The 57,671-nt window shown below is 53.7% G+C and carries 42 protein-coding genes; 27 read left to right on the top strand and 15 right to left on the bottom strand.

The window, feature by feature from the left end; all coding sequences use genetic code 11:
• Window positions 1–63 precede the first annotated feature (63 nt).
• Entirely contained in the window at window positions 64–444 is a 381-nt protein-coding gene (locus tag M8T91_RS16440; protein ID WP_301415279.1) for a hypothetical protein, read from the top strand.
• Between the two features lie 95 nt (window positions 445–539).
• Here the strand turns inward: M8T91_RS16440 and csrA are convergent, their stop codons facing one another.
• Window positions 540–728 (bottom strand): carbon storage regulator CsrA, encoded by a 189-nt coding sequence (csrA, locus tag M8T91_RS16445; RefSeq protein WP_301415280.1) that lies wholly within the window; start codon window positions 726–728, stop codon window positions 540–542.
• 628 nt (window positions 729–1,356) lie between these two features.
• On the opposite strand from csrA, the gene M8T91_RS16450 reads away from it, so the two are divergent.
• The 4 genes from M8T91_RS16450 (at window position 1,357) to typA (ending at window position 6,369) form a co-directional block, all read left to right on the top strand.
• Window positions 1,357–1,626, top strand: coding sequence for a TfoX/Sxy family DNA transformation protein (locus M8T91_RS16450; RefSeq protein WP_301415281.1), 270 nt, complete (start codon window positions 1,357–1,359; stop codon window positions 1,624–1,626).
• A gap of 529 nt (window positions 1,627–2,155) precedes the next feature.
• On the top strand, window positions 2,156–2,560 hold the full coding sequence (locus M8T91_RS16455) for a DUF6632 domain-containing protein (protein ID WP_301415283.1): 405 nt from the start codon (window positions 2,156–2,158) through the stop codon (window positions 2,558–2,560).
• A gap of 307 nt (window positions 2,561–2,867) precedes the next feature.
• Window positions 2,868–4,088, top strand: a complete 1,221-nt coding sequence (locus tag M8T91_RS16460) for a bifunctional alpha/beta hydrolase/OsmC family protein (protein WP_301415284.1) — start codon at window positions 2,868–2,870, stop codon at window positions 4,086–4,088.
• Window positions 4,089–4,560: 472 nt separating this feature from the next.
• The gene (gene typA, locus M8T91_RS16465) at window positions 4,561–6,369 is read left to right on the top strand and encodes a translational GTPase TypA (protein ID WP_301419131.1); all 1,809 of its coding nucleotides are present in this window, start codon (window positions 4,561–4,563) and stop codon (window positions 6,367–6,369) included.
• Between the two features lie 147 nt (window positions 6,370–6,516).
• On the opposite strand, the gene dtd is transcribed toward typA, so the two are convergent.
• The gene (gene dtd / locus M8T91_RS16470; RefSeq protein WP_301415285.1) at window positions 6,517–6,957 is read right to left on the bottom strand and encodes a D-aminoacyl-tRNA deacylase; all 441 of its coding nucleotides are present in this window, start codon (window positions 6,955–6,957) and stop codon (window positions 6,517–6,519) included.
• An 85-nt stretch (window positions 6,958–7,042) separates the two neighbouring features.
• Here dtd and M8T91_RS16475 point away from each other — a divergent pair, with 85 nt between their 5' ends.
• The 5 genes from M8T91_RS16475 to M8T91_RS16495 all read left to right on the top strand — a co-directional run bounded on the left by M8T91_RS16475 (window position 7,043) and on the right by M8T91_RS16495 (window position 15,337).
• Window positions 7,043–9,151, top strand: a complete 2,109-nt coding sequence (locus M8T91_RS16475; protein WP_301415286.1) for a prolyl oligopeptidase family serine peptidase — start codon at window positions 7,043–7,045, stop codon at window positions 9,149–9,151.
• Between the two features lie 192 nt (window positions 9,152–9,343).
• Complete coding sequence (locus tag M8T91_RS16480; protein ID WP_301415287.1) at window positions 9,344–10,333, top strand: SDR family oxidoreductase; 990 nt, start codon at window positions 9,344–9,346, stop codon at window positions 10,331–10,333.
• Between the two features lie 169 nt (window positions 10,334–10,502).
• Window positions 10,503–11,105, top strand: coding sequence for a DNA-3-methyladenine glycosylase I (locus M8T91_RS16485; RefSeq protein ID WP_301415288.1), 603 nt, complete (start codon window positions 10,503–10,505; stop codon window positions 11,103–11,105).
• Window positions 11,106–11,446: 341 nt separating this feature from the next.
• Entirely contained in the window at window positions 11,447–14,305 is a 2,859-nt protein-coding gene (locus M8T91_RS16490; protein WP_301415289.1) for a M16 family metallopeptidase, read from the top strand.
• A 256-nt stretch (window positions 14,306–14,561) separates the two neighbouring features.
• Window positions 14,562–15,337, top strand: a protein-coding gene (locus M8T91_RS16495; RefSeq protein ID WP_301413808.1) for an IS5 family transposase whose coding sequence is annotated in 2 segments (ribosomal slippage) — window positions 14,562–14,877 and window positions 14,877–15,337 — 777 coding nt in all. Because the reading frame shifts where the segments join, the coding sequence is not laid out codon by codon here.
• A 1,006-nt stretch (window positions 15,338–16,343) separates the two neighbouring features.
• On the opposite strand, the gene M8T91_RS16500 is transcribed toward M8T91_RS16495, so the two are convergent.
• The 4 genes from M8T91_RS16500 to M8T91_RS16515 all read right to left on the bottom strand — a co-directional run bounded on the left by M8T91_RS16500 (window position 16,344) and on the right by M8T91_RS16515 (window position 21,412).
• Window positions 16,344–16,466 (bottom strand): class IIb bacteriocin, lactobin A/cerein 7B family, encoded by a 123-nt coding sequence (locus M8T91_RS16500; RefSeq protein ID WP_301415290.1) that lies wholly within the window; start codon window positions 16,464–16,466, stop codon window positions 16,344–16,346.
• A gap of 23 nt (window positions 16,467–16,489) precedes the next feature.
• Window positions 16,490–18,670 (bottom strand): peptidase domain-containing ABC transporter, encoded by a 2,181-nt coding sequence (locus M8T91_RS16505; protein ID WP_301415292.1) that lies wholly within the window; start codon window positions 18,668–18,670, stop codon window positions 16,490–16,492.
• On the bottom strand, window positions 18,628–19,875 hold the full coding sequence (locus tag M8T91_RS16510) for an HlyD family secretion protein (protein WP_301415293.1): 1,248 nt from the start codon (window positions 19,873–19,875) through the stop codon (window positions 18,628–18,630). Before M8T91_RS16510 ends, M8T91_RS16505 begins: the two co-directional genes overlap by 43 nt.
• A gap of 1,321 nt (window positions 19,876–21,196) precedes the next feature.
• On the bottom strand, window positions 21,197–21,412 hold the full coding sequence (locus M8T91_RS16515; protein WP_301415294.1) for a flotillin domain-containing protein: 216 nt from the start codon (window positions 21,410–21,412) through the stop codon (window positions 21,197–21,199).
• Window positions 21,413–22,177: 765 nt separating this feature from the next.
• Here M8T91_RS16515 and M8T91_RS16520 point away from each other — a divergent pair.
• The 10 genes from M8T91_RS16520 to M8T91_RS16565 all read left to right on the top strand — a co-directional run bounded on the left by M8T91_RS16520 (window position 22,178) and on the right by M8T91_RS16565 (window position 36,306).
• Window positions 22,178–23,560, top strand: a complete 1,383-nt coding sequence (locus M8T91_RS16520) for a nicotinate phosphoribosyltransferase (RefSeq protein ID WP_301415295.1) — start codon at window positions 22,178–22,180, stop codon at window positions 23,558–23,560.
• A 229-nt stretch (window positions 23,561–23,789) separates the two neighbouring features.
• Entirely contained in the window at window positions 23,790–25,421 is a 1,632-nt protein-coding gene (locus tag M8T91_RS16525; protein WP_301415296.1) for a TldD/PmbA family protein, read from the top strand.
• Between the two features lie 38 nt (window positions 25,422–25,459).
• Complete coding sequence (locus M8T91_RS16530) at window positions 25,460–26,791, top strand: TldD/PmbA family protein (RefSeq protein WP_301415297.1); 1,332 nt, start codon at window positions 25,460–25,462, stop codon at window positions 26,789–26,791.
• 27 nt (window positions 26,792–26,818) lie between these two features.
• On the top strand, window positions 26,819–28,450 hold the full coding sequence (locus M8T91_RS16535) for a TldD/PmbA family protein (protein WP_301415298.1): 1,632 nt from the start codon (window positions 26,819–26,821) through the stop codon (window positions 28,448–28,450).
• 123 nt (window positions 28,451–28,573) lie between these two features.
• Window positions 28,574–29,299: a DUF4159 domain-containing protein gene (locus M8T91_RS16540; protein ID WP_301415299.1), complete on the top strand. Its 726-nt coding sequence runs from the start codon at window positions 28,574–28,576 to the stop codon at window positions 29,297–29,299.
• Between the two features lie 2 nt (window positions 29,300–29,301).
• Window positions 29,302–30,300 carry an AAA family ATPase gene (locus tag M8T91_RS16545; RefSeq protein ID WP_301415301.1) on the top strand — a complete coding sequence of 333 codons (999 nt, stop codon included), beginning with the start codon at window positions 29,302–29,304 and terminating at the stop codon, window positions 30,298–30,300.
• Window positions 30,301–30,305: 5 nt separating this feature from the next.
• A complete protein-coding gene (locus M8T91_RS16550; protein WP_301415303.1) occupies window positions 30,306–31,208 on the top strand; it encodes a DUF58 domain-containing protein in 903 nt (300 codons plus the stop codon).
• A gap of 1 nt (window position 31,209) precedes the next feature.
• Window positions 31,210–32,412 (top strand): BatA domain-containing protein, encoded by a 1,203-nt coding sequence (locus M8T91_RS16555; protein ID WP_301415304.1) that lies wholly within the window; start codon window positions 31,210–31,212, stop codon window positions 32,410–32,412.
• On the top strand, window positions 32,393–34,615 hold the full coding sequence (locus M8T91_RS16560; protein WP_301415306.1) for a hypothetical protein: 2,223 nt from the start codon (window positions 32,393–32,395) through the stop codon (window positions 34,613–34,615). Before M8T91_RS16555 ends, M8T91_RS16560 begins: the two co-directional genes overlap by 20 nt.
• On the top strand, window positions 34,612–36,306 hold the full coding sequence (locus M8T91_RS16565; protein ID WP_301415308.1) for a small ribosomal subunit protein cS23: 1,695 nt from the start codon (window positions 34,612–34,614) through the stop codon (window positions 36,304–36,306). The genes M8T91_RS16560 and M8T91_RS16565 overlap by 4 nt, the downstream gene beginning before the upstream one ends.
• Here M8T91_RS16565 and M8T91_RS16570 read toward each other — a convergent pair.
• Window positions 36,295–36,846 (bottom strand): lipocalin family protein, encoded by a 552-nt coding sequence (locus M8T91_RS16570; protein ID WP_301415310.1) that lies wholly within the window; start codon window positions 36,844–36,846, stop codon window positions 36,295–36,297. The two genes, M8T91_RS16565 and M8T91_RS16570, sit on opposite strands and share 12 nt — an antisense overlap.
• Window positions 36,847–36,981: 135 nt before the next feature.
• Complete coding sequence (locus M8T91_RS16575) at window positions 36,982–37,758, bottom strand: ferredoxin--NADP reductase (protein WP_301415311.1); 777 nt, start codon at window positions 37,756–37,758, stop codon at window positions 36,982–36,984.
• Window positions 37,759–37,882: 124 nt separating this feature from the next.
• Between M8T91_RS16575 and M8T91_RS16580 the strand changes: the two genes are divergently transcribed.
• Entirely contained in the window at window positions 37,883–38,764 is an 882-nt protein-coding gene (locus tag M8T91_RS16580; protein WP_301415313.1) for a LysR family transcriptional regulator, read from the top strand.
• Window positions 38,765–39,311: 547 nt separating this feature from the next.
• Here M8T91_RS16580 and M8T91_RS16585 read toward each other — a convergent pair.
• Window positions 39,312–39,842 (bottom strand): PadR family transcriptional regulator, encoded by a 531-nt coding sequence (locus M8T91_RS16585; protein WP_301415315.1) that lies wholly within the window; start codon window positions 39,840–39,842, stop codon window positions 39,312–39,314.
• A gap of 398 nt (window positions 39,843–40,240) precedes the next feature.
• On the opposite strand from M8T91_RS16585, the gene M8T91_RS16590 reads away from it, so the two are divergent.
• Together M8T91_RS16590 and M8T91_RS16595 are read left to right on the top strand one after the other, a co-directional pair.
• Window positions 40,241–40,939, top strand: a complete 699-nt coding sequence (locus M8T91_RS16590) for an aspartate/glutamate racemase family protein (protein ID WP_301415316.1) — start codon at window positions 40,241–40,243, stop codon at window positions 40,937–40,939.
• 165 nt (window positions 40,940–41,104) lie between these two features.
• A complete protein-coding gene (locus tag M8T91_RS16595) occupies window positions 41,105–41,584 on the top strand; it encodes a S41 family peptidase (RefSeq protein ID WP_301415318.1) in 480 nt (159 codons plus the stop codon).
• 464 nt (window positions 41,585–42,048) lie between these two features.
• On the opposite strand, the gene M8T91_RS16600 is transcribed toward M8T91_RS16595, so the two are convergent.
• The 6 genes from M8T91_RS16600 to M8T91_RS16625 all read right to left on the bottom strand — a co-directional run bounded on the left by M8T91_RS16600 (window position 42,049) and on the right by M8T91_RS16625 (window position 50,431).
• Window positions 42,049–43,494, bottom strand: coding sequence for a surface lipoprotein assembly modifier (locus tag M8T91_RS16600; protein WP_301415320.1), 1,446 nt, complete (start codon window positions 43,492–43,494; stop codon window positions 42,049–42,051).
• A gap of 182 nt (window positions 43,495–43,676) precedes the next feature.
• The gene (locus M8T91_RS16605; protein ID WP_301415322.1) at window positions 43,677–44,408 is read right to left on the bottom strand and encodes a Slam-dependent surface lipoprotein; all 732 of its coding nucleotides are present in this window, start codon (window positions 44,406–44,408) and stop codon (window positions 43,677–43,679) included.
• 411 nt (window positions 44,409–44,819) lie between these two features.
• Window positions 44,820–47,828 carry a TonB-dependent receptor gene (locus tag M8T91_RS16610; protein WP_301415325.1) on the bottom strand — a complete coding sequence of 1,003 codons (3,009 nt, stop codon included), beginning with the start codon at window positions 47,826–47,828 and terminating at the stop codon, window positions 44,820–44,822.
• A 197-nt stretch (window positions 47,829–48,025) separates the two neighbouring features.
• Window positions 48,026–48,961, bottom strand: coding sequence for a FecR domain-containing protein (locus tag M8T91_RS16615; protein ID WP_301415326.1), 936 nt, complete (start codon window positions 48,959–48,961; stop codon window positions 48,026–48,028).
• The gene (locus M8T91_RS16620; RefSeq protein WP_301415327.1) at window positions 48,958–49,476 is read right to left on the bottom strand and encodes a sigma-70 family RNA polymerase sigma factor; all 519 of its coding nucleotides are present in this window, start codon (window positions 49,474–49,476) and stop codon (window positions 48,958–48,960) included. The genes M8T91_RS16615 and M8T91_RS16620 overlap by 4 nt, the downstream gene beginning before the upstream one ends.
• A gap of 667 nt (window positions 49,477–50,143) precedes the next feature.
• The gene (locus M8T91_RS16625; RefSeq protein ID WP_301415329.1) at window positions 50,144–50,431 is read right to left on the bottom strand and encodes a hypothetical protein; all 288 of its coding nucleotides are present in this window, start codon (window positions 50,429–50,431) and stop codon (window positions 50,144–50,146) included.
• A 309-nt stretch (window positions 50,432–50,740) separates the two neighbouring features.
• Here M8T91_RS16625 and M8T91_RS16630 point away from each other — a divergent pair, with 309 nt between their 5' ends.
• The 4 genes from M8T91_RS16630 to ppc all read left to right on the top strand — a co-directional run bounded on the left by M8T91_RS16630 (window position 50,741) and on the right by ppc (window position 57,404).
• Window positions 50,741–51,004, top strand: a complete 264-nt coding sequence (locus M8T91_RS16630; RefSeq protein ID WP_301415330.1) for a helix-turn-helix domain-containing protein — start codon at window positions 50,741–50,743, stop codon at window positions 51,002–51,004.
• A gap of 1,517 nt (window positions 51,005–52,521) precedes the next feature.
• Entirely contained in the window at window positions 52,522–53,973 is a 1,452-nt protein-coding gene (locus M8T91_RS16635) for a response regulator (RefSeq protein WP_301415332.1), read from the top strand.
• A 54-nt stretch (window positions 53,974–54,027) separates the two neighbouring features.
• Window positions 54,028–54,381, top strand: coding sequence for a DUF4870 family protein (locus tag M8T91_RS16640; protein ID WP_301415333.1), 354 nt, complete (start codon window positions 54,028–54,030; stop codon window positions 54,379–54,381).
• 359 nt (window positions 54,382–54,740) lie between these two features.
• Window positions 54,741–57,404 (top strand): phosphoenolpyruvate carboxylase, encoded by a 2,664-nt coding sequence (ppc, locus tag M8T91_RS16645; protein WP_301415335.1) that lies wholly within the window; start codon window positions 54,741–54,743, stop codon window positions 57,402–57,404.
• The last annotated feature ends 267 nt before the right edge of the window (window positions 57,405–57,671 follow it).

Here is a 57,671-nt window from a genome sequence, read left to right on the forward strand (position 1 = left end):
GCAGTGAATTTCATCAGCCCACTACGGCGGCCTGTCCGGCCGCCGCTACCTTCAGGGTTATGTTTGGAGGAAAATTTCCGGCTGGGCGCAGGTTTGGCAATTGATCCAAATCAATTTCAAGCAACCTCAGGTCCCTGTATAACGATACGTTCAACAGCCAGCCAGGGCATTGCCATCACTGATGGCTGTTATCCTTCCTTGGCGTTCAGCATTTCCGAATCCGGCACTATGGATTTCTTTGGACCGGGTCCAAGCAGTTGGCAAATTTCTGTAAAAATAGCTTCCGCAGTTTGCCTGTTGGTTGGTTTTTTTGACGGTTTGTTTTTTCTCCAAGCAAAACCAACGGATACCATTTTCTCCACCCTCAAGGGGATCACCCTTATGCGCCTATTCTGCATAGTCAGTGAAAATCATATCCGGCGCATCGCCCCACTCAATGAATAGCCCTGCATCGAAAGGCTATTTTTTCATGGAGCATTGTGGCTTCACCAGGCCATTGAGATCCCTATCGGGCCGTCCCTACCGCAAGAATCCATTGCTCAACGATTGCCATTGCCCAGCGTCCGCTCCTTTTGGATACGCAGATACACTTCCTCCCGGTGCACAGGCGTGGATTTGGGGGCCTCTATGCCCACTCTCACCTGGTTACCCGAAATACCCAATACGGTGACGGAAACATGGGTTCCAATTCTGAGGTTCTCGCCTGGCCGGCGCTTTACCACCAACATAAGCCTTTCCTTCCGGGTCGCAAATCCCGGGATAATTTTTAGAGAGGGGGATACCTGGAAAAAAACGATTGAAGGCAAGGGGGGCACGGGAACGGTAGGCGGTAAAGCAGAATCGGCGGACGCAATGCTCCCAAAGCCTGGGCAACTGCGCCAGGTACCTGCAGGGACTCCGCTTTATTGAAGACGAGCGGGCTTCTAGCGTATTATCCATATAGCCATTTTGATACTTGCTTATCAATTTGGTTAGCTGGCCCCTGGTGTCCTACCACCTTGGGTCAGCGCCTTTTACTTACGCTTAGGTCACACTACCGTTCTCCTGTGGAAAGAATGGCGCTTTGAAAAAATGCCTGGGGGTTTGGGGCCTCTTGCGCTATTGGTGCGCAGAAACTGGCCCAAATATTCATCAATAACTATGGATTTTACGCCGCTTTACCCCTGAAGAAAACCGAATGCAATCCAATAAGATCATTTTGGTGCCTATATTTCCAGGCATGTACGCCTGGAAAAACCGCAGTTGCCCCTTTAAAAAATGCACATTCAGTTGGCATTTCTCAGTGCCACTCACATTCGAATGCAACTATAAAATGTGGCAATTCTTAGCGTGGTGAAACGGCACAAGGATAGGGCAATGTCAAACAGAACACTTTTAGAGTTAAAAAACATTGGAAAAACCGTGGCATCCAGGCTGTATCAAATTGGTATCACCAATGAAGCCGAATTGCGAAAGCTCGGTTCGGCCAAAGCCTATCGATGGCTCTTGGAGAAAAATACAGAAAAACAACTTCCCGTTTGTTATTATCTGTATTCCCTGGAGGGCGCGATCCAGGACAGGCATTGGGATGCGTTTTCTGAAAGGGAGAAGACAGCGCTGAGGTTGTCGGCGGGACTCACGAAGTAAACAAGCTTCAAACCGAATGGAGTCACGGCAGGTTTCAGGGGGACACCCACAGACCTGCAGACCTGTACCACCCAGGTCCTGATCACTTAATAAGTCCCTTCAGGATGGGCAAGCGTGCAGTGGCCCGATATTTCCCCGGGATCTTTCCCAAAAAGGCCATGCCCCTGGTGTTTTATCCCTGGGGGCTGCCATTGATAATCCGCCCAGGGTAAACCACTGCCCGATGGACGATCTGAATTACTGACAGGCGGTCGGGATTGGGTATTCTCGATATTGTGTGATCCCGAAGCGAGAGACTATACACTAATCCCCGAGTTCGCTTTTAGTGCCCGTCATTAGCGCGTGCGGGGACATCCGTAGCTGCATGGTCAAATTCCAGGGTTCTACCGGGCGGAAATTCCATACACTGTCTTCTTGGTGATACCGGTGACAGGTGCATGAGCATATTGCGTATTCGCTGACTAACCCAGGAAGAAACTGCAGGTGTCATTGAAATACCCAGTCATTTTTACACTACACCGGAGAGCGTATGGATGACATAACCCGCGTAAAATATCTCCCCATTGCGTTGAAACTTATAGGCCTGTTTTTTATTTTTGCCATTTACCCGATGATGGTATGGATATGGCCTGCCGGATGGGGATGGACGCCACCACAGCCTGAGTATGAGCAGATTTTGATGGGCATATTCGCAACACTGGGTGTTTTTCTGTTTCTCGCCTCGGAGAATCCTGCCGCCAATGTCAGCCTGATTTGGTTCACCATCTGGTTGAACCTGGTCTATGCCACCATTATGTTGTTGATGGTGTTGGCTGATCGAGCTGAGCAGGCAAATCTGATCGGCAATATCCCTGTGCAATATTTAATAGCCGGCGTTCTCTGGTATTTGATGCCCGCACACAATTTCAATAAGAAAAAGAATACTGATGACTAGAATATCCTCAAGATTTACACTGTATGGCGCCGTGGGAATACGTGGGTGTTTTTAATGCCTGTAAAACCCAGGTTTATTTGCGCTATAGACTGGCAGAGGGCGATGCGCATTCCAACCCTTTCGAGAATCTGTCGAAAAAGTCCCTGCCACTGTGTCCTACCGTCAAAGCACTCAGGACTACACTCTGTTGCCTCCAGGGGATATCAGGCTCGACTGGAAGCCGCAGATGCGCCGTGCTGTTCTATAGTAAACATCAGCGGCGGTACTGTAGAATTGGATCTGCCAACAAATAAAGAGGGAAAGTACCATGGGCAGACGCATCAAACTGGAGTTTGCTGCTACGGATGGATTGATGGTGGCGGGCCTATTGGAGATGCCTGATGTCAACCCACATTCCTTTGCCCTGTTTGCCCATTGCTTTACCTGCGGTAAGGATGTGGTGTCGGCCTCGCGCATCGCGCGTGCACTGGTCACCCGGGGCTACGCCGTGTTGCGATTTGATTTTACCGGGCTCGGTGGCAGCGATGGTGATTTCGCCAATTCCAACTTTTCATCGAACGTGAATGATCTGGTAATGGCTGCCAATTTCCTGCGCGATCACTACCGTGCCCCTTCTTTATTGATTGGCCATAGCCTGGGGGGCGCTGCGGCTCTGGCAGCCGCCCATTCGATGCCAGAGGTCAGAGGGGTGGTCACCATCGGTGCCCCGGCAGACCCGCACCATGTCGTGAAGCAGTTTGGCTGCAAGCTCGATGAGATCAGTACCCAGGGCGTGGCGGAGGTAACATTGGCCGGCAGGCGCTTTACCATTAAAAAACAGTTTCTGGATGACCTGGATAACCACTATCAGTCAGAAAAAATTGCAAAATTGAAAAAACCCCTGCTGATATTTCATTCTCCAGTGGATGCCACAGTATCGATCCACGAAGCTGAAAAAATTTTCCGCAGCGCCAAACATCCCAAGAGTTTCATCAGCCTGGATAACGCCGATCATTTACTGACCAAGGCCAGGGATGCCGAGTATGTTGCAACTACATTGGCCGCCTGGGCAACACGATATATTGAGGAACCGGAGAATATTGAACAAAAAGACTCTGCCATACCCAGCGGGCATGTCCTGGTTAAAGAAAAGAACAGGCAGTTTACCCGCACAGTGATCAGTGATTCCCATGTATGGCTGGCCGACGAACCCACGGCAATGGGTGGCAACGACCTTGGCCCCGATCCTTATGAACACTTATTGGCGGCACTCGGCACCTGCACATCAATGACAATTCGCATGTATGCCAGGCACAAAAAAATTCCCCTGCAGGACGTCTCGGTGCACTTGAGCCACAATCGCGAACATGCCCGTGACTGCGAGGATTGCGAATCCAGCCCACAGAAAATTGAAGTGATCAACAGAGTGGTCACCCTGGTCGGCGATTTGACCGATGAGGTACGGGATCGTCTATTACAAATTGCTGACCGGTGCCCGGTCCATCAGACCCTGCACAGCGACCTCAAAATCATCACGAAACGGGATTAACTTGCCGCAGTTTGACCCTGTTGTGGCAGTTATCTCTCCCCAAGACGTGCGCTCTGGGTTCAGGCCCAATTATGTAGGTTAGCATAGGCAAATCTCCATTCTGCAATGCATAGCCTGTACCCTCATCCCCGTTACAAGAATCCCCTTTCCAGATCACAGGTCATGCATTGCTCACAGCCTGTATTGCACCTGCTCCAGGCCAGTGTGAACCCGGGATGGAGGAGGCATTACCGCTGCAGATAGCCACCTACCACAATGCCATCCTCAACGCACCCATTGACCGGGGGCCCCGTGTTCTTCGTGCAGGAGCGAGACAGGATCGCGCTTGTAAGCCACCTCTTACGTTATCAAAAGTTGGGGCTATAATTGGCAACTTTTCCGTTTGGCTCCTGCAGGAGATAGCGTTACGAATGTGTACATTGCTGTGTACAAATTCTGTTTTATTTAAGGTGTTATGCAGTAAATGTCCAATATTATCAACAACTTAAGAAATGTGGCCATCATTGCCCATGTAGACCACGGCAAAACCACGCTGGTGGACAGGCTCTTGCAGCAGTCCGGCACACTGGATCGCCGCGACGCCGACGCAGAGCGGGTGATGGACTCCAACGATCAGGAGCGAGAGCGCGGCATTACCATACTGGCCAAAAATACTGCCATCCGCTGGCGTGATTACCGCATCAATATTGTTGACACCCCCGGGCATGCCGACTTCGGAGGCGAGGTGGAGCGCGTGCTGTCCATGGTGGACTCGGTTTTGCTACTGGTGGATGCCGTCGACGGCCCCATGCCACAGACCCGCTTTGTCACCCAGAAAGCGTTCGAGCAGGGTCTCAAGCCCATTGTGGTGATCAACAAAGTCGACCGTCCCGGCGCACGCCCCGACTGGGTGATGGACCAGGTTTTTGACCTGTTCGACAACCTCGGCGCCAGCGACGAGCAGCTCGACTTTCCCGTGGTTTACACCTCCGCCTTAAACGGCATTGCCGGCCTGGATGACACCGCTATGGCGGACGATATGGCCCCGCTGTTCCAGATGATTCTGGATAAGGTACCCCCTCCCAAAGTGGACCTCAACGGCCCTTTCCAGATGCAGATCTCCGCGCTGGACTACTCCAGTTATGTGGGTGTGATCGGCGTGGGCCGTATTACCCGCGGCACCCTCAAGCCAAACCAGCCGGTGGTGGTACTGGACCGTGATGGCAAGGCGCGCAAGGCCAGGGTACTGCAGGTGATGGGTTATCTGGGGCTTGAGCGCACCGAAGTGGAGCAGGCCAGCGCCGGCGACATTGTGTGTATCACCGGTGTGGGCGCACTGAATATCTCCGACACCCTGTGTGACCCGGACACCCCGGAAGCCCTGCCCGCCCTGAGTGTGGACGAACCCACCGTGAGCATGACCTTTCAGGTGAACGACTCCCCCTTCTCCGGCCAGGACGGCAAGTTTGTCACCTCCCGCAACATCCGCGAGCGCCTGGAACAGGAACTGATCCACAACGTGGCGCTGCGTGTGGAACAAGGCGATTCCCCGGACAAATTCAAGGTCTCCGGTCGCGGCGAACTGCACCTGTCCGTGCTGATCGAGACCATGCGCCGGGAGGGTTTTGAACTGGGTGTGTCCCGCCCGGAAGTAGTGCAGAAGGCGGTGGACGGCGACATCCACGAGCCCTACGAGGCCGTGGTCATCGACGTAGAGGACCAGCACCAGGGTTCGATTATGGAAGAACTGGGCCTGCGCAAGGCAGAGCTGACCAATATGGAACCGGACGGTAAAGGCCGCGTACGCCTGACGTTTATCGTGCCCTCCCGCGGTATGATTGGCTTTCGCAGCCAGTTCCTTACCCTCACCAGCGGCTCCGGCATTATGACCAGCATATTCGACCACTACGGCCCGGTAAAACAGGGCGAGGTAGGCAAACGCACCAATGGCGTGTTGGTCTCCATGGTCAACGGCAAAACCCTCGCCTATGCCCTTTACGCCCTACAGGATCGCGGCCGCCTGTTTCTTGGCCACGGAGAGGACATCTACGAGGGCCAGATCGTCGGCATCCACTCGCGCGGCAATGACCTGGCGGTAAACCCTACCAAGGCCAAGCAGCTTACCAATATCCGCGCCGCGGGCACAGACGAGGCCCTCACCCTTACCCCACCGATTCGCCACACACTGGAACAGGCCCTGGAATTTATCGAAGAGGATGAACTGGTAGAGGTAACCCCCAATCATATCCGCCTGCGCAAGAAGATTTTGCAGGAGAATATGCGCAAGCGGGCGAAGAAGTAAGCCGGCACAGTTTGTTGGAAAAATGCGAGAAGCCCGGCCTGCTCGCCCAGTGCCCCTGTAATGCCAGCACAGCCCCACGGTGCTGTTGTACCCGGGGATGCAGACCGACCATGTTAAACAGGGTCCAAGACCGGTGTGCCTGCCGGGTTAACCGGTTTCCAGCAGGAACGTCACGGGACCATCGTTGACCAGGGTAATCTGCATATCCTCGGCAAACACACCACAGGCCACGGGCGCAAACCGGATTCGCGCCTGGGCAACAAAGTGGTTGTAAAGGGTTTCGGCCTGCCCGGGGCTGGCGCCACGGCTGAAGCTGGGGCGCAGGCCGCGCCCGGTCTCCGCCACCAGGGTAAACTGGCTGACCACCAGCAGCCCCCCACCGGCCTGCTGCAGGTTACAGTTCATTCTGCCGCTTTTATCGGGGAAAACCCGGTAGTTCAGTACCTTGTGCAGCAGTTTGTCCGCGCCCTCAGCAGTGTCCCGGGCCTCAATGCCCAGCAGCAACAGCAGGCCGCGATCAATAGCACCGACCGACTCCCCGGCGACATCCACCCGCGCGTGACTCACCCGCTGAATCAATCCTTTCATCTCACACCTCTTCGCCCCTCTGGAACCCTGCGTATAAATGCCCTAGATTAGCGAACTGATTCGCAGAGAGAAACCGGGAGGGGGTATGAGAAAACAGTTGACTTTGCTACTGGCCGGAGCCGTGACCGCAGTGACTGTACAGGCAGCGGACCGCTATCCAGACAGTAAGACCGTCTCACAACAGGATATATACTTCGGCACCAAAGTGGAGGACCCCTATCGCTGGCTCGAGAACACGGCCACAGGGGATGTCAAAGACTGGGTAGCGGTACAGAACGCTCACGCCCTGCCGCGCCTGAAGCAATTGCCGGGCTGGCAGAAAATCAATGACCGTCTCACCAAGCTGTGGCGCTATGAACGCTATGGGGTGCCCTATAAGAAAGAGGGCAGTTACTACTACAGCTACAACAGCGGTGACTGGGATCAGAATGTCTTTTACCGCACCGCAGATCTGACCCGGGAAGGCAAACCCATCCTGGATCCACGCAGCCTGAGCGAGGACGGGACTATCGCGACCAAGCGCCTCACGGTCAGCCCCAAGGGCCGCTACCTGGCCTATGGAACCTCCGATGGCGGGACCGACTGGACCGACTACCACATTCGCGATTTGCGCACCGGCAAAGACCTTGAGGACCGGCTGACCGGCATCAAGTTCAGCGGCGCCAGTTGGGCGGCCGATGAGTCCGGCTTTTATTACAGCCGCTACCCTTTCAACAAAGCGGGCCGTGCCGATGACAGCAAACAGGTAGCGGTGTATTTCCACCGCCTGGGGGAACCGCAGAAACACGACCGGCTGGTATATCAGATTACCGACCATCCCACGCGCAACCCTGATGCCATGGTGAGCGACGACGGCCATTACCTACTGTTGAACATCTTTGACGGTTACGATTCCAACGGCTTCTATTATCGGGATTTGCGCGACGACAGTCACAAGGTGGTAAAGTTGCTGGACGAATGGGATGGCCTCTACCAGTTTCTCGGTAACAAGGGTAAAACCTTTTTCTTCGAGACCAGCGCGGGGGCGCCTTTGGGGCGGGTGATCGCCATCGACCTCGATAAGCCACAGCGCAAAAACTGGCGCGAGCTGGTACCGGAAAGTGACAGCGTGCTGCAGAGCGCAAGTTTTATCGGCGACCGCTTCGTATTACATTACCTGGAAGATGCCAAATCACGGGTGCTGGTGACCGACACCAATGGCAAGCAACCGTACGAATTGAAACTGCCCGGAGTGGGTTCGGTGACCGGCTTCTATGGTGAACCGGATGAAGTGGAAACCTTCTTCTCGTTCAGCAACTTTATTACTCCGCCGAGCATTTATCACCTGAATGTGCAGAACGGGGAAACCGAGCTGTTCAAACAGCCCGAGTATGCCGCTGATTTCTCCGACCTGACGGTAAACCAGCACTTTTTCAAGAGCAAAGACGGCACCCGCGTGCCCCTGTTTTTGGTACACAAAAAGGGCATGAAACGCGATGGTGCCAACCCGACATTACTGTACGGGTATGGCGGCTTTAACGTCTCAATCCTGCCGCGTTTCTACAACCATTTCGCCGGCTGGTTGGATATGGGGGGCACCCTCGCCCTGGTGAATTTGCGTGGTGGCAGCGAGTACGGCGAAGCCTGGCACCAGGCGGGCACCAAGACGCAAAAGCAAAATGTTTTTGACGACTTTATCGCCGCGGCGGAATGGCTGATCGCAGAAAAAATCACGTCACCTGCAAAGCTCGGTATCAATGGCCGCTCGAACGGTGGCCTGCTTGTGGGCGCTACCCTGGTACAGCGACCGGATTTGTTTGCTGCGGCCCTGCCGGCAGTGGGCGTATTGGATATGCTGCGCTACCACACCGCCTCCGCGAACGCGCGACAATGGTCCAGCGACTACGGCTTGAGTGAAAACCGCGAAGAATTTAGCGCCCTCCACGCCTACTCCCCGGTGCACAATACCCGTGAGGGCACCTGCTACCCAGCCACCCTGATTACCACGGCGGACCGCGATGACCGAGTGGTACCCTGGCACAGTTACAAGTTTGCCGCCGCACTGCAGCAAGACCAGGGTTGCGACAACCCCGTCTGGCTGGCTGTGGAAACCCGCGCGGGCCACGGCGCCGGTAAGCCCGTGTGGATGCAGGTGGAAGATTATGCCAATCAATGGAGCTTCCTCGCCGATCGACTGGGTATGGAGATCAAGTAATCTGATGTTGCAGGTGGCTGCCGGCTGTGGCCGGCGGCACCTGTCGCGGATTGCGCTTGTTTTGCTCGAGCGATACACCCGGCCTGTATACGGGCAGGTAGGACTACCGGGTGATTCCAACCGTGTTGGACAGGGCCAACCACAGAGACTGTCACTGAGTAAAAATAATATGCAATTACCTCCGGTGGGAACATGAAACATGCATTTGTCACCGGTGCTAACGGTTTTCTCGGCACCAATCTGGTTGAGCTACTCTGTGCGGATGGCTGGCAGGTGACCGCCATGCACCGGCACACCTCCGATATCCGCAAGCTTCGCTCCATGGGGGTGGCTCTGGTGGAGGGCTCCCTGGATGATACCGATGCACTGCGTAGCGCGATTCCAGGCAATATCGACGCTCTTTTCCATGTCGCCGCCAATACCAGTATGTGGCGCGGTGGCAATGCCCAACAGTGGCGAGACAATGTAGTGGGCTCGGCCAACATTGCCCGGGTAGCCAGAGAGAAAGGCGTTGGGCGCATGATTGTTACCAGTTCCATCTCCGCTTACGGCTATCATAGGGAAACCATCACCGAAGAGAGTGAAAAACGGGCAGATAACCCCCACCACCACTATCTGTACACCAAGAAACGCGGGGAACTCGCCGTGCAGAGGGAGATTGCGCAGGGGCTGGATGCCGTATTCTTGAATCCCTGCGCTATTGTGGGGAAATACGATACCCACAACTGGGCGCAAACCTTTTTTTTAATTGATCAAGGCCGGTTGCCGGGTGTACCGCCCGGTTACGGGTCTTTTTGCCACGCCGGTGCTGTGGCGCGGGCACATATTGAGGCCGTAGAGAAGGGCCGCTGTGGCGAGAACTATATCCTTGCCGGCATTGATGCCAGTTTCCTGGAGTTCTTCGGGAAAATAGCTGAACTGCGGCACAAGCCGGTGCCCAAGCGCACCACACCGGCGTTTGTGATACAGTCAGTCGCCTGGTGCTCTGATCTCTGGTCGCGGGTGAGCAAACGCGAACCCGTGATTACCCCGCAAAAAGCCACTCTGGTGACGGGTCAGGTTGTGGCGAGCAGTGCCAAGGCGGAGCGGGAACTGAATTACCAATCGGGTGTGGCACTGGAGACCATGTTGTGCGAATGTCACGACTGGTTGGTACAACAAAAATTATTGGAGCCAAAGTGAATCGCGGTCATATCGTTTTTATCCTGGTTGCCCTCCTATTGATTCTGCAATTGATCCAGCACTATTTCTTTTCCGGTGCGCCGTAAATGATTTGCAAGCCCTCAAGCCAAGTGGCCCTGGCCGGCACCGCCACACCACTGTGACCTGAACGCTTTCCAAGGAGTCATCAATGCACGAGAAACGCTGCGGCTGGTGCCTGTCTACACCGCTTTACCGCCGTTATCATGACGAGGAGTGGGGACGCCCGGTCACAGATGACAAAACCCTGTTTGAGTTTCTATTGCTGGAGGGAGCCCAGGCGGGCCTGTCCTGGATTACTGTGTTGAACAAACGGGAAAATTACCGGCGTCTGTTCAATGATTTTTCGGTGGAAAAGATCGCACGCTATACACCAAAAAAAGTGGAAAAACTGCTGCAGAATCCGGGCATTATCCGCAATCGTCTCAAGGTGGAGTCCGCGGTAAAAAATGCCCGAGCCACCCTGGCCCTGCGGGATAAGGGAACTTCGCTGTCGCAGTTTCTCTGGCAGTTTACCGATGGCCGGGTAATCGTAAACCGCCCCGCTTCTCTCGCACAGGTGCCATCCAGTACACCCGAGTCCGATGCCATGAGCAAGGCGTTGAAAAAGGCCGGCTTTAGCTTTGTTGGCTCAACCATAATGTATGCTCATATGCAGGCCACCGGGATGGTGAATGACCATTTGCACAGCTGCCCGGCCCACCAGCACTGTGTGGATGCGGCGCGGGCGGCGGGCCTGGCAACGAGTCGATGAAGCGACTCATGACCAGCAAAACCTTCACCAGGAGTATTCGGGAAGACTGAAAAAAGTGATCGATTCAGGCATCATCAGCCTAAAAATTGGGGAATTGATTAGTAAACAGCTTCAGGAATTTCGAGTAGAATATTTCAAATCAAAAACAAATAGATAGTTGTTAATTCCTGTACTCCAGTTATCATAAAAATAGAAGATATTCTGAGCCTATTACAAAATTGATTATAAACAAGAGCACCAGATACTTTACTACCAAAGCCTAATCGCGGGTGTATCTTGCGCTTTTTAGTAAACCTGGGCCATGAAAGGCCATTCCTAATCTTTGTTGTGAGGAAACTACGTTGAAAAAAGTTCTTGCTGTCGGGCTAGCAGTGTCATTAGCTGCTTGTCAAAATAATTACTTGAGCGGTGATATGCCTGCTCACCCTGTGCTGCCACAAGGGGTTAACTTAATTGAAGAGGTAAAACGTCAAGGTGACGAAATAGTTATCCCTTATAAAAAGTACCAATTGGCCAATGGATTAACAGTTATTATCCATGAGGATAAATCAGATCCATTGGCACATGTTGATGTAACTTATCATGTTGGCTCAGCCCGCGAGCAAATCGGAAACTCAGGTTTTGCCCATTTTTTCGAACATATGATGTTTCAAGGATCAGAGAATGTTAGGGATGAAGAACACTTTAAAATCGTTTCAGAATCAGGCGGCACTTTAAACGGAACCACCAATACTGACAGAACCAACTATTTCCAAACGGTTCCCGTAAATCAGCTTGAAAAAATGCTCTGGCTGGAAGCTGATCGTATGGGGTTCTTACTGGACGCCGTGACGCAAGAAAAATTTGAAGTGCAGCGTGAAACTGTTAAGAACGAGCGTGGGCAACGAATTGATAACAGACCATACGGGCGTTTATCTGAGACAATGTCAGCAGCACTTTATCCCGAGGGCCATCCATATTCTTGGCCAGTAATTGGCTACACCGAAGATTTGAACCGTGTTGATGTTAACGACTTGAAGAAATTTTTCTTACGCTGGTATGGTCCAAATAATGCAACGCTTACAATTGGCGGCGCGGTGGACCCAATAAAAACAATGACCCTGGTAAACAAATATTTTGGTTCGATTCCCAGAGGCCCTGAAGTCATTGATGCAAAGAAGCCTTCGGTTACATTGAATGAAGATCGCTATGTCTCTTTTGAAGACAACGTTACTTTGCCACTAGTGTTCATGACTTTCCCTACGGTACATGCACGCCATGAAGATGAACCTGCTTTGGACATTTTGGCTGAAATCCTAGGTGGCGGTAAAACCTCTATCTTGTATAAAAATCTGGTAAAGAATGGCTTAGCCGTTGAATCTCAAGTCTATCACCGTTGCCAGGAGCTAGCATGTACTTTCAATATGCTGGCATTGCCCAATCCGGCTGCCGGGAAGTCTTTGGCTGATTTAGAGTCTGTGATTCGAGCCTCTTTCTCAGAGTTTGAGCAGCGTGGAGTGAGAGAAGATGACCTGTTAAAAGTTAAAGCAAAATTAGAATCTAGTGCAATTTTTGGCTTGCAATCTGTTGAAGGTAAAGTAAGTCAACTGGCCTTCTTTGAAACCTTTGCAGGTACGCCTAACTATATCGGGAAGAACATTAAGCGGTACAATGATGTAACTAAGGAAGATGTTGTTCGCGCTTACAATCAATACTTGAAAAATAAGCACGCTGTCATTGTCAGCGTGGTTCCCAAAGGGCAGCCTGACGCCGTTGCGAACGCTGATAATTTTAGCATCCCACAAAGAAACATACCTGAAAGAATCCAAGTTAAAATGTCAGATTTGGATACACGACGTGCAATTGACAGCTTTGATCGTTCGAAACAACCCATTGCGGACGCCAACCCGCTTGTCAATGTGCCAGCGTATTGGGAAACACAGCTCAGTAATGGTATTAAGGTTTTAGGTTCGCAAAGTCAGGAAACACCAACGACAAGTATATTAATCAAAATTCAAGGCGGTCACTTCGCTGAACCTGTTGATAAAGCTGGATTGGCAAACCTCACAGCTGACTTGTTGAACGAATCAACGACTGCTCGCACTAACGAAGATATGAGTCTTGAATTACAAAAGCTCGGTAGTGATGTAAGGATCTATGCTCGTGATGAAAAAATAAATATATTAGTCAGCAGCTTGAGCAAGAATCTAGATGAAACATTGGCATTAGTAGAGGAAAAACTTGTTAAACCGGCATTTAATGACATTGACTTCAATCGCCTCAAGTCTCAAATCATCCAAGGTATTCAGCATGCTCGCAAGGATGCCAATGCACTAGCTAATGAAGCCTGGAGTAAGCTTTTGTATGGGGATAGTATTGCAGGTATACCAGCGACTGGCAGCGTGGATAGTGTTAGCAAGCTAACAGTTGCTGATGTAAGGGATTTTTATAACAACTATGTGAAACCTCAGGATGCTGAGTTGATTGTTGTGAGCGATTTACCGCAATCAGAGATTAACAAATCCTTAAATAGGCTGACTTCTTGGACGGGCAAAGGAAAGTCATTCAATCGTACGTTTAAGCCAGTGAGCTTTGATCCGCAATCAGTATATATTGTCAACAAAGATAAGGCCGCACAGTCTGTTATTCGCATTGGCAAACCTAGCCTGAAGCGAGATTTCACAGGAGAATTCTATAAAGCCGACTTGATGAACTTTAATCTTGGCGGTGCGTTTAACAGCCGTATAAACCTTAATCTTCGTGAAGACAAAGGTTATACCTATGGCGCTCGCAGTCAATTTAGGGCGAGTAAAAACAGTGGCCACTATCAAGTTGGTGCCAGTGTAAGAGCAGATGCAACTGACAAATCATTTATTGAATTTGAAAAGGAGCTTAGAGCCTATCGTAACCACGGCATGACTAATGAAGAGCTGGAATTCATGCGCAAGGCGGTTGGACAACGTGATGCAAGAAGCTATGAAACACCCAATCAGAAACTACGGTTTTTAGGTAACATATTGGAATACGATTTACCAGCTAACTTCACTCAAAAGCAAGCCGAAATTATCCAAAATACCAGCCTCGCTGAGCTCAACTCATTGGCTGAAAAGTATTTAGATATTGATACAATGGCAAAATTGGTTGTCGGCGATGTTGAAAGCCTGAAACCGCAATTCGAAGAACTTGGCTATAAAGTCGAAGTTATTGATTTAGACAAATAACTGTTTATTCAGGATCTGAAAAGGTGTGAAGCACTGATCTTCACGCCTTTTTTATTTTTTTATAAATTCTAAAAAATAAATATTGTTATAACTATTTTTTGCACAATTCATGGCCTACAGGGACTTTGCTGCATTTCATAATGACAGTAGCAAGCAAATTATATCAATAGAAGTCTACTATTTATCCAGAAACAGCTTAAGTGAACCCTAATAGTGACTTAGGGCCTGTTCACACTAAATCCTGTATAATCCCTTCATGGAAATTACAGCGCAACAATACAAAATTATCGAAGATTTTCTGCCCCTCCAGCGCGGCAACGTGAAAATATCCAACTTACAAGTGCTGAACGCCATTCTTTACATAGCCGAGCATGGTTGTAAATGGCGAGGTCTGCCGATGAAATTCGGCCGTTGGCACAGCGTCTACATGCGGGCGAATCGTTGGGCCAAACAAGGTGTACTGGATAGGGTCTTTCTGGCCCTCCAGGAAAATAATGTGATCAATATCCAGGTCGATCATATCTCTCTTGATTCTACGGCTGTTAAAGTTCATCCAGATGGTACTGGCGCGTTAAAAAAAACGGTCCTCAATCTATCGGCAAATCACGAGCAGGATGGACCACCAAGATTCATATGGTTGCAGCCGACCACAACCGCGCCGTAGTATTTTCTCTGTCACCGGGGCAGGCTGGAGACGCTCCGGAGGGCCGAAAGCTGCTGAAAAGCCTTGAGAACTGCGGTTGGGATGGTGCCAAAGTGATCATGGACAAGGCCTACGAGGGTAATGAAACCCGGCAGTTGGTATTCGATCTGGGCATGGAACCTGTCGTGCCACCGAAGAGTAACCGAATGAGCACCTGGAAATACGACGTGGAGGCGTACAAAAAACGAAATGAAGTGGAGAGGCTGTTTCGACGCCTGAAGGGCTTCAGAAGAATTTTCTCTCGTTTTGACAAACTGGATGTCGTTTTCACATTTTTTATTCACTTTGCGCTTATTGCCGATACTTTAATTAGTGTGAACAGGCCCTAATATAAACCAGACCTTCCCATACCACTTTGGCTTCCAGCACTTCAGACGAGGTATGAGGTTCGTCAACTCATATCATAACCAGATGCTATAAACCCCGCTAGCCCGGATTTTTCACCGCCAGCTTACCTTGCTGCCATTTCTTGTGGTAGTACGGCTCCGGGAAAGTGGCGCCACTGTAATCAATAAGGATAATATTCCTGACAAGCACGATGTTATTTTCGATCAGCGTATCATCTCTACACTGCTTTTACCCTCGGCGGCAGTGGCAGCAAAGGAAAAGAACGATTTACTTAAGCAGGATCGTAATCCCAATCAGAAACTGGTAGAACCTTAGCCTTTTCCTCCAGAAAATATTTACAAAAAGGGTTCGCTTTAGTAGACATCCTACGATTAGGTTGCCAGCTTAATTTGTAAAAGAAGTTCTAGATATCGTTAGCTTCACCACATGTTAAAAAACCTCCATCTCTGGCTCACAGATTCGCATGTTCTGAGTTGTATTGCGAAACTTATTCCTTAAGAATATAGCGATTGGCATACGAAATCGGTCCGCATGGCTCTGTGAGAAAGATTTGGCGCTGGTGCCTCATCTCATGAGAGACTGCCATAACGCTAAAAATTCCATATTTTAGACTTCCCATGTAATTTTAGGCAAATGCTAACTGCCTAAAAGCATCAGAGGCAGTGCAAAAATGAAAAGGCTGATATATTTTGGAAAACGGAATGAAAGATAAAAAATACCACAGCTTAAAATAAAGCTAGCAATTATGCTCAATACCTTATGGTAAGAAAAATCTGCCAGCAAAAAAATAAAAACATAATAGGATGAAAAGCCACATATAATGAAAGAGAATGATGCTATAAATAACTTTTCCGAAAAAGCGAACTCTGAATTCTTTTTTAAAAACTTCCCCACTTTATTTATCCTCATTGCAAAAAGCCACTCACAAGGTAATTTTGTAAGTGGCTTGATAGAGAGCTCCTAATTTAGAGGAGCCTGAAACAATTCTTAATATGCTTTTGGTGAGAATCGGATCATAATTATTCCTACAGCAACCCTAATCCCAATTCCTACTAGAGGGGCCAATCCACCATTCACTTGCTCAACTTCATTCATAGTAAGTTCTTTCATTTTATTTTCCTCTAAATTAAAGGTTATGCCAACTCATTGTCAGCTAGATTTATCTGCCTCCCTGTAGATTTAACCGTTTCCGGCCGATGTGCAACCAGCACCCGGGTAATAGCAAGCTGCTGAATATGCTGGTTAACCAGCGATTCATTCGCCACATCCAAATGACTGGTTGCTTCGTCCATGAACAGGATGCGAGGTGCGCGATACAAGGCGCGCGCCAGCACAATTCTTTGCTTTTGTCCGCCGCTAAGGCTGGTGCCCATATCACCAACCAGCGTGTTGTATTGCATAGGCATATGCATGATTTCTTCGTGGATACACGCCAACTGCGCACAGTGAGCTATACGCTGGAGGTCCACCTGAGGCTCAAAGCAGGCGATATTGTCGCCAATAGTTCCGGCGAGCAACTGATCGTCCTGCATAACACCGGCAATCTGGCCGCGATAATTTGGCAGTTGCCTCAGGGGTTGGCCATCTATCAGGATTTCCCCTTCGGTCGGTTCCAGCAAACCCATCAGACATTTAAGCAATGTAGTTTTGCCACAGCCGCTGGGACCGACAATGGCAACAGTTTCACCAGATTCAATGGTAAAGTTGACATTCTGAAATGCCGGGGCCTCCGCCTCACCAAATTGAAAACTGAGGTTGCGCACTTCTATTTTTCCCTGCAGGGCATGTGCTAGACCATCACCCATTGAAAGGCTATTTGGCCCATCTATATCCTCGGATTTGGTAAATACAATATCGGACAGGCGGTCCAGGTGCAGACCCAGCATTTTCAACTCGATCCACTGAGCAACCAGTGCGTCCATAGATTGAACGAAGCGGGTCTTATAACTCATAAAGGCATAGAGCATGCCGACAGTGAGGATATTTCCCATCACTGCACTCGCAGCAAAATAAATTACCAACAGGTTTTCCAGACCGAACAACAGGCGGTTGATGGTGTTGTAGCCGATATTCCAGCGGGCAATACGGATATCCTTGTTGATGGCATCGGCGAGGCGATTGTGCCACTGGCCCTGGCGGTCGTTCTCGCGCTGGAACAGTTTGACGGTCTGGATAGCCCGCACCGATTCCATAAAGTGCGAGTCGTGTTTTGCCTGGGCAACAATTTGCTCTTCAGTAAGTAGCCGCAGTGGGCGATAGAGCAACAGGCGAAGGGCAGCGTAAAGGACGACCACCAACAAGACAATCAGGGTCAGCCACAGGTCGTAAAAAAACATGGCGGCCAGTGTGATCAACGCCATAATACCGTCCACGACCGCAGCCACCAGCCCGGTGGTGAGCAACTCGCGCACCTTTTGCAAGGAACCGAAGCGGGATACCACATCACCCATATGCCGGGTGGAGAAATAGCTCATTGGCAGGCGGATCAGGTGGCGGAACAGGTTTGCAGCCATCTGCATATTGAGCCGACTGGAGATATGCAGGATTACCCATTCCCGCAAGGCGTTGGTGCCGGTTTGTATTATCAGTAACAGGCCAAAGCCGATCGCTAGCACCAGTAGCAGGTTGGCGTCGCCACGCAGGATGACGTCATCCACCACCGTTTGCATATAAAATGGCGTAACCACGGCAAACAGCTGAAGCAGCAGAGACAGCAGCAACACCTGAATCAAGCTGCGCTTTAACCCGCTGATACGCGACCAGAAATGGCTGAGTTTCAGTCGTTGGCGATCTTCTACCGATTGGAATTCATCCGTTGGTGTAAGCTCCAGGGCGACACCGGTAAAATGCTGGCCAAATTCCTCCCGGGTCAGCACCCGCTCCCCCACTGCGGGGTCGTGGATGGTGACTTTGTTTCGCTGTACGGATTTGAGCACCACAAAATGACTCATATCCCAGTGCAGCACACAGGGGCGCTGTAGCTCCTCCAGATGTTCCATCTCAAGGCGCAGGGCGCGACCAGCCAGGTGCAGGCGCCCGGCCATATCCATCAGGGTCTTGAGGTTGGTACCGTGGCTGGAGATATGGAAGCGGCGGCGCAGGCTGGCGAGGTCGGTATCATAGCCGTGAAACCCGGCAATCATCGCCAGACATACCAATCCGCATTCCGCAGCCTCAGTTTGTAAAATCACCGGCAGTTGGCGGCCTGGGGAAAAATGCAGAAGCTTTTCCGGTCGCTCTTGTTTGGCCGGCAGCTGTGTGGTCGCCTCCATCACAGGCGTCCCCGCAAGCTGTAAATAGGCTCCAGCAGCCATTGCAGCAAACTCCGTTCCGCCAGTTGCACATCGGCGGATAGGGTCATGCCCGGCTTGAGGGAAAAGTGCCGGCCATAGGCATTAACCGTCGGTTGTGCCAATTTTGCCGTAACCCTGAACACCGGCTCGCGTACTGCAACAGGAACACGCAGCAGCTCATCGGGCAGCAACACAGTATCAGACACCTCCAACACGGCACCGGGGTAAAGGCCGAATTTCTGATAGGGGAAAGCATCGTAGCGAATCTTCAAGGGCTGGCCTGTAGTGAGAAAACCCGCAGAGCGCACGGGTACCAGCAGCTGGGCTGTAAGTACGTGATTCTCCGGCACCAGGGATAAAATCGGGATATCAGCTCGTGCCTGCTGGCCCTCAGTTGCCTGCAGGTTACTGATGACTCCATCTCGGGAAGCCTTGACAATATAGGCCCGCTGGCCATGCAGTTGGGCAATCTGCTGGGCAAGGTCGGAAAGGCGTGCGCGCAACTGATCACTGCTATTGGCAAACTCTTCGGGAAGCAGCAGGCGGTCACTTTCCAGTTGCCGAATTTGATTGCGCAGATTCACCCCGCTGCGTGCAAGGCTCTGGCGGTCGGCCTGCAGCTCCAATTCCTGGGCTATAACCGCGTCCAGCTCTGCTGAGGAAATATGGCCATCTCGCTTGAGCCGTCGGTAGCGCTCTGCCTGTTCCGCGATTAAGATATAGCGTTGCGTTTGTGTTTCTATCTGCTTTTCCAACAGGGCCAGGTCTTCCTCACCGGCAACAATACGCTGGTCAAGATCACGCAGTTGCTGATGATAAATTTTCTCACTGCGCTTCAACTGTTCGGAGACTAATTGTTGTTGGCTTTTGTACTCAGTCAACAGCAAAGACTCGAGGTGTTTACCATCTGCCAAAATTCGGTCACCGTTGACCACGATCAGGGGCTGATCCTTTATTACCCGATCACCCTCGCGCACCAGCACCTGTTTGATAATGCCCGAACGCTCAGCATAAACCCGCACCACACCTGAAGCCGGCTCCAGCCAACCGGTAACGCTTTCCCTGCGGGCATAGTGGCTGCCGGCAAGCCAGATAATAACGGCAACCACCCAGGCTAAAAGCAATGACAAAATGAGAGTATGTGACAGGCGGGGCAGTAGCAGAATCTCACCGTGCAGACGGTCTGCTTGTTTTTCCATGGCCTGACGGCGGAACAACCCTGTCACTACAACTTCCTTACTACGGCCTATTTTTATGCCCTTTTTTATCTTTTTGTGGCAGTGTAGTCAACAGGATTGGATTACAAGTTATCACAGCGACTGTGCATAGAGCTGTACAATCGTACGAGATAGTAACGCCGCTCCGATTAGGTCATGGAGGATATAAAGCTCTTCTGTAGCACTTTACAGTTTTACATCGGACTTTTTTCAAGCCCCATCGCTCAACGCATCACTAATAGTGCTATTTACGGTGTATACAGCGGCATACACTCCATTTCCCGGGACTGTTTTAAGCGATCAGGAAATCTGGTACGAAAATTCAACTTCGCGTATTCTTATCGTTACTGAAAAGGGAATTTTCATCACCAGACAACGATTTTTGCATCCATATCCCTGCCGGTTACAAATCCGCAAATCCGGTTCAGATCAACATAAGAATAAGAGGCATCCAATAAGCGCCCATGAAAAACCCGGGCTTAAAGCTCTGCTGACAGTTTGAACGATTTGGATTTCAATATCGAAATCGCACACTGGAAGATACATCCAACTCCATTGATACACACAGCCTGTACCGCTCCTGTACTAACGGGAAATAGCACATAAGTATCATTAAGGGTTTGTAAAGGTAAAGGAAGGACTTAAAAATCTTATCGTTAGCGCCGACTATTGCATCGGCGCCAACTACACAGGCTAAAAACCGGTTTCGTAATGCATACTGGCCTCCACATACTCGATAGTGCCATCGTCGTAGTGGATATAGGCTTCCGCCAGGTTCGGTGCATAGGCATGCACAGTCACATTACATGACAATCCTGAATTACAGCCTTTTATCCAGTTGATTCGATCAATCGACTTGGTAATGTTGGTAATTGCCCAGCTTCCCGAAGTGGAATTGCCAAAACTGAAATCTATTCCTTCACAATGGGAAGTCCCATTACCAAAGACATTCCCGCCTGGTTGCACATTGAGTGTGCATACAAGATCCGCAGAGAGCGCGGGAAGTACTGTCAATGAACCAATTATAACCAATGATGCTAATAGCAATTTTTTAGTAAACATTTTCCTAACCTTATTATTTCCAATCCGTTGATATCGCCATACAATTGACGACAATTGCGAGCTTATCACTGGCGTAATCTATTTCCCACCTGTTAAAAAACCCGAGCACAGTAAAATGTGGTCGGGTTAACAAAAAATCCGTTTTTAGAAATCAGGTGTTTGACCTAGTCAAGCCACCAGGATACCTGTCAATCACTCAATTCCTCCAGCACCAATCATTACGATCACTCTGCAGTTTTTTCTCAATTAAAAATGATCGCTACCGTCCTCACGTTTTTGTCTCGACAGTCTGGCTAAGATCTCCGACACCGGCTTCTTTCAGCAGGGAGTCCACCAGGGGCGCCATGGCGCGGCGTTTGAGCGCACTTCCTACCAGGGCTTCCGGCAGGCTTTGTCCCTTGGCTTGCACATCACTGTCGAGAATACCGCTACCGGTAAGGCCATCCATATCGTTCAACCCCTCGACGCCCTTGGCGGCGTGCACCTACTCTTCAGTTTTAGCCGCCTCGGCTAGAGCACCCTACAACCACTGGCGAATGGTTTGTGCCGACTCTTGGTGAAGGCTGAGCGGATTCTGCTGTTGTACCAGTAGCAGCATTTTTTCATCAGGTATCCACAACCGGCACGAGGCCCTGTTGCAAAGGTGGCGCCATAGGTTCAGGGGCAACTCAGCCTTGTACCATCGCCGCACTCTCTGTCGGTAACTCCAGTGCGGCTTCTACCAATCAATTGCGCTGGCTTTCCTTTCTATAGCGCGCCTTCACCGCAAATATGGCGCCTGTGGAAGCGGGTGGGAACGCGCCAAACTCTGCACCCTAACTGACTGCCTCGCCATGGCGATGACCCCACAGGCTTTTTCACTTTGAGTATCCGCGCCATTGCGATTGATGGACATAAGATACACTTAGTCAACCGCTGATAAACGCGCCGAAATAGATTGATATTTATTGAATATATTATTTTCTTGCGCGCCATGCATTCCTAATTACCGGTGAACATTCGAAATAATAATTGATATAAATCAGATTAATTTGGGCAGATACCTGAAGCAAATAACGGAAAGAAAACACAACACTACCCTGTGCTATCTATTATTCAGGCGTGTTTTCGCCGGGATTGTGCATCCCAAGTGTCGCCCAGAGAGAAATTACACGCACTGACACTGGACGCTTCTCTATGGAAAAGGGGCGCTCGAACGAGCATTTTACGACACAGACCATACCTCCATCCAAACTCAGTTGAAAGGGCCATGCCAACAGAAAATCCGATCCTCAATGTGGACAGCTACAAGGCGAGTCACTACCTGCAATACCCGCCAGGCACAGAATATGTCAGCAGCTATATTGAGTGCCGCGGGGGAGAATTCGCCGAAACTGTCGTGTTTGGATTGCAAGCATTCCTCAAGGAATATCTGTGCAAACCGGTGACGCGAGAGAATATCGAGGAAGCGGCGGACATACTGCATTGCCACGGCCTGCCTTTCCACCACGCGGGCTGGGAACATATCGTACTGAGACACGGAGGCCTGTTGCCGCTGGAAATCAGCGCTGTCGAAGAGGGGTCCGTCATTCCCCTGCACAACGTCACGACACAGATCGTCAACACCTGCCCCGCCTGTTTCTGGCTGACCAGTTATATTGAAACCGCGCTGGTGCGCGCTATCTGGTATCCCTCCACAGTGGCCACCCAGAGCAGGGAAATCAAAAAAATCATCGCCCACTATTTGAGTGAAACCGCGGATTCCCAGGACGGTCTGCCCTTTAAATTACATGACTTTGGTGCCCGCGGTACCAGCAGTCTCGAAAGTGCCATGCTCGGCGGCATGGCACACCTGGTGAATTTTCAAGGAACCGATACGCTTTCCGGGATTATGGCAGCAAGGAAATTTTACCGTGCAAGGATGCCGGGATTTTCCATACCTGCCGCGGAGCATAGCACCATGACTGCCTGGGGTCGCGAAAACGAAGTATCCGCCTACCAGAATATGATGACACGGTTTTCTGGCAAGCATAAACGCTTTGCGGTGGTGAGCGACAGCTATGATTTGTGGAATGCGGTAGAACATATCTGGGGCGAAACACTGAGAGATTCTGTTATCAATACTCCCGGCACTGTAGTGATTCGTCCAGATTCCGGCAATCCGGTACAGATTGTGGTCGAGTGTATCGAACGGTTAATGACAATTTTCGGCGCTGAGATCAATCGCAAAGGTTATCGGGTGCTACCGGATTATATCCGCCTGATCCAGGGCGACAGCATATCGCGCTTTTCTATCCCCAAAATTCTGCAGGCAATGAAGGAGCAGCACCAAAGCGCTGACAATATCACCTTTGGGATGGGGGGAGAGCTGTTGCAGAAAGTCGATCGCGACCTGATGAGCTTTGCCATGAAAGCCAGTGCCGTGCGTATCTCAGGCACCTGGAAGGATGTGTACAAAAACCCGCGCACCGGTCCAGAGAAGGCATCCAGGCGCGGGCGACTGGCCTTGGTGCGGCAGGACAACGGCGCACTGAATACCATTCGCCTGGAAGCACTTGGCCAGCGCCGCAACCTGCTGAAACCGGTATATCGCAACGGCGAGCTGCTGATCGACACCACCATTGACCAGGTACGCCAGCGCGCGTCAATTTAAGTGGCTCCCCTCTGTCGGCTCCCCGCCACCGATCCGCCTGCCCCCACCAGGCCTCCATTCACCGAGGTGCCACTTTACAAGAGGGCGTGAAGCCTGATAGTTGTGCATCTTTCAAGGTGAGTACCTGGTACGGACTCTATGCCCGGCAGATCCCGCGCAGTAGTTGGGCCCATAATAATAAACACACCCCAAGCGGACAAGCCGCTGCGCTGGGGATACAAGGTAACCAATGGAAAGAAGACAATTCCTCAAACTCGCCGGCCTCGGCACCGGCGGTATCGTATTGCCCCTGCGGGGGATCGAGGTCAATGCCGAGCAACTGCTCGATGAGGGCATACACACCTCAGGCAAGAAACAGCTGGCGGATGTGGTCCTGAACACGGCACGCAAAGCCGGTGCCGATTATACCGATGTACGCATCGGCCGCTATCTCAACCAGTATGTACTGACCCGAGAGACCAATGTCGAGAATATCGTCAATACGGAATCCCTCGGCGCCGGCATCCGCGTGATTGCCAACGGCACCTGGGGTTTCGCCGCCACCAATGATCTGACTCCCGATGGTGTCTCCAGAGCCGCGCGCCAGGCCGTGGCCGTGGCCAAGGCCAACGCTAAGTACCAGACAGAACCTGTGCACCTGGCACCGGTGAAAGGGGTGGGCGAGATCTCCTGGCAAACACCCATCCAAAAAAATGCCCTGGCAGTGCCCATCAGCGAGAAGGTCGACTACCTGATGGCCGTCAACAACGGCGCACTCAAGGCCGGCGCCAGCTATATCCGCTCTTCCCTGTACCTGGTGAACGAGCAGAAGTACTTCGCTTCCAGTGACGGCTCCTATATCGACCAGGATATCCACCGCCTGTGGGCGCCTATGCAGGTAACGGCTGTGGACAAAAAAAGCGGTGCTTTTAAAACCCGCAACGGCCTCAGCGATCCAGTGGGCAGAGGCTATGAATATCTGGCTGGTCACGACAAGGACAAAATTCGCGGTCAGACCACGCTCTACAAATCTTCCTACGATATGGCCGAGGATGCCATGCTGGCTGCCGAGCAGGCCCAGGCAAAACTCTCGGCCAAGTCCATCCAGCCCGGCAAGTACGACCTGGTGCTGGAACCGTCTCACCTGTGCCTGACCATCCACGAATCCGTCGGCCACCCGCTGGAGCTGGATCGCGTTCTCGGCTACGAGGCCAACTACGCCGGCACTTCCTTCGCCACCCTGGATAAGTGGCGCAGCGGTAAGTTCCGCTACGGCAGCGACAAGGTCACCCTGTTCGCCGACAAGGTACAACCCGGCTCTCTCGGCGCAGTTGCCTTTGACGACGAGGGGGTGAAAACCAAGCGCTGGGACCTGGTGAAAGACGGCATTCTGGTAAATTACCAGGCCACCCGCGACCAGGTGCATATGATCGACCAGAAGGAGTCCCACGGCTGCAGTTACGGTGATAGCTGGTCCAGCGTGCAATTCCAGCGGATGCCCAACGTCTCCCTGGCACCAGGTGAGAAACAATACTCCGCTAAAGAGATGATCCGCGATGTGGAAAAGGGGATTTATATCGTCGGACGCGGCTCCTACTCCATCGACCAGCAGCGATACAATTTCCAGTTCGGCGGCCAGCTGTTTTACGAAATCAAGAATGGTGAAATTGTCGGCCAAGTGGAGGACGTCGCCTACCAGTCCAACACCCAGGAATTCTGGAACGCCTGTTCGGCCATTTGTGACGGCAGCGACTACCGACTGGGCGGCACCTTCTTTGACGGCAAGGGCCAACCCAGCCAGGTAAGTGCGGTATCCCACGGCTGTTCCACTACTCGGTTCGACAAAATCAACGTTATCAATACCAAGCGCAAGATTGCCTGACCGGCTGCGCACAAGAATAAGTAATTGGAGAAAAGGCAATGGCAATTCTCAGCAGAAGTGAAGCGAAGCGTATTCTCGATAAAGTTTTAAAGTACAGCCGCGCCGAGGAGGCCAGCGCACAGCTGGCCGGCGGCGAGACCGGCAATATTCGCTATGCGCGCAACAGTGTCTCCACCAGTGGTATCGTCAATAACACCGAACTGGCAGTGGAAGCCCGCTTCGGCAAGAAATCCGGTGTAGCCACCATCAACGAATTCAGCGATGCCTCCCTGGAAAAGGTGATGCGTCGCGCCGAGGAACTGGCCAGGCTCTCACCGGAAAATCCGGAATCCATGCCTATGCTGGGCCCGCAGAAATATGTAAGTGTGGACGGCTTCTCCAAGTCCACCGCGGATATCACCCCTGACCAGCGCGCCAGGGCCGCAGCGGACTCCATTATCGCTGCAAAAGAAAAGAAAGTGGTTGCCGCCGGCTACCTGGAAGATGAGCGCGCCTTTACCGCAGTCGCCACCTCCCAGGGCCTGTTTGGCTACCACGCCTTTACTGCCGCCAATTTCACCGTCACCATGCGCACGGAGAATGGCCTGGGTTCCGGCTGGGCAGAGAGCGATGTCACCGACTTCGCCGCCATGAATACTGGCAGCACCTCTTCCGTGGCCATCGACAAGGCGCTGATGTCACAGAAAGCCCGTGCCCTGGAACCGGGTAAATATACCGTCATCCTGGAACCCAATGCAGTATCCGGACTGATGGGCTATATGCTGGGCGGCTTCAACGCGCGCAGTGCCGACGAGGGCCGCAGCTTTATGAGCAAGAAAGGCGGCGGCAATCGCATTGGCGAGAAGATGTTCGACAAACGCGTTCACATCTACTCAGACCCCGCCAACCTCAATGTCCCCGCACAACCCTGGGCCGACTCTGACTTTATGCCGCAAGAGCGCATCGACTGGGTCAAGGACGGGGTGGTAAAAAACCTGACGCGCAGCCGCTACTGGGCCAAACAGAGCAAAGACAAAGCCGTACCGGGACCCAACAACCTGATTCTGGTTGGCGGCGACAAATCCACCGATCAGCTGATCAAGAAAACCCGCCGCGGCATCCTGGTAACCCGCACCTGGTATATCCGTATGGTCGACCCACAGTCTCTGCTGCTCACCGGTCTCACTCGCGATGGCACTTTCTATATCGAGAACGGCAAAATTCAATACCCCGTGAAGAACTTCCGCTTCAATGAGAGCCCAGTAATCATGCTCAACAATATCGAGGATATGGGTATACCGGAGCGGGTGGGCATGTGGGGCATGTCCGCAATGGTGCCCGCACTGAAAGTACGTGACTTTACCTTCAGCAGCCTTTCCGACGCCGTGTAACGGCCCGCACCCATTGAGGATAATGAAATGGACAGAAGAAAATTTCTCCAGCTCAGCGGTGCCGGTCTGGGCGTCTCTATGTTGCCACTGTCCGGCAGACTGGTGGCCGAGAGCAAACTCACCCAAAGTGGCCTGGATCTCACAGTTAAAAAGGAGTTTGCAGATGTAGCCCTGAACACCGCCAACAAACTCGGCGCCCGTTATGCGGATGTGCGTATTGGCCGTTACCTGAACCAATACGTGGTCACCCGCGAAATGAAGGTGCAAAATGTAGTGAATACCGAATCGATCGGTATGGGTATCCGGGTGATCGCCAACGGCACCTGGGGCTTTGCCGCCACCAACAATCTCACCGCTGATGGCGTTGTCCGCGCTACCCGCCAGGCGATAGCCACCGCCAAAGCCAATTCAAAATACCAGCAGACACCGGTACAGCTGGCCCCGGTGAAAGGCCACGGCGAGGTTAGCTGGCAGACGCCAATTCAAAAAAATGCCATGCAAATCCCCATCGCAGAGAAGGTAGACCTGCTGATGGAGGTGAATCAGTCTGCACTGGATGCCGGTGCCAGCTACATCAACTCCATGTTGTACCTGGTGAACGAGCAGAAATACTTTGCTTCCACGGACGGCTCTTATATCGACCAGGATATCCACCGACTGTGGGCACCCTTCTCGGTCACTGCCGTAGACAAGAAAACCGGCGCCTTTCGCACCCGCGAGGGCCTGAGCCAACCGGTGGGGCGCGGCTTTGAATACCTGGATGGCCGCGCTGCTGACAAGATCCAGTCGCAGACTGTGCTCTACCGCGACTCCTATGATATGGCCGAAGACGCGCGCCTGGCAGCGCAGCAGGCCCAGGAAAAGCTGACGGCCAAGTCGGTAAAGCCGGGCAAATACGATCTGGTGCTGGACCCCAGCCACCTCTGGCTCACTATCCACGAATCCGTCGGCCACCCGCTGGAGCTGGATCGCGTACTCGGCTACGAAGCCAACTTTGCCGGTACCTCTTTCGCCACCCTGGATAAATGGCGCAGCGGTAAATTCCAATACGGCAGCGACAAGGTCAATCTGTTTGCCGATAAGGTACAGCCCGGCTCACTGGGGGCGGTTGGCTATGACGACGAGGGCGTGAAAACCGGTAACTGGGATCTGGTAAAAGACGGCGTTCTGGTAAATTACCAGGCTATTCGCGATCAGGTGCACATGCTGGGACAGAAGGAATCCCAGGGCTGCTGCTATGCCGACAGCTGGTCCAGCGTGCAATTCCAGCGCATGCCCAATGTCTCTCTGCGCCCCGACCGCAAAACGCTGGGGGTTGACGATATGATCAAGGATGTGGAGAAAGGCATTTATATTGTTGGGGACGGTTCCTTCTCTATCGACCAGCAGCGCTATAATTTCCAGTTCGGCGGCCAGCTGTTCTACGAAATCGAAAATGGCAAGATCACCGGCATGGTGGAAGATGTGGCTTACCAGTCCAACACCCAGGAGTTCTGGAACGCCTGCTCACAAGTGTGCGACAAGCACGACTACCGACTGGGAGGCTCGTTCTTTGATGGTAAGGGGCAGCCCAGCCAGGTAAGTGCCGTGTCCCACGGTAGTTCCACCGCGCGCTTTGACGGCATCAATGTGATCAACACCAAACGCAAACTGGGCTGATTATTGATCAGTGCAGGGGCCTTACCGGTGAACTGGCTGATTGTGTAACCGGGGAGGCCCCTTGCGTCAATTTTCCCAACAGCAAATACCTAAAAACTGGCAACGCAGTCATAGAGTTATCCCGTGCCCCTGACCCGCAAGGCTTTTCTCCAGTACCTGATCCTGGGCAGTTGTGCCGCAGCACTGCCATTGGGCACGCGTGCGCAACATACAGAAGCAGGTAACGCACGGGCAGATTACGATTTTTATTTCACGCGCCTGATGTACGAGTCCGGTGACTGGGATGTGGATCAGCGTATGCCCTCCAATCTGCTCAACTCCCTGGTGGAATACACTAATCTCAAAGTCGATCCCAAAGAGCACATAGTGCCACTGGCTGATAGGAAAATGCTGCTGGCTCCATTTTGTTACCTGGCCGGACACAAGCTGGTACAGTTCACTGCGGAGGAGGCGAGAAATTTTCGCGACTATGTGAACCGCGGTGGTTTTGTGTTTGTGGACGATTGTAACCACGATATCGACGGTCTCTTTGCCAAGTCCTTCGAGGCGCAAATGGCCCAGCTGTTTGGTAATGACTGCTTGCAAAAACTGCCTCACGATCACGACCTCTACCGTTGTTTTTTCCAGTTCGACGAGCTGCCGGTGACCAGCTTTGAGTTAAATGGCTGGGGGGACGACCTGGTACACGATTATCTGAAAGCCCTCGTAATTAACGGGCGCGTCGCGATACTTTACAGCAACAAGGATTTTGGCTGTGAATGGGACTACGACTACCGCAACAAACGCTGGCTCGCCATCGATAATACAAAATTTGCGGTGAATATTGTTATTTACGCACTGACGAGCTGACTATGTTGAAGAGTCTGGAAAACACCATCGAAGAACAACTGCACAGTCTGAACAACCTGCAACAGGAGATTGCACGGGTGATCGTCGGCCAGCAGCCCGTGGTAGAGCAGATGCTGATCTGCCTGCTTGCCGGTGGCCACGCCCTGCTGGAAGGAGTACCGGGGCTGGGTAAAACCCTGTTGGTAAAAACTCTCGCCGATGCCAGCGCATTGGATTTCAAGCGGGTACAGTTCACTCCGGATCTGATGCCCGGGGATATTCTCGGCAGCGAGATACTTGAGGAGGATCACAGCACCGGCAAGCGCTTTTTTAAATTCCAGCGCGGCCCGGTATTTACCCACATTCTGCTGGCGGATGAAATTAACCGCACGCCACCGAAAACCCAGGCGGCCCTGCTGGAATCCATGCAGGAGGGCTCGGTCACCGTGGGCGGTAAAACGCTGGTATTGCCCGATCCCTATTTCGTGCTGGCGACACAAAACCCCATTGAGCAGGCCGGTACCTACCCACTGCCGGAGGCACAGCTGGATCGCTTCCTGCTGAATATCCAGATCAATTACCCGGATGCACGGGATGAAGTGGAAATCCTGCGCTCCACCACCGGCGTCGCCAGGATCAAACCCCGCCCCATCCTGGGTGCAGAGCAACTGCTTGAAATGCAGAAACTGGTGCGGGAAATTCATGTAAGCGACGATTTGTACCGCTACGTGGCGACACTGGTGCGCGCCACCCGCGCCGACACAAGCGCTAGCGATATCCTGCGACAGTGGATCAAGTGGGGCGCCGGCCCCCGTGCGGGCCAGGCACTGATTCTCGCCAGCAAGGCCCGCGCCCTGTTGCAGCGACGCCTCGCCGTTACCCGCGAGGATATCCGCTGTCTACTGCTGCCAGTACTGCGCCACCGGGTGCTCCTCAGCTTCCAGGCCCTGGCAGATGGTATCCAGATGCCACAACTGATCAACGAATTGGTATCCGCGGTGCCGGAGCCCGGCCGGGACTGAGTGCCGTGGTATTGATACCCCCCAAAACTCTGGCCAGCTGTCGCGATCTGGTATGGCTGTCACGGCATATCGCCGAGGGCGTGATGCTCGGCGTTCAGCACAGTCAGCGCCGCGGCACCGGTCTGGTGTTTCACCAGTACCGCGGCTATCAAGCAGGTGATTCGATCCGACATATCGACTGGAAACTGTTTGCCCGCAGCGATCGCTACTATGTGCGCGAGACCGAGCAGGAGAGCCGCATGCATGTGTGCTTTGTGCTCGATACCAGCGCCTCCCTGGGTCAGGCGAGCTTTGTCGAACCCAGTCTCAATAAACTGCATTACGCCAAATGCTGGATTGCCAGCCTGTGCTGGCTGCTCGACGCCCAGGGTGACAGTTTTTCCCTGTTGGCCATCAACAATCAACAAACCCGGTATATACCCGAAGGACAAGGCGAAAGTCACCAACGTCAGATCGCATTGCAATTACAGCAGCTCGATGCCAGTCATCACTGGCCGGATCAATCCCAACTGGCTCCGCTATGGCAGCATTTCGAGCGCCCCTGCCAAGTAGTGCTACTGAGTGATTTTTTCGAACAGGATAATGAGATCAGCAATTTCGCAGCCCGCCTGCACGCCGCCGGCCGCCCCTGTCTGCCACTGCAGTTGTTGGTGGAAGCGGAGCAGACTTTCCCTTTTAAGGGGGAACTGAAGCTACTCAACCCGGAAGCAAATTCCACTGGCCCGGTCGCTTTGGAGGTAGATGCCGAGCGGCAGCGTCATTCCTACCTGACTGCTTTTGCCCGAGCACAAGGTGAGCTAAAAGCGCGCTTTGCTGCTAAAGCGTGTGTATTGCAGACCGATTTTATCGAACAGCCTGTGGAAAAATCCCTGCGCCAGTTTATCCAGCACCACGGCAGGTTGTGCTGAGATGTTGTGGATAAACCTCTTTTTCCAGTCCCCACAGTGGTTATGGCTTTTTGCTGCCCTGGCTATTCCCATTGCCATCCACCTACTGCGACGTAGTAACCCACAGCAGATCTCCTTTGCTGCGGTGCAGTGGATACAAAGATATGCACAGAGTCGCGCGCGCCGCCCTGTGGTGGATAACAAATGGCTGCTGTTGTTGCGCCTGTTACTTGTTGCCCTACTGGTCCTTTTGCTGGCTCAGCCGTTGATCAAGCGGGCACTGTACCCCCAAGAGGCGGTGATTCTGGTAGACCCCGGACTTGCAGCAGCAGACGCGAATGCATTTATCCATAGTTCCCTGCCACAGCTGGCAGAAGTCAAGCATAAAGTGCTGTGGTTATCCCCCGAAACAGCTGAGATAACCTCACCCCCACCACAATATACAGACCTGTGGAAAACCCTATCCCGGTTGTCCCATCGCGCCGATTTGCGTCGCGCCCATATCCTGTTGGCAAACGATACCTTCCCGGCATCCCATCGTGCACTTCAAATCAGCCCCCATTGGCAGTGGCACAGCTTGCATAGGCCCTCCACAGTACAGAGCCCGATATTGCCGCGGATCGCAGTGATGGGGAAAGCACCCAGCTGGTGGACACCAGTATTGGAGGACTGGCGGGATACCATGCCGCAGTTATCAGTAAAAACCCTGGAACCGGAAGCAGCGCCCAAGGCCCAACAAACGGATTGGCTGATTTACACGGGCTCTACGCCGCTACCACAGACAGTGATGGATTTTGTATCCAGCGGCGGCTTGCTGATCACCGATAAGCACACTCAGGGCCCTGACAACTTCAACTTTGCCACCGTGGATAGAAACCCCCTTGTGCAAGCTGCTCCCGTCGGCCGGGGAAGCTGGCTGCGCTATGGAAGCGATTGGCACAGCGCAGAATTTTATCGCCGCGCAAACCTGCCTGACGATTTATGGCAACAATGGTCTGCTCAGGACTGGCCTCTGCAACACCGCAACCGCAGCCAGTGGTCGGGCAATACCGCGATAGGCATCCCTGTGACGGACAGCGCTGTCGAACGTCACCGCAGCGAGCCACTGCAATCCTGGTTGATAGCCGCCCTGCTGATATTGCTGGCCCTTGAACGCCTGCTTGCCCTGACGCAGCCTCCGGCGCATGCGGCAGACAGAAACAGCGGTGAAACACACCATGGGTAAGGGCCTGCAAACCATTAACGCTGTATACAGGCGCTGGCAACTGGCAGCCCTGCAGCCTTACCTCTGGCTGGGCACTGTACTCGGCCTGCTGGCCGGCGTGGGAGTTTTCGTACTCAATTGGCCCCAGTGGCTGTTGCCCGCCTGGTTCAGCATTGTGCTGGGGGCACTGTTGATGGATCGCTGCTGGCACCCTGCCCAGGCACAGTTATGCCGCCAGTTGGATCGACAATTACCGCAACTGCAGGACAGCAGTCAGCTGCTTTGGCAACCGAAATCTGATCTGAGCCCAGTTCAGCAGCTGCAACGCGAGCGTATTGATAAGCAGCTGCAGCAAGTATTGCGAGACAAAGATAAAACACCATTCGGTCCACCACGCTTGCGCAGTCCCCTGGCTCATGCCGTTGGTGCCTGCCTGGGATTGTTGTTATTTATCTTCAGTGACACCGTTTTCACAACGAACAAACCCAACCCGGCTCAACAACACGCAACCCGTACTGCGACGGAAAAACTGGCAATAGCGCGCGCAGAAACCCGTATTCAACCGCCCGCCTACACCGGCCTCGCTATACACAGTCAATCTCTGCAAATCAACGTCCCGGAGCAGGCCCGGGTACAGTGGCATATTGAATTCAACAGACCAATAGACAGCCTGGAAATGCTGGCGGAATCGGAGCACTTTGTCTTTCTCCCAAAAGGGGAAGTGCCCGGCAAACAATGGCAGTTACAGCGCACTGTGAATAAGACAGACTTTTACCAGCTCTCTGTGCAGCTATCGGGTACTCGAAAACTCTTGCCGGGAATTTACAACATCCAGGTGCAAAAAGACAAAGCCCCTGAGTTTGCCTTTGAAGCGCCGAGCCTGCGTATTGACAAGATTCACGGGAGTGGCAGCAACATTCCCGTGAAAGTCCTGATTAAAGACGATTACCAGGTAAGTTCAGTGGATCTATTCGTCACCCTTGCCAGTGGCACCGGGGAAAATTTACGCTTTCGCGAGAAGCGCATTCCGCTTGCCAGTTTGCAGCCAAATATTTCAACCAATGGTCAAGAGGCTCTCTACGATTTCACACTGCCCATTGAGCAATTTTCCATGCAGGCCGGCGATGAACTCTACTGGTACCTGGAAGCCAGAGATAACCGTGAGCCCAGTGCCAATGTAGCCAAGAGCCAGCATTTTATCCTGCGCTGGCCGCAGGCAGAAATCTTTGGTCTGAGCGACAGCGAAGGTATGGCAATCAAGGTATTGCCGGAATATTTTCGCAGCCAGCGCCAGCTGATTATTGATACCAAAGCCCTGCTCGCCGAGCGGGAGCAGCTACAGCAGGAGGTATTTCGCAAACGCTCAGAAGGGCTGGCCTATGAACAAAACCTGCTGCGCATGCGTTACGGTCGCTTTCTCGGTGAGGAGGATTCGGAAGCGGAACATGTTGAGCACACCAGCGATCAACACGGTGAAGAAGAAGCCGCACACAATGATGTTCACCATCACCCTGAACACGACGAGCACCAGGCTCACAGCGAGGAAACCGCCGCACCCTTCCCACAGCGCGATTCCCACTTCGAACAGGCAGAACGGATAGCGGCCTCGGTCGGCCACCTCCACGATAACTCTGAGCATGCCACCCTGTTTGATCCGAAAACCAAGGAGCTGCTGCGCAGTGCGCTGAATGCCATGTGGAGCTCCTGGCGCGACCTGTCGGTGATCGAACCCCAGGCCTCCCTGCCCCATCAACACCGGGCCCTGCGCTTTATCAAGGAAGTGCAGCAGGCCTCTCGTATTTATTTGCAGAGAGTCGGCTTTGAGGCACCGCCGTTAGACGAGAATCGCCGCCTCAGTGGCGATCGGTCAGAAGCCGTCCCGGAGGCCGTCAGTCATGAATTCGAACAAGCACAAAGAGCGCAGGTACTCGCATTGATGGCGCAGGTACGCGTTAGTGCCAGCCTTGACACCGATCTGTTGCAACAGGTAAACGAACTTGCCACAACACAGGCGGCAGACATCGGACTGGAGTTCTCCAAACAACTGCGTTTATACCAGCAGCGATACCAGCAACCGGAGTGTACCGACTGCCGACATTCTCTTATCCGGCTGCTCTATCGGCTGTTACCTGAGCCCAAGGCGGCCCCTTCGCTGCCTTTGCAGGCTGAAGAAAATAGTTATTTCAGCCGCTGGCTGCACAAGCAAGGGGAGCACAAACAGTGATAGCGTTTGTAATACCCGGCCTGTGCCTGCTGGCTTGTACCGCGTCAATTTTCCTGTTGCAACGCCGTCGCCGCGCCAAGCCATTGGATTATGGCCTGCAACTGGCCATCTGGCTCAGTGCCTGGATGCTCTGGCAACCCCCCGCATTAGTTACAGCCGGGCGCCATATAGAGCTCGACAGTGAGGATCTGGCTGGTGCGTTACCGGTCACTTTCGCCGGAGTGAAAAATATCTCGCTGAGTGGTGTGCCGCCAGGTCGCGACGCCCTGCGCGACCTGGCCCCGGTGCGCCTGGATCTGTCGAATTTGCAGGTTTCCGATACAGGCTGGGGGTTCCACTGGCCACGACAAATCGCCCTGGGTGAAGCCCTGCAATTGCAAATTCACAGCGAACAACCACTGGCTGAAAGCGCACGACTTGCCCTGGTGAATCCCTACGGCGATATCGAAGAGAGCCTTGAGTTAAAAGCTGGGGAGAAAGTGCAGGCACAACTCAGTGCCACCCCTAAACTCACCGGTCCCCAGCTCTTTCGGGTGCAAATTGAAAACGCTGCGGGCGAAAGCCGCTTCGATCCACTGCCAATCGTGGTACAGGAGCCGCGCCAACCCAGGGTATTGCTATGGCTTGCCCGCCCCGCTTTCGAGTCGGCCGCACTGTCCCGCTGGCTGCGCCAATCCGGTGTTGCGGCACAGGTGGTGACCCAGTTGGCCCCTGAGATAGTCAGAGAGGAGACCCTAAACGGGTTGCAATCTATCGGATCACTGGAACTAATGGCTGTGACAAGCCCCTTCCACCTGCTGATTCTCGATAGCGACTTGTGGCCACAATTGAGCCCGCAGCAAAAGCAACAGCTTAGCGCATTAGCCTCACAAAAATCGCTCTTGTGGTTAGTCCGCAGCGATGCCTCTGAAGCCTTTCTCCACTACAGCGCCGCCCAGTCCATGCCACTGCAAAAGGCGGAAAATACAAAGCCGGATACAGACAGCTTCACCGACCTTAACGATCAAAATACGGACAACCCGACTACCCCCTCCCTGCGCCCGCTGGGCTTTCAGGCAATGCAGTCAGGTCCCAGTGATTTTTTACTGGGTGATCGGGAAAATCCGCTTTTCTGGGGCCGCTCGACCGACACGCAGCACCTGGGATTTATCCTGTTCAGCGACAGTCACCGCTGGCTCACCAGTGGCTTTGCCACAGAGTTCACCAGTCTGTGGAAATCCATCTTCGATTACCAGCTCAAGCACCTGGGAACACAGCAGCCGATAACACTCTCCGGTGCATTGCCGCGCGCGCAGGAGCGCATCACCCTGTGTAGCCCACAATTTATTGAAAAGCACCCACTGCTGTTTGATTCTCAGGATAAGCCCCTATCTGTCGACGGAATCGCTGCAAATGGCAGTCCCCAGGGCCAGTGCCATAACTTCTGGGCTCGAAATTCTGGCTGGCACCAGCTAAAGACTAAAAATAGCCGAGAACCGCCATTCGATTTTTATATCTTTGCCAAAGACGACTGGCCTCTCTGGCAGCAATCCCTGAGTGCAATAGAGACCCGACAGATGGCTGCCGCGCGCCTGGGGCCGATAGATAATACCCATTCCGCCAGGGTGCCTATCGCGCGACATTGGCCGGCCCTGATTCTGCTGGTACTGGTGTGCTTGAGCTGGTGGCGGGAGCGCGCCTTATTGCGCTGAGGGCCTGTTGCCCGGTTGGGCTTCCTGCTTGGGGAAAATCAGTTGCTCAACAGGGTAACCCATCGCCCGGGCCTTTTGTAAAAACTGTTCCAGCACATCCTGAGGCATGGTCGGGGTGCGGGACAATATCCACAGGTAAGACTTGTTATAGCCGGACACCATCGCGTAGTCATAGTCACCCGCCAGCGCAATCACGATATAGGAGGAATAGAAAGGCCCGAGGAAAGAGACTTTCAAATGGCCCACATCCCTGGGCCCGACAAACTCGGCCCGCCCCTCTGCCAGTTGCCAGGCATCGCGTCCTTTCGAATAGCCGGTATTGACCACGGCCACAGAACCGTCGGGGTTGAGGCTGTAGTCCGCCGTTACCAGAGTCAGCCCCCGTTCAAAGGCGTGGTCCAGGCGGGCAATCTCATACCAGTGGCCCAGATAGCGCTGCAGCTGGAAATCTTCTACCGGCTCTACCCCCTCTGGCACCCGCGTACAGGCACCCAGCCAGAGAATGGAAAACAGTAACACTGCCAACGAAAACCACTTCACCTCAATACTCCCGGCAATAGGGCATCCCAGCCAGAATGGAAGGGGACGCTACAAGGTCAGGATAGTTTCCACAATGGCTATTTCATTGATAAAAAACCGCTGTGAAGGGGACTTTTCTGTAGTCAGTCTAGCAACTTATTTTTCTACGAACGCACGTTCAATCACATACTCGTGGGGCACACCCGCGCGGGTTTCCCTGAATCCCCAGTCATTGAGGATTTTGGTGAGGTCTTTCAGCATTCCCGGGCTGCCGCACAGCATAAAGCGGTCTTCCTCAACCTTGGGCTTGGGTACTCCCAGATCCGAAAACAACTTGCCGGTTAGCATCAGTTCCGTCAAACGGCCATTATTGCGGTAGGGCTCGCGGGTCACTGTCGGGTAATAGAGCAACTGCTCACGCACCATTTCCCCAAAGTATTCGTGCTCGGGCAGCTCATGCTCAATCTGCTCCTGATAAGCCAGTTCGGAAACATAGCGAACGCCATGTGTCAGGATCACCTGGTCGAACCGCTCATAGACGGAGGGATCTTTAATAATGCTCAGAAAGGGGGCCAGGCCGGTTCCCGTGGACAACAGCCACAGACGCTTGCCAGGCAGCAGGTGATCCGCCACCAGGGTACCGGTGGGCTTCTGCCGCACAAAGATCTCATCGCCCGGCTGGATCTTCTGTAACCGGGAAGTCAGGGGGCCATCTGGCACCTTGATACTGAAGAACTCGAGTTCATCCTCATAGTTGGCACTGGCGATGGAGTAGGCACGCAGCAGTGGGCGACCGTTGTCCTGCTGCAGACCGATCATCGTAAAATGTCCATTCTCGAAGCGGAAACCCGAATCCCGGGTGGTCTTGAAGCTAAATAGTGTGTCGTTCCAGTGATGGACATCCAACACCTTCTCTATATTCAATTTGGACATAAACTTAAAACCAGTTATTCCATGAGTATCTTGGTAGTTGAATTTTAGCCCTGGAAGATCTATTGGCAAAGTGGGATATTTCGATATTCCTTATCTAATTTAACGATTAACCGGAGGTGCCCCTGTGCGCTATACGCTGCGCCAGCTGGAAGTGTTCCTCGCCTGTGCCCACCACGAAAATGTGAGCCGCGCAGCGGCGAGCCTGAGCATGTCGCAGTCCGCCGCCTCCACCGCTCTCAAGGAGTTTGAGCAGCAGTTTGCCCTGCGCCTGTTTGAACGTACGGGCAAGCGCCTGCGCCTCAACGAATTGGGCCGCCAACTCTGGCCCAGGGCCGAGCAGCTGTTGGAACGGGCTCGGGAATTGGAACAGACTCTCGCTAGCCATCGCGATCTGGGGCGCCTGAAAATAGGCGCCACCCTGACCATTGGCAACTACCTGGCAGCCAGTGTGATGGCGCGCTATATGGAGGAGCAGCCGGGCACACGCGTGGAGCTGGAAGTCGCCAACACCTCGGTAATCACCGAGCGGGTTCTCAGCTTTGAGCTGGATCTGGGACTGATCGAAGGGGAGTTCAACCACCCGGATCTGGAAATGATCCCCTGGCGCAGCGACGAACTGGTCGTGTTTTGTGCGCCCTCCCACCCCCTGACCCAGCGCAAACGCCTGACGGACAAAGATCTGCTCAAAGCTACCTGGATCACCCGAGAACCCGGCTCCGGCACCCGCCAGACTTTTGAGCGGGCAATGGCGGGGTTACTTCCCCACCTCCATATTCTGTTGGAATTGCAACACACAGAAGCCATCAAGCGGGCTGTGGAAACCGGCCTCGGAATCAGCTGCCTGTCCAGGGTTTCATTGACGGATGCGTTTAAGCGCGGTTCCCTGGTGGAGCTGCCGGTGCCCCAGCGGGACCTCGGCCGGGAATTCTATTTTGCCCTGCACCGGCAGAAATACCGCAGCACAGGTATTGAGCGCTGGTTGGAGCTGTGCCGACAGGTTCCGTAAGGCAAAGCATAGGCCGCACCTGCCACTGCCCAGCCTAAAATAACCCTCAACTGCCGGGCACCCATACCGGCCCGCACCCCTGATACATTCCCGCTCTCCGTTGAAACCAATGGGAGACAATATTCATCACGACAGCCATAGCGTTGTTCCAGCAATACCCTGGCCAATTGTATTTCGTAGCCAACTACTGGCTAAGCTCGCATTACCCCCGGTCTTTTTGGACAAATGTGCGCACAGCGTATTGGTCTAATAACCTTATGCGGCTTAAAGACTTTTTATCTGTATTTTGCGAATATGACAATCGTTATTAGAAGTATTAAGCATTGGTGCCTGTGGTGTGTAATGATAAACAGGGGCGTGGGACAACGTGTAATACACTTGGTCCCAGGGCCCGGTCATCGTAATCAGGAAAAACAATACTTCCGGGCAGCGTTCTGACCTGGCAATCTTTTGCTGCAAGTTTTCAAAAAACTGTTTTTACCCCGTTGGCTGTGGAGTTCTTTTTCTTCGGATTTAAATTTCTATAAGGCAGCTGTTGGTATTTTGTTCATTCCAGCTCTTCACTCAGGTTCTCCAGCCAGGTGATCCAGGTCTTTTCTGCCTCAATCCCCAACAGCAAAGTCCTGTGGGCGAGCCAGTAGCGCTTTTGCAGGGCAGCGTCACTGTTTAGCACCTTTTCATTTTGCTCCTGGTAATGCCTCAGCACCTCCCTGTGCAGCTGCAGTTGGGAGTTCAGCGCACTGCGTAAATCATCGCGATCCAGGTGGTGGCCTGCAAACATCCGCACCAGAAAAGGTTCGCGAATTTTTTGCGGTGCGGTCGGTTGGGTTACCCAATGGCGTAACTCGGCGCACCCCTTATCGGTAAGACTGTAAAGCTTTTTATCCGGCTTCCCCTCCTGGGGCTGTTCAACACAATCCAGCAGGCCTTCCTGGTGCAGCTTGTGCAACTCCCGGTACATCTGCTGGTGACTGGCACTCCAAAAGTGCGACACACTGCGCTCAAAGCGGCGCTTCAGGTCGTAACCACTACCTGGCTCAATGTCCAAAAGCGTGAGGACAGCATAGCGCAGAGACATAGACACTCCGATTGCTGTTTGGCAGAGCAGTGCATCATAGAGGCTCCGCAGCCCGCTGACCAAACGCTGCCAAAATACATAACCAGATGTTTATACTAAGAAATACGTCTCTTTAGGACATTCTCCTTTAAATATGCACGAGCCCGATAGGTCGGACTGGATTTTAAGCAAAATAGAGATATAATCGCCCATCTGTGTGCCGGGCCTCTGCGCGCCTCCTGTATTGCCTGTCCGCCCCTATACCCACACCACAGGCACCGGCATCGCCGCTGCAGCGGAGCCCCTGTGGAATCTATCCGACAGTTTGTCGATCAAGGTTACCGGCCTTCGATGGAGGCGCTGGGTCACCGGACAACTACCCAATTGCGCGCGCAATATGTTGACAGAGGAAAACTGCCGTGTTGACCTACAATGCTATTGAAGAGAATTCCCCCACCGTTGGGGTGATCGCGGGGACGCCCACAGATACCCGCTTTGGACTGGACTTCCTCACAGCGCGCCAGCTGCGTGGAGTCGGCCTGTCCCTGTCATCCTCGCCGCAGGCACAGACCCAGTTACAGGCGCTCGACCGCGGCACCCTTACCGAGCAGCTGATCACCGCCATTGAGCAACTGTGCCAGGCCGGGGCCCAGGCTGCTATGATCTACTGTAACTCCCTCTCCGGCGCCGTGGACCTGGCTGCGGTAAAGGCCGCGGCCCCGATCGAAGTGGTTTCCCCACTGGAAGTGTACACAGAGCTGACCCGGCGTTATCGCAACTTCGGTTTGCTGGCCGCCAACTGCCAGAGCTGTGCCAATATCGAGAGGGAAATTCTCGAACGCAATAAAACGGCCAAGGTCATCGGAATCGGCAACCTGCAGATCGTCGAGGATATTGAAGACAATCTCGCCCCAGAGGTAATTATCGAACAACACGCCCTCGACGATTTGGTGGCCGCTCTGGTAAAAAGCGGGGTACAGATCCTGATCCTGGGCTGTACCCACTTTGACTACTTTTATAGGGAGCTGCTTACCCATTGTGATGGTATCCGCCTGTTCCTGCCCTCGGAGCGCATGTTGCAGTTGTTACAGGCACATCTGCCCACCAAACCGGCTTGATGGTGCTGCCTTCCTTTAACAGCGTTGAAATAATAGCAACCAACAACCTGAAATGAACCTCTCCACCTCAAGGCACTCTACTGACAAGTATTTGGAGCACCAACATTTAAAGGTATAAACTTGAAGTTGAATGGATTTTGGCTTAGTCACCACTATGGAAAGGCCATGTTGATTGAAAATCATACCATACGGTATATTGACTACACAGATAATTATTACCTGATCACCCAGTGCCAGTCTTTCTCCATGACCTCCTTTTTAAAAAACGGGTGGTTGCTTTCTGCAGACGGCTTACATCTAAGACGAGTGGATGCTGAGCATGGTATCAATTATCGATATGAACCCTACGAAAAAGGCTGCTTCAATACATTTATCGAAACCCGAAACAGGCTTTTAAAATGCGGTGATACCGGGTACCTCTTCAATTCAAACCAGGAATTTGACTTTTTCTGCGAGACATTTACCAATTACTATTGCGCCTTTTCCCTGCGTGAAATTAACTGGAAAAATGTCTGCAAAAAAGTATTCCCAAAATTATCAAAAGTCGTATCCGAGCAGGATTTTTTCCAGGTGCTCTCTCAAGCAATTGCCCCTTTACAAGATGCGCACGTAGTACTGGAATGGGAGGGGGAAGAAGCTATTTAATATGTAAATGCTGAAACCATTTGGGATCGATATAGACTTTTGACTATCGATCAGGGTATTCAAGGGGCAGATGCACTGTGGGATTTTGTATTTGACCAAGTAGACAGGCTGACTGGCGTGCCATTCCAGGGCATGTTTTCTGACATCCTTAAAAAAATTACCCTGCGGCATTCAATTCGGGGTTTCCAATGAATGCTATTTAGCCACAGAGGGGCACTGGTTAAAAAAACGGAATCCCGGTTTCTCTTACTACTCCTTATGGATGTGATAAGCAATTGTTGGAACAGAAAGACTGGGGTATGGAGTTTCTGCTGTCTCTCTGATTTATGGCAAGTATTATCGCCATACCCTTTGGAAGCTGTCGATGCAATTTCAACCAAAGTATCTTGTAACCGGCATCAGATAGCGCAGAGTTTACTACTTTGGGCAACCGGAACAATCCCTATTCACTGGGCAACGGGGCTTTAAAAGCGTTTTTCCAGCACTATATCGACCGAGGCCTTTTCATAGCTGTAGAGCCAGTCCACATTGCTTTTAACCCGGCTGTATTGCAGGCTGATACCAGGCGCCAGGCCGTAAAAATCGACTCCTGGCACCCGGATCAGCAGGTTGTAATTCTGTTCCCGATCCATTCTCCTGGTACCAAAGGACTTGCTGAAGGCACCGTATTTACGCTCACGAAAGGCGCAAAACAATGTTATCTCAACTCCCCACTGCAGTGTTTGCGATGCACCAAAACGCAAGCCCCGGGAAACACGGGCATTCACCGGTTTGGCCGTTTGCTTGGATATGTAATCAAGCCCTGCAAACAACAGCCATTGATCAAAAGGCTGATGCCACGCGGTGGCATAGATGGAGGCGCGCCCGCCCGACTCAAAAGCATAAACGTCTTTCTCGTATTCCTCCTCCCTGAAAGATGTCTCCAGTTTCAAGGCGGTCTTGCTGGAAAAGTGGTGCGTCCATTGCAGATTGCCACCCCAGGCGGAGTAAAGGGTATTATCGCCGAGTGTCCGATACTCATACATGGGAGCCGCCAGGTACTGATTTGCTGCACTGCGATAGCTGTAGCCCCACTTTATCGCAACGGTACTCTCATTAAACGCCTGGTGCGCACTATAATTCTTTCCATACAACAGGGTATTGAGCTGCAGGCCGTGATGGCTGTTGAAAGAAAAGTGCCTATCGAGCGCAGCATCAAAGCTCACGCCATTGGCAGAAATCGCCTCAGGCGCTCGACGGTCGATCAGGCAGCTGTTATCGGGTGCGCGCAGGAAACAGCGATAGCTTTTTGATGACTGATTCAGATTATCGATATAGCTGGGGCCAATCGCCATTGATCCCCGCCAGGAATCCCGGTCTTCGAGCGCCCGGATAAAAAGCGAAACCTTGTTGCGCACCCCTTGTGCCATCGTCTCAGCCTCTGGGATGGTTTTTTCTATATGGCGAAACAGGCGGATGGCATCGTCGTTCTTATGGTTCTCAAACAAAACCCTGGCCAGTTCCAGTTGTCCCGGCAGAAATTCGGGCTGCAATGACAACAGTGCGCGATACTCAGCCTCCGCCTGTATGAAGTCTCCCTGCCTGCGGGCGAGGGCGCCACGGGCATAATACACCAGCATTCGGTCGTGATCGGGCAGTGCGAGGTAGCGCTGCAGCAAGTGGTCGACAGCGTCCCACTGCCGCTGTTGCAGCGACCGGTACAAAGCGTAACCGAGTTGCTGCACCGTATTCCCCACCGGCTCAATCCCTCTCCCAGCCTCCTCCCGTTCCTGGGATTCTTTTTCTTCTCCAGGCGCCTCCAGCAGGGAGGCTTCCCGCCTCTGTTCGGTGAGAACATTTCTTTGCCGCAGCCTTAATTCAGTATCTTCATCGGCGTTGACAGACGGCATAGTGAAAAAAAACAATAACACTATGACTATCCAATGCGGGCAATATTCTTGATAAAAACCCTTTACCTGTCCCAAAAACGCCATAGCCAACTGGTTCCGATAACACAAAGGCGGGGCTCACCAAGTAAGCCACCGCCAAAAGCCGTACATTTTTATTTGTCTATGGGAAAAATAAACCGAGGTCTTGCCGCGGCCGTATTCCGCTAGTCTTTGGTGCCACCGAAAGCCGTGTCCAATCCACGATCGGCACCGGGGAACTGGGCGATGCCGGCCAGGGCTGCGGCATCAGCACCAAAAAAATGGCCTGTAGCTGTGCCGCTGGCAGTCGAGGTAATTGCTGTACCACTGAACCCGGCCGTGGCGAGATCGATATTGGTAGCGATACCAATTACCAAGGTGCCATTAGACATTGAGCCGTTCAGTGTCTGTGCGCCAAAATCGGCAGTGAAAGTGCCGCTGAGCTGGTTGTTTTGGGTGCTAGTGTAGTGGTTGACCCCTTTGACGGAATAGGTGGCAGTGCCACTGGTGGGTACCGTAGTCCCCTGGTCGTCGCCAACGTAATAGACTGCGCGCTTGCCGTCATTGGTACCGCCACCGGTGATATCCTCGGCCCACTCCCCAAACCAGACGTCTCCAGCACCCACTTTGGCAAAATTGAAAGCGCCCACACCGCCGTGGCCGGAGGCCAGGGTATAAATGCCGTTGCTCTGGCTACTGGACAGGACGAGCCCCTGAAAATCCACTTTGGACTGCGTGGAACCGAAGGCCGCAATGCCGATACCCGCCTTGCCGGCTGTGTGGGGGCCGCCGTTGATCACGGACTCGCCCACTTCGATATCCACATTGTAACTTTGCGTTCCATCGAAGCCGGCGTGGCCGAGACCACTCAACAACAGGGTACCGGCAGTGCATGCCGCCAGGGTGAATTTTTTCATCGTGAATCTCCTCAATACAATTACAAGTTGTTGGTTACCGAAAGGCCTGCAATGATGCCCGCCATCCTGCGGATTTTCCCTGACCGCTTGGGTCACTACCCAGAAATACCGTGACCACTGCGCGAAGTTTTCTGTATTTCGGGACACTGACCGATCTGCGACCGGCTGCAGCACTTTCCTGTGGCGCATTGACTTCACAAGCCGTTCGGCTGTTGCCTTCGGGTATCGCCATTGAGCCGACCCTTTCTGATCGGCAGCTTTGCGACCCCTAAAGTACCGGCGCGGTCGCGCGGCGTTGCACCGGCCCCCGGCTGGTTGCGGCCTGCTCCTATGCCGCCCGTTCAGCCAAGCCATTTTGATTCGGGCCCGGGAATATAGGGCCCGATTGCTGCCTCCTTATTGTTTACCCAATTAAAACGTCACGCCCATCACCAGCTTCAGGGTCCGTCCCGGAGCGGGCACACTTGAGCGCACCAGAGGATCGATGTAGTAGATATCGGTTAGATTGGTGCCTACCAGTTCAAAGTTCAGATTGTCTTTCGCGCGATAGTTTAGATAGGCGTCGAAGGTGGTTACCGAGGCGCGTTCCAGCGATTCCTCGCGCTCGCTACCCGACAGATAAACCATACGGACACCAGTTTCCAGGCGGTTGTCAAAAAAGCGCCCCCCCAGATTCCAGTTGGCAGACAACTTGGGCACAATCTGATCCGCCAGGTATCCGCCGGAGAAGCCGCCGTGCTGGCAATCCTCCAACTCGCCGTTTGGGTCTTGCTGTATTGCCAGGCTCTCGTCACAAACGGTATTTTCCAGGTTGTAGGCCAGACTGAGATCGGTAAAGAAGCGCCCGCTGTCATAGCGCCCACTGAACTCCAGCCCCCGCAGGGTCTGTTGCTCAATATTGTAAAACTGCAGGGCTGAGATTCCGCTACGCTCGATAATGTCTTCGGTGCGATGGTGGTAATAGCTGAGTTTTAAGTCAGAATTTTCGAAATTGTGTATATAGGCCAATTCGTAATTGTAGGCATGCTCGGGCTGTAAGTCGGTATAAGGATTAAACGTGCTGGAAAATCCCAGTGTGCTTTCAAACAGGCTCGGGTAGCGCAGCGCCTCTGTATAACGCACATAGGCACGGCTGTTGTCGGAGAAAAACACCGTGGCGGCGAGCGCGGGCACCCAGCCACTGCCACGCTGTTTTTCCGCCACAATGGGCACGTCATAACTTTCGAACTGGTTGCCGATACGGCAGGTGTCGGCAATCAGAGTTGCTGCCAGTTGGCCATTGGTACAGGGATTTCCCGCACGGCTGTATCTTCCCCGACCATCGTGCAGCCACGGAATGCGGTTCTCCAGTATGTCACTTGTACGCCTGGCATGTTCGCGGATGTTCTTTTTCCGTTCTTCACTAAGCGGTGGGAGCCAGGGAAACAATTCCATCAAGCGCTCATGATTTGCTATCTCTTCTTCACCCTTCGCAATGTGTTCCTGAATCTGTTCCTCGGTGTATTGCATCAGGGCCGTGTAGTTGAGGTACACCCCCTTATTGACTGTGGTATCGGTGGAAAAACGCTCATCACCCGCCTTGATACGGCTGTCGAGGAAATCGTCGAAGGTCCAGTAGTCCACGTAGCGCATAGCGGCGCTTAGGTGCAGATACTCCGTTGCCAGCCAATCCAGCTTAAGACTGAGATTGATCTCCTCCCGTCGCCCGGCCCGTGGCCACTGTCGCCAGCCATCCACAATGCCGTTGTACTGATCATCGGAGCGCAACTTTTGGTACTGATAACTGCCCGACAAATCAAGGGCCAGGGAATCGGTAAGTGTCATCGTATTGCTGATATCAACCCCTACGCGGTGCTCTGCGGCATTTGACGCTGCCGTATTGCGCAGAATCGGGCTGGCGTCCGGCAGCGGTGACTCCACCGGATTGGCAAAATTGGGAAATCCGCCGGCGCTATTGGTGTCGCTGACCGTATCGGTGGCCCACAGACGGGACTGCAAATTGATCCACTTGCTACCTGGTTGCCACTGGTAGTTCAGGTGATAGGCCCGCGTATCCACCTGGCTGAGGGGCCATTGCGCCATGGTATTGTCAACCAGGCTGCCGGCGCGGCTGGACATGATTTCTCCATATCGGGCATCCGTATGGCGAATGCCCAGCTCCAGGCTCTGCCCCCCGGTAAATTGGGCTTTGCCCTTGAGCAGTACCGACGCCATCTCGCTGGAAGTGTTGGGCACTTCGTGGCCGGGGCGCTGCCGGTTTGCCAGTGTGCGGGGATTGATGCGCGTTATGGAAAACTCCGGGCCATCGGGCTCGGAATAAAAATCTGCGCGGCGGCTGCCGGAATAGTAATTGCCTTTGTTGCGATAGGCATAAGCACCGAGCAATTCATAGCCCGCCCCGCGGGTTGCCAGCGCCAGGCGATAGGCATAATCCTCCCCGGAAAAGAGGTTCTCATTTTTACTGTCATCCATCTTCTTCCAGAGAGAGGGATCGCCGTAGGGAAAGTTCGGGGTATCCTGGGGAAAACCGTCAACATCCCGGTAGTCCCGACCGGTGAGCAGGGTGGGCGTTCGGGGGGCAACGGCATTATCACTGGCTTCCACTTTGAATATGCTGCCGAAAGTGTCGCCGGACTCCAGCACGTCGCTGGCGGAAAGAGTATTGACGGCAATACCCCCTCCGACCGCTGTGTGCACATCGGCTCTGATGGCGGGGCCCTTGATAACCTGCACGCTGGCAATCAGGTTGGGATCGATATAGTTGCGGTTGGAAATACCCCGGTAGCCCCGCCAGACGGTCAGTGCCTGTTCGGTGCCGTCGATGGAAAGCGGCACCCGGCCCGGCCCCTGGATACCGCGAATGCTGGGGTCCAAACCACCACCATTGCGCGCGTCACCGCTGTAGATATTGAGCATGCCCTTGAAAATATCCGCCGAATCCTTGCCCTTGTAGCGTTCGATCTCTTCGCGGCCACTGAAGGCAGTGGACAGGTCATCATCGTATACGGCGTCATAGCCGGCCCGATCCCCATCGCTACCCCGTTCGCCACTGCCGATCACTTCAATCACAGGGATCTGCATCAGTCCTTGCCCTGCCGCCACAGCCAGGCGGTAGGCGCCATCGGACTGCCGTTCAGCGCGAAGGCCGGTATTTGCCAACAAATGGGAAAAGCCCTGTTCCACCGTGTAGCGACCCTGCAGGCCCTGGCTGCGCATATCCCGGGAAAGTGCTGCATTTAAGTGCAGGCGAACCCCGGCGGCCAGGGCAAACCGATTCAGCACCTGATCCAGCCCGCCAGCCGGAATATCAAATTGTTGGGCACGGGCTGTATCGGCCTGAGGCCGCGGCGTTGCCGTCGCCATCAGCATGATCAGCCCTGTCAGGCAGACTGCAACCAGCGGCCTGGTTTTGGATCGCAAAGGAAAAACCACCCTTTCCCCCTTCTGTCTCTGATGGTGTCGATGGGTATACCGGACTGGCACTCAAAAACCTCAATAAAAATAATAATTATTTCTACTTTGCTGTAAGTGTATAAAAATCGACCAACAATCAATGCGGAGGCCCGACAATCAATCCCATGAAAAGAGGGGGGGGGTGGGGAATGGCTTATAGGGAATCAGGATGGAGTGAGTGACACCCAATAAGGTGTCAGATAGCGCACTTTCAGTGGCAACACCTGGCTCAGATTGTGCAATGCCTGGTCGGTATTCTCCAGAGAAAAAACGCCGGTGACCACAAGCCCCTGTAACTGCGGATGGACTCTGATGAAACCCTTGCGATATCTTGACAGCTCGCGGGCAAACTGGGGCAAAGGCATTCGCGTGGCAACCAGTCTCCGCTGAGTCCAGGCGTGATCACCATTTTGCGCTGCCACTAATACCGCGTTCGCGGAAAAAACAGCGCTGTGACCGGCGTCGACCTCCCGCACACCGGCCGCTTGTGCCAGGCGCAGTGCCACGCGCCCCTCGTAGACGCACACCTGTGTCTGCTTGTTCAATTGGCGCACTGTGAACCGTGTACCCAGCGGACGGATACGGCCCTCACGGCTAACCACCAAAAAGGGGCGGGAACCCGCGGCGGTAGTGATCATCACCTCCCCCTCGCCGAGGTACAGCTGTCTCCGATGGCGATCAGTACGGGCATATACCCGCGTATTGGTATTGAGGACGAGTTGGGTACCATCGGGCAGAGTAACCGGTTTGATCTGGCCGGTATCGGTAAAATACACCTGTGTGTCACTGGGATGTTGCGTGCCAGTGCCGCTGCCAAGCAAGGCGGTAACCCCCAGGGAGAGCCCGGCCCACAGCAGCAACCGGCGATTGCGCTGTGCGGTGGGCATCAGGACCGCCCGCCCGGCCTCCGGGTCAGGCAGTTGCTTGAATTTCTCCTGCAGTTGCTGTAACTGCCGCCAGGCCTTTTGGTTGTCCTGGTGCTGCCCCAGCCAGTGTTGAAAAGCCCTGCGCTCGCTCTCTGTAACTTCATCAGCCCACAACCGTGCCATCCAGTCGGATGCCTGGCGAATCGTTTCTGTAGAGAGTCCCTTCGGTTTCAAGGCCGCTCTCCAAGAGCTACCATCATGCAGCCCTGCAGCGCCCGCGCAACATATTTTTCAACCGAGGAGATGGAAACCTGCAAGCGCTTGGCAATATCGCGATAGCTCAGTCCCTCCAACTGGCGCAAAAGCAGTGCCAAGCGGACTTTTTCCGGCAACCTCTGCAGCAGTGCACTCACCTCCACCAGGGTTTCTATCATTTGTACCCGGTTTTCAGGTGATGGAAACAGCTCCACCGGCTGCTGGCGGAGATACTCCAGATAAGCGCTTTCTATACGGCGCCGGCGGTAACGATCGACAACCAGTCCTTTGGCGATGTGCGCCAGGTACCTGCGCGAGTCCCCGCTATCAAGCACTACGCCACTGGCAAGAATACGCAGATAGGTATCGTGCACCAGGTCAGCGGAACTATGGGGACAGCCCAGGCGCCTCTGGACAAACAGTGTTAACCAGCGGCGGTGCTCACGGTATAGCGTGCGAATCTGCCCCGATTTTGCCGAACCCATGACCTCCATGTACGCTGCCTCCTTTGCCGCCCTGTTATCAGAGCTGCGGGGAACCGACTTAAAAATTAATGATAATCATTATCATATATTGATTGGCCGGGCGCAATACGCCTCCATCGAAAGTGCCTACACAGCACGGGACGGGCAAGAAAACCGTCCCATTATTGAGAAGTAGCCTGTAGACAGTGATGAAAAATGGCGATGCCGGAGTGCGGTATCAAAACCCGAGCAGCCCCTGCATGCATACTGGCCGGTTCCGGACAACAGGCGCATTCGCACTGCAGTGCGCCACATAGCCAAAATGCCAGCCACAGAAAAGAGGTGGCTTTTCAGAATGGGCGCCCTGTTCCCTATTGTTCAAACTGTCTGATCCGAACCGGGCGGGTAATAGCCATGTGCATTTTTCCAGGGAGAAACCTGGCCCAGTACCATTGAGGAGTATTTATTTATATGGCAGCCCCGAGGGGGTTTTGCCATTTACAAGCAGGACTATGCCCGACCGGAGGCCACTCTATCTGGCGCGATTTACAGAGTCGGGCCGTCCATTCAACGACAGAGGTCATTCGATAAAATACGGCCGCTCAGTGATCAGGCAAACGGGGGCCCGGCGTGGACGGCTCACCGCACAAGTAAAATTGCATTTTGTGCAAGACGATCGCAGAAGGCTTTGAGTCCCTCAATCCTTCTGGTGTGCCGCACCCACTTCCAGGGCTTCGATCAGGTGCCGGTAATCCTGCCACAGATGGCGCACATAGAGCCGCCATTCAATATCCAGGTGCTCCCACGCCTCAACCACATCGCACCCCGGGGGCAAAAGCTCCACACGCGCCAACACAAATGCAGCCGCTATCTGCTCGTTGGTGGGGGGACCTGTGACTCCGGCACAGAGCAGGTCCTGGGCGACAAGTAAAATTTTGTCCAGCGGGTATGGCAATTGCTCAATTTGTCGAGCAATGGATTGCATAGTATGCCTCCTTGGCGCCCCTGCTGCCCCGCCCCGGGCGGGGTCATTCAGGGCTTGTCCATGCACAAACCGGTTTGTGCTGCTCCGTCACCGGTCTCCCAAGCCTGAGCCAACGCCCCCTTGTGTGTTATCCGTCTCTTTTACGGCTGAGCCCGGTTATAGTGCCTGCACAAGCACAAGGGAAACGGTGGCAAGGTCCCGAGACTCACCGCGCTTTTCAGCCCCTGTCACAGCGCTTGAGTGTCGGCGCTATCACACTGTTCGTCTCGAAATTCGCGACACTCTATCATTGTCTCTACTATCGAGACAATGAAAGCCTCTGTTTACTCACCCGCTTACGACCAACTCCGTAGCTGGTTAAAAAACCAGCGGGAACAACGGGGTCTCTCTCTGCGCGCTACGGCAAAAATCGTGGGCCGGCACCATTCAGTGCTGGGAAAAATGGAGCAGGATCGCAAAATTGATCTGGTGGAGTTTGTCGAATACTGCCTGGCACTGGGAGCAGATCCCCACGAAGGGCTGAAAATTCTGACCAACTGTCTGAACCGCGAGGAAAGGAAAGAAAGGCGGTGAATTTGCCAGGTTAAACGCTGCGTTGACGGCAAGGCAATTACACAGACAGCTCTCAAAGTGCATACCTGGCTTGTTTAAAAGCCACTGCGCATTGATCCCCCCTTTCCGATCCACACCGCCAGCATCAACTCCCGCACCAACAGGCAGGGGGGTACCCTGTAGGCAGTGCGGGTTGCAACTTTTAGGGGCCCAGCCCGACCCCGGCGTTGTACAAACTTGTGCAGGCACCTGGCTCCGGGTTCGATATTTTATTTTTCTTATGGCCGTTTTACGTCTGCAGGACACCACGTCTTGTAACAGGTACAGAGTGGGCACTTTCCTGTACGCTTTTCTACTAAAAAGCTCTGTCAGATAGAAGCCCTGCAAGCAGCATCAGGGCCTGTGACATGGCATTGAAGTTTTGCCATGCTTAATTCGCAGGTGCAAAACCCCGGATCACAAGGCACCATGGGGAATGCCATGCAGATGATTATATTGGCGTTCTGAGTCCCAGAAAGTTACGGGCAATCACCGCATCAAAATCCCTTTCCCTGTCACTGTCTCTCAGGTTTCTGTTCCCACTACAATCAGCATGGACATGCTTGTGAAAAGCAGCCCAAAAAGGGAATTTCTCGCCTAGCACAGGCAACCTTTCGAATGGTGTTTTGATAAAATCACTGTGCCGCCTAAACAACCGGGATCATTTCCCTGACAAATGACCGTATTGCCAAATCCTCTGTGGAAGCGTTATCAAAGCCTGCCTGGGTGGCATCAGCTGCCTCAACCAAGGCCAGTGCTCTGTCCGGGACCTGCAAATAATCCAGCTACACAGGCAGCGATAGGTTCATTCAACGGCAGTTTTTCCGGCCAGTAGCCTCCATCCTGAGAACGGGTTTGCCGGCGTGACAGTTTCCTTTTTCCGAACTTGATGACCAGTCTATTCAAGACTGAAATTTTCTTTTCCAAAATCCTCCTGGCCGCCAGTTGTACTATTGCATAAATGGCAATGGTTCGACCCAGCAAACACTGTGTCATTACGGCGGTATTGCACGATAGTGCACCCTTCAGAGCGCTGCAGGGCGCTGACTAAAAGTCATTTTATATGCCAATATTCCATGGACAGCGCCCATTCCCGAACACTTCCTCCCACGCTCAGGGTCTGATCATGCCAATCGATAAAAAACTACACTGCTCGGCCGCAATGTATCAGCCCCCTTCAGAACTTTCTTTTGTGCCATGCCTGCAATAACCACAAAACTGACAACGTCGCCGAGGTAGAGGCGATACCTATCCCTGCCCAGTCAACGACTCAAGGATCTGTGCTCAGGACACAACTCTGAGCAGCTCACAGCGCATGTATTGCGAAAGCCTGTTTTCTTGGCACTGCGCTTCTTACTATAAAAAATTTTTCTTGTGCTAGGCACCATATTGCAGTATCAAGCAGTCTGGTGTTTTTTGGCATGTTGATCAAACTGTTTCGAGAAAAATAGTTTGCGGGCTGCAGGATTTGGCTCGCCCTGACAAAAGTGAATACAAGGATGCAACAAACTGCTTCTCACCGGGGACCCTTCTCCCGGCATTTTTTACTGCACACCCTATGGGTTGGCTTAACAGCCTGCGGCCTGGTATTGACCTCGGGCGGTGCACAGGCCTATGAACTGCCCACCCTTGATCAGCGGGTGCCCATTCTCTGGCTTGCCGCACTGGCAGTGGCACTGTTACTGGTTTCTGTTATTGCCATCTCCAGGGCAATGAGACTGCGCAGATTGCAGCGAAAAAACCGCAAACACATCGCCAAACTCAACACTCAACACCGTCAGCTTTCACAGCAGGTCCGCAGTCGCAAAACCGAATCTACCGCCCTGAAAAAACATCTTGCAGAAGCGCGCGAAGACGTGGAGTTACTGCACCAGGAAAAATCCGACCTACTCACCATCGTTCGCCACCAGTTATTGCACCCGCTGGACACCTTACAGGGCACCTTGAACCTGTTGGCGACCAGTGAGGACCACAATACCAAGGCCCTGGTGCAGATCGGCAGGCGGCAGTTGGCTAGCGCACTCAAATCCCTGGATGACTTGCGCAAGCTGGGCAAGGTTGAAACAGTAGAACTCGCATTGCCGAGAGAAGCTCCAGACAGTGCAAACACATACCTGTCCGTGCTGTTGTTGGAAAACAGTCGGCACGAATCCCTGCAGGCCGCGCTGGTGGCCATGGGCCACTGTGTACAACGGGAGTGCAATGGCCTCGATGGCAGTACCGCCGCTCGGCAGAAAAAATTTGACCTGATCCTCATCGATATTCATCTGCCAGTGGTGGACGGGGTGGAGGCCGTGAAGGAAATCCGTCGGGATTGCGGTACTACACTGCCTATTTTTGCCCTGCTGGAAAGTGCCAACTCCGGTGATAAGGAGCATTACCAGGCGCGCGGCTTTACCGATGTGCTGACCCACCCGGTCACCCACTGCCAGCTGGTACAATTAACCAAATTGGCTCATCAATACTATCAGTCCTCGGGGTTGAAGCGGGCACCACAGCCAGCGCGATTGCTTAATACCAATCGCCTGTTCCGTCACCGGGACACTCTGGACCCTGTCACTTTTGGCGAGCTGCTCAGTGATCACACAGCTGCCCTGCCCAAGCGCATCACATCTCTGACCAGTGCACTGACCGGGCGCCGCTGGTCCGATGCGGAAAAACAGGCCCAGGATCTGGCACAGTCAGCAGCCGAGGTGGGTCTGGACCGTGTAGCCGCGCACCTGCGCGGCCTTGCCGCGAAACTGTCTATCGACAGTGAGCGCGAACACTGCCGCCAGCAGCGCACCGAGCTGTTACAACTGATGCGCGAATCTGTGCGCCAGCTGAAGGCCTGGCGAGAGCGCAATACACGCCCTGAGCAGGCCCTGAATAGACCACTTGTGCAGGTTGCTCCAGAGCAGAGCGGCATCCGGCCATCGCGCAAAAATGCCACTCCGGCGCAGCCCGGTTGAAATGTCCCACGCAAGCCGCACTATGGTTTTTTGAACCCCAAAGAGAACAATGTCATGTCCGAGCAGTACCCAACACGCTCCCAGGAGGCCCGCGAGCAGAGTGGCCGCGATCTCGCCATTATGGTGTATCTGATCCAGGCCATCAGCCTGTTTACTGCCGTACCAATATTTATCGGCATATTGATCAATTACTTTAAACGCAGCGACGTGCGCGGTACCCTGGCGGAGTCACACTTCCGCTGGCAGATTCGCACCTTCTGGTTCTGGCTGCTGTGGACCATTGTCGGCGTTTGTACCCTGTGGGTGCTGGGTCTTGGCTACGTCATTCTCGCCATTAACTGGATCTGGGTATTCTACCGTGTGATCCGCGGCTGGCTGGTGTTGGTGGACCGCCGCCCGGCCTATTGATCCCAACCCTGCAGGTATTGGCCCGGCAACCGCACAGGCAGCTGGGCCATTGCGTCCCTTTGAACAAATCGTGTGACACCCTTGCTCCCGCTTTGCAAACCCTGCAATCGACAGAAGCCAGGCACTACTGGTACCGATAAAAGTCACAGAGCCAATGCCGCCTATTGGCTATAGCCCCGAACCACTCCATCCCGACCCCGGAGCAGTTTTGTTACCGGTGTCTGCAAAGAGAAACTCTTGGTAGGCAGAATCCGTGGGATTACAGACCGCAACCGTTCCCACCGGATTGCCCGGCCCGGCGATTTAAGGCCAAAGTATGCGAAGATATCCAGCGTATTTCGCCAGGGAGAAACACACTTGTGAACCAGGATCAAAATAGCCCACTGCGGGAGGACGTCCGTCTGCTGGGAGAAGAACTCGGCAGGGTGCTGCGGGAACAGGCGGGCGAGGCGCTGTTTGAGACCGTGGAAACGGTTCGACAGGCGGCGGTAGAAAGTCGCAGCACAGGAGAAATGCAGATAGACCATTTGCGCCAACTGCTGGATTCCCTTGACGATGAAACCCTGCTGGAAGTGGCCCGCGCGTTCAGTCAATTCCTGAACCTGGCCAATATCGCCGAGCAGCGCCACCGCGAGCGCCTGCACCGGCAGCACCAGCGTTTCTCCGGTGACCCGGATTCCGACCAGAGCTTGCGCCAGGTGTTGGCAGAACTGAAAGGTGCCGGCATCCCCCAAAAGGAGATCTACAACACACTGCAAAGGCTCTCTGTCGAGTTGGTCCTCACCGCCCACCCCACAGAAGTTACCCGCCGCACCCTGATTCGCAAGTATGACCATATTGCACACCTGCTCGCTGCCCTGGACCGGTCAGATCTCACCCAAACAGAAATACAGGAGCTCCGCCGCCACCTCTACGAACAGATTCTCTCCGCCTGGAACACAGATGAAATTCGCCGCGCAAGACCCACCCCGGTGGACGAGGCCAAATGGGGCTTTGCCACTATCGAACAATCCCTTTGGCAGGCGGTTCCACAGGCTATGCGCACCATTGACGAGGAGTTGGCCCTGGCAGGTCTGGCGCCCATGCCAGTTGACTGGGTGCCCCTCAGCCTCGCTTCCTGGATGGGGGGGGATCGCGACGGCAACCCCAACGTCACCGCAGCCGTGACCCGGGAAGTACTGCTACTGTCCCGCTGGATGGCTGCCGACCTGTATCTGCGGGACGTGGAAAACCTGCTCGCCGATCTGTCGATGCACAGGGCCAGCACAGAGTTGCTCACCCACACCGGCCCCAGCCACGAACCCTACCGCCTTGTGTTGCGCCGGGTGCGCAACCGCCTGCGCACCACTCGGGCACAGCTGGAGGCCCGCATTAAACACCGCCCGCAACCGGGGGGAGAGGGCTTCGACAACGGCCGGCAACTGTTTGAAGTACTGAGTATGATCGATCGCTCCCTGCGCTCAGTGGGACTCTCCGCTATCGCTGACGGGCAGCTTAGGGATACCCTGCGCCGTCTCAACTGCTTCGGTATCACCCTCTTGCGCCTGGACATCCGCCAGGAATCCACCCGCCACGGGGATGCACTGGATGCAGTCACCCGCTATCTGGGCATAGGCAACTACGCCAATTGGGAGGAAGCACGCAAAGTAGAGTTCCTGCTCTGCGAGCTGGACAACCGCCGACCACTGGTGGACGAGGCCTTCTATCACACGGATTTCTGTGACGAAAGTGTGCGTGAAGTGCTGGATACCTGCAAAGTGATAGCCGAGCAGGGACCGGAGGGGCTCGGTGCCTATGTGATTTCCATGGCGAAAATGCCCTCGGACATCCTGGCGGTGATGCTGTTGCAGAAGATTGCCAATGTGCACCGGCCGATGCGCGTCGTGCCCCTGTTTGAAACCCTCGACGACCTCAACAACGCCGCTGCCACCATGGGCACCCTGCTCAATATTGCGCAGTACAAACAGCGCGTGCTCAAGGGGCAGGAAGTGATGATCGGCTACTCCGACTCCGCCAAGGATGCCGGTTTTCTGGCTGCGGCCTGGGCGCAGTTTCGCGCCCAGGAGGCCCTCAGCGGTATTTTCCGCAACCACGGCATCCCCCTGACTTTGTTCCACGGTCGCGGCGGTTCCATTTCCCGCGGCGGCTCTCCCACCCGCACAGCATTGCTATCCCAGCCACCGGGCTCAGTGGCCGGACGCATCCGTGTCACCGAACAGGGCGAGATGATCCGCTTTAAGTACGGCCGCCCATCCGTGGCGGTCTACAATCTGGAGCAGTATGTAGCCGCCACCCTGGAAGCCACCCTGATACCACCGGCGGAGCCGCGTCAGGAGTGGCGCGGGCAAATGGATCGCCTGACAAAGGTTTCCGTACGCAGCTACCGCGAGGTGGTGCGCGATGACCCCGCACTGGTGGCCTATCTGCGCACTGTCACTCCGGAAACCGAACTCAGCCGCCTGGCACTGGGCAGCCGGCCGGCGCGGCGCAAACCAGACGGTGGTGTAGAAACCCTGCGCGCTATTCCCTGGGTCTTCGCCTGGACCCAGATACGCCTGATGTTGCCGGCCTGGCTGGGCACCGGCGCGGCCCTGGAGCAGGCGCTGAAACACGCCGACGAAACGGACCTGCTGCGCGCCATGAGCCGGCAATGGCCCTTCTTCCAGGGCGTGGTGGACATGCTGGAAATGGTACTGGCCAAATCTGACACCCGCGTCGCCTGCTGGTACGAGGAGCGGCTCACACAGGAGGCGGCGCTGGTCCGCCTCGGGAAAACACTGCGCGAACGCCTGTCCCGCACCGTCAGTGCCCTGCAACAACTCACCGGCCATGAGAGTCTGCTGGACAACAACCCGGTAATGCGCTGGTCGATTCGCGTGCGCGACCCCTATACAGATCCGCTGCACCTGTTGCAAGCGGAATTGATGGCCCGCCTGCGCAATCGCGAAAGCGACCCGGTACTGGAGAGTGCGCTGATGGTCACCATCGCCGGCATCGCAGCGGGAATGCGCAATACCGGATAGCTGGCCACCACGGCAAGCACCCCGTTGAGAACACCGCGCACAGCCCGCTGTGCGCACCGGGTATAGAAAGCCATTGGCCTTGCGACCTAATGGATTCGTTCAACGTCTATCCCTGCTGTATAATCCCCGATCAACTACACGGGCAAACCCTGTCATATCCATGAATTGAAGAGTTTCCCCGACTGCGGTGACCTGTTAGGGACTTGCAGCTACCCCGCTGACACAAGGCGAACGGATTACGGTTAAATCTCGGCAAAATTTTTCGCT

It is taken from the genome of Microbulbifer sp. MI-G, from assembly GCF_030440425.1.
GTDB lineage: Bacteria > Pseudomonadota > Gammaproteobacteria > Pseudomonadales > Cellvibrionaceae > Microbulbifer > Microbulbifer spongiae.

Bases quoted from the DNA above. Each gene is read 5' to 3' on its own strand.
- csrA (WP_301415280.1), bottom strand. From the start codon at position 728: ATGTTGGTGGTAAAGCGCCGGCCAGGCGAGAACCTCAGAATTGGAACC.
- M8T91_RS16450 (WP_301415281.1), top strand. From the start codon at position 1,357: ATGTCAAACAGAACACTTTTAGAGTTAAAAAACATTGGAAAAACCGTG.
- M8T91_RS16455 (WP_301415283.1), top strand. From the start codon at position 2,156: ATGGATGACATAACCCGCGTAAAATATCTCCCCATTGCGTTGAAACTT.
- M8T91_RS16460 (WP_301415284.1), top strand. From the start codon at position 2,868: ATGGGCAGACGCATCAAACTGGAGTTTGCTGCTACGGATGGATTGATG.
- dtd (WP_301415285.1), bottom strand. From the start codon at position 6,957: ATGAAAGGATTGATTCAGCGGGTGAGTCACGCGCGGGTGGATGTCGCC.
- M8T91_RS16475 (WP_301415286.1), top strand. From the start codon at position 7,043: ATGAGAAAACAGTTGACTTTGCTACTGGCCGGAGCCGTGACCGCAGTG.
- M8T91_RS16480 (WP_301415287.1), top strand. From the start codon at position 9,344: ATGAAACATGCATTTGTCACCGGTGCTAACGGTTTTCTCGGCACCAAT.
- M8T91_RS16485 (WP_301415288.1), top strand. From the start codon at position 10,503: ATGCACGAGAAACGCTGCGGCTGGTGCCTGTCTACACCGCTTTACCGC.
- M8T91_RS16500 (WP_301415290.1), bottom strand. From the start codon at position 16,466: ATGAAAGAACTTACTATGAATGAAGTTGAGCAAGTGAATGGTGGATTG.
- M8T91_RS16505 (WP_301415292.1), bottom strand. From the start codon at position 18,670: ATGGCTGCTGGAGCCTATTTACAGCTTGCGGGGACGCCTGTGATGGAG.
- M8T91_RS16520 (WP_301415295.1), top strand. From the start codon at position 22,178: ATGCCAACAGAAAATCCGATCCTCAATGTGGACAGCTACAAGGCGAGT.
- M8T91_RS16525 (WP_301415296.1), top strand. From the start codon at position 23,790: ATGGAAAGAAGACAATTCCTCAAACTCGCCGGCCTCGGCACCGGCGGT.
- M8T91_RS16530 (WP_301415297.1), top strand. From the start codon at position 25,460: ATGGCAATTCTCAGCAGAAGTGAAGCGAAGCGTATTCTCGATAAAGTT.
- M8T91_RS16535 (WP_301415298.1), top strand. From the start codon at position 26,819: ATGGACAGAAGAAAATTTCTCCAGCTCAGCGGTGCCGGTCTGGGCGTC.
- M8T91_RS16545 (WP_301415301.1), top strand. From the start codon at position 29,302: ATGTTGAAGAGTCTGGAAAACACCATCGAAGAACAACTGCACAGTCTG.
- M8T91_RS16555 (WP_301415304.1), top strand. From the start codon at position 31,210: ATGTTGTGGATAAACCTCTTTTTCCAGTCCCCACAGTGGTTATGGCTT.
- M8T91_RS16575 (WP_301415311.1), bottom strand. From the start codon at position 37,758: ATGTCCAAATTGAATATAGAGAAGGTGTTGGATGTCCATCACTGGAAC.
- M8T91_RS16585 (WP_301415315.1), bottom strand. From the start codon at position 39,842: ATGTCTCTGCGCTATGCTGTCCTCACGCTTTTGGACATTGAGCCAGGT.
- M8T91_RS16595 (WP_301415318.1), top strand. From the start codon at position 41,105: ATGTTGATTGAAAATCATACCATACGGTATATTGACTACACAGATAAT.
- M8T91_RS16605 (WP_301415322.1), bottom strand. From the start codon at position 44,408: ATGAAAAAATTCACCCTGGCGGCATGCACTGCCGGTACCCTGTTGTTG.
- M8T91_RS16620 (WP_301415327.1), bottom strand. From the start codon at position 49,476: ATGGAGGTCATGGGTTCGGCAAAATCGGGGCAGATTCGCACGCTATAC.
- M8T91_RS16625 (WP_301415329.1), bottom strand. From the start codon at position 50,431: ATGCAATCCATTGCTCGACAAATTGAGCAATTGCCATACCCGCTGGAC.
- M8T91_RS16630 (WP_301415330.1), top strand. From the start codon at position 50,741: ATGAAAGCCTCTGTTTACTCACCCGCTTACGACCAACTCCGTAGCTGG.
- M8T91_RS16635 (WP_301415332.1), top strand. From the start codon at position 52,522: ATGCAACAAACTGCTTCTCACCGGGGACCCTTCTCCCGGCATTTTTTA.
- M8T91_RS16640 (WP_301415333.1), top strand. From the start codon at position 54,028: ATGTCCGAGCAGTACCCAACACGCTCCCAGGAGGCCCGCGAGCAGAGT.